The following is a 57,671-nucleotide window of genomic DNA, read 5'->3' on the forward strand; positions in this document are numbered from 1 at the left end:
GCGTTTGCTCCGTCGTCGCCTACCCAGAAAAGGCGAGGCCGCACCGTCCACCGGTCATAGCCGGGCATATCGATCCAGCCATCCTTGTCGAGATCCTTGCGGGTCTGCCGGTGATAGCCGCCTGTCAGCGAATAGCTCCAGCTCGCGCCAAGCGGGCCCGACGCATAGCCGGTGGCATCCTGTCCATCGCGCGTGCTAGCGTTGATCAAGAATTCTGCCTCCGCCTCGGGCTTGGGACGACGCGATACCAGGTTGATGACGCCGCCGAGGGCTGAAGGGCCGTAGAGGGCCGAAGCAGACCCCTTGATGACCTCGACCTGCCCGAGATCTGTTGGCGGGATTTGGAGAAGGCCTATCGAAGAAGGCTGACCGCCGTACAGCGGGAGGCCGTCGGAGAGGAGCTGGGTGTAGCGACCCGACATGCCTTGCATGCGGATATTCGACGACCCGAGGGCAGGCGAGGTGACCTGCACGCGTACGCCCGGCGTCTCCGCTACGAGCATCGAGACATTGCCCGGCGTCATCATCAGTTTCTCTTCAATTTCCTCGCGGCCGATCACCTCGACCCGGATGGCCTCGTCCTGAACGCGCCTGCCCGAGCGTGTCGCCTGCACGACGATGTCGTCTTCGCCTTCCTCGGCCTCGTCCTGATGTTCCTGGGCCACCGCTGGTGTCGGCAGGAGCGGCAGTAGCACGGCAAGCGCGACCGCAGTGCGGGCGGTGAAAGTCGACATCGTCTTCAAGAAATTATCTCCGGCACGGGTTTATCGAGTTCGATCGGCGAGGCGATCGGGGCTTGGGCCGGACGCCCCATAGAGGTTGAAGCCACTTCAAGGTCAAGTGCTGCTGAAGGGCCCCGAAGGTGCTGGCTATCCGATGGTCGTGCGCGTGGTGCATCACGGAAGGATGTCGATGCAGGGCGGGTACTCTCGTCCCGACGAAATGTTTCCCCGAACCTGTCGCTGTCGCTCGTGGGGCCCTTGTTCGGCTGAGCGCGCCTCTTTCAAGACGGAAACGCATCGGACGAATGTCATGTCACAGCCACTCCAAACGACCGAGGATGACCAGACAGCAACGCCGGAAACCAAGGCGATGCTGCCGGAGAGGTTCCTGAAGCTGGAAGAGGTCTCCCGGCGCGTAGGGCTGGGTAAAACGATGATCTACGCGATGATCCGGGATAGCCGCTTTCCAGCTCCGTACAAGATATCGCCGTTCGCCGCGCGGTGGAGCGAACGCGAGGTCGTGGCGTGGATCGACGACGTGAAGGATGGCTTCGAAGGGAAACGGCGCAGGGTGTGAATCCTGCGCTCGCCTCGGCCTTCTTCCGCAGTTGCGGATTCTCGGTTCAGTCATGACTGTGCGATGCCCCGACCTGACGCGCCGACGATTGCCATGCGCTACAATCTGCAATTGGCGGATGGGAACGCCTTCCGTCGCGAATGGAAGCCGATCGCCTTGGCCGGCCGTTCGACAAGGATCGATGGATTGGGCAGCCCATCGCTCAGCATATCGGCCCAGATCACGGCGAGCTCACGGCGGCGCGGCATGAAGGCTGCGCGATTATAGGCAATTTCGCTGTCGCTTTTCTGCTTGGGAATATGCGCGAGCATGAGGTCGATGATGGCGCGGTCGAGATCCTTGCCGTTCCGCTCGGCCCATTCGTTCATGATCGTGGAGAAGGCGGCGCGGAATCCATGGGGAACATGGTGCCCATGATAGCCCGCCCTGTTGAGCAGATAGCCGATGGCATTCTCGCTCATCGGCCGATGCTGATGCCGGTTGCTCGGGAAAACGAGGTCGCCGTTGCCGGTCAGCGGCCAGACCGCGCAAAGCACGTCTATGGCCTGCGGAGCGAGCGGGACGAGATGGTCGCCGCCGGCCTCTTCCTTTCGGTCGAGGTCGCCCTTCATGCGAGAGGCAGGGATGCGCCAGAGCGGCGCGTTGCCGTCGAGGTCCTCGAATTCGGCCCAGTGCGCGCCGCGCAGCTCGCTCGGCCGGACCGCCGTCAGGGCTAGGAGACGGAGGCCGAGCCGCGTGATCGGACGGGCATTGTCTTCCTCGGCAGTGCGGATCATTTTCTTCAGCGGTTCGAGCTCGACGATCGCCGGCTGGCGGCCCTTGCGCAGGGGCTTGAGGACAGCGCCGAGCTTTTCGGCGGGATCGCGTTCGCAGATGCCCTGCGCGATACCGAAAACAAAGGTCGCCGAAATCCGCTGCCGGATGCGCTTGGCCGTCTCAATCGAACCGCGGGCTTCGATCTCGCGGAGGACGCCGAGGATCAGCGGCGGGGTGAGGTCCGCGATCGGCAAGTCACCGATCGTGGGGAAGACGTCGCGCTCGAGGCTGCGGATGACGTCGGCGGCGTGGATCGCCGCCCATTGCGGCTTGGCATTGGCGTGCCATTCGCGCGCGACGCGCTCGAAGGTCTGGCGCGACGCTTCGATGACGGCTTCGATCTTCAGCCGTTTGACGATGGAGGGGTCGCGGCCTTCGGCGAGGACGGAGTAGGCCTCGTCGCGCTTGCCGCGCGCGTCGCCGATCGACACGTGCGGCCAGGCGCCGAAAGCCATGCTCTTCTGCTTGCCGTCGTAGAGGTAGTTCCAGCGCCAGAGTTTGCCGCCGCTGGGGGTGACGAGGAGGAAAAGACTGCCCCCGTCGGACAGCTTATAGGGTTTGGGACGCGGTTTGGCGGCTTTGACCTTGGTTTCGCTAAGCATTTGCTCTTCTCCGAAAGTACCATGTTTTTGACGCGCCGAGACCATGAATCAGTACCGGATCGGTACTGGATGGCTCCGAACGGTTGCGAACCGCTACGGAAACTCAAGCAAGCTAAGCATCGGTTTTTAAGGAGAAAAAGTTGAGATTACCGGACTTTTACGGACCCCTGCGGACAGGTGTCTGGCGGAGCGGGAGGGATTCGAACCCTCGATACGCTTTTGACGTATACTCACTTTCCAGGCGAGCGCCTTCGACCACTCGGCCACCGCTCCGCATGCACTGGATGAAGGCGCGCCCTAATCGCTTGACGGGGCTTTCGCAAGCCGATTGGGCATGGCAGACAATGGCCATGAAACATCTGCTCCTGACGGCCGCCGCCGCCGTGTCGCTCATCCTGCCCGCTTTCGCCGAAGAGCCGGCGGCAATTCCGTCGCCGGGAGAGATCGTAGCCGCGGCGCCGGCAAGCGACTGGGTCGCTATCGCTCCGTCCGATTTGCTGGTGATGGACCTCGCTCCCGATGCGAAGGGCAAGGCGCGCCGCGTCGTCATCCAACTGATACCCGCGCCCTTCAGTCAGGGGTGGATCGGTAACATCCGCAAGCTTGCCGCGGCACATTGGTGGGATGGAACGAGCGTCAACCGCGTGCAGGACAATTATGTCGCGCAGTGGGGCGACGCGACCGAGAAGAAGGCGTTGCCGGCGGGTTTGGAGGTGGTGCCCGAAAGCGAATATGTCACGCCGACAAAGGGCACTGGCGGCACAAATAGGTCCGTTACCCAAGATGGCCGCCCCTTGGTGTTGAGTTGGAGCGGGCGGTATCCCGGATGGTCATGGACAGACGCTGACGACGCTTATTCGACGAAGCGCAGCTTCTTGGCAGGATGGCCCTTCGCCAGCACTGATGGAAGAATCGGTTGGCCCGTCCACTGCTATGGCGCGGTCGGCGTCGGCCGCAACATGTCGCCCGACACGGGATCGGGAGCGGAGCTTTACGCCGTCATCGGCCATGCGCCGCGCCATCTCGATCGCAATATCGCGGTCGTCGGCCGCGTCGTCAGCGGGATCGAGCATCTGTCGAGCCTGCCGCGCGGGACGGGTGCACTCGGCTTCTACGAGGATGCAGCCGAGCGCGTCGCGATAAGGTCGATTCGCGTTGCAACCGAACTGCCCGCCGCAGACCAGCCGCGCTTCGAATATCTGTCGACCGAAAGCGACAGCTTTGCGCGCTATGCTGATGCGCGACAGAACCGGCGCGATCCCTTTTTCATCAAGCCCGCGGGCGGCGCGGACATCTGCAATATCCCCGTGCCCGTGCGCCCGACTCCTGCGAAATAGGTCCTTGGAGGACTTTACCGTCACGACGCCGCTCTGGCGCTGGCAGTCGGCGACCGCGCCGGCCGCCTGGTTCTTCGTCACGATCGCGGGCGACGTAGCCGACAGCATCCGGCTAGCCGCGATCTCCGGTCAATGGCTCGACGGTCGCAAGGGATTCGGCTCGGCAAAGGTCCACGCGACAATCGGTGACACAAGCTGGAGTACGTCGGTCTTCCCGCATAGGGAGAGCGGCGGCTGGCTGCTCCCGGTCAAGGCTGCGGTGCGCAAGGCCGAGGGAATCGTCGAAGGCGACGAGGTGACGGTTACCGTCAGTCTTTAGGCGTATCGTCTACCTTCGCTTCGCGCGCCTGCGCCTTGCGTTTGCGCAGATTCTCGCGCAGCGCCTCGGCGAGGCGGCGTTCGCGTTCGATATCGGCGGGAGAGGGCGTCTTGCTCACGAAAAGGGCCATGCCCGCGAAATCGCCACATCGTCAAGTCTCGCACCTTGACAGGCGAAGGACGCCCCGCCATAGGCCGCGCCTGCCCAGCGAACATGCGTCGGGGCGTATCGGTTGCTGCTGTAGCTCAGTGGTAGAGCGCGTCATTGGTAATGACGAGGTCGACAGTTCAATCCTGTCCAGCAGCACCATTTCTCTTCAGATCTTTGCCGCCAGCAACCAGTCGTGGAAGAGCTTCACCGCGGGCTGCCTCAGCGCGCGCGGGCGACATACGAACCAGTAACTGTACGGGCTGTCGACGTCGAAATCGAACAGGCGGACGAGGCGCGGATCGTGCGCGTCGTCGAAGTGATGGCCATGCATGAAAGCGACGCCGATACCCTGCGCCGCGGCCTCGAGCATCAGGGGCCCTGAATCGAAATAGTCGATCCCTGCCGGCTCCAGATAGGGCATGCCGATCGCCTTCTTCCACTCGGTGAACGTCTCGGGCATCTCGCGGTGGAGCAGGATGGTCATCCGCTGCATCTGTTCGGGAACGGCGATCGGGCGGTTGCCGTCGGTCAGCGTCCGTGACGCAATCGGGAACACCTTGTCCTGATCGAGCCGCGCCGCATAGAGCACGGGATCGATCGAGCGGGCGAGGGCGATCGCGGCATCAATGCCTTCGCCGAGCCGTGCTTCGGCATGCGACATGGTGTCGATATCGATATGCAGTTCGGGATGCTTGCGCCGCAATTCGGGAAGGCGCGGAAATAAGCGCTGCTGCGCAAAGAGCGGCAGGACGTTGAGGTGCAGGCGAAGCGACGCGTCGGGGCTGCCGACCTGTTCGATCACCGTGCGCAGTTCGTCGAGAATCGGCGACAATTGTTCGTGCAGCGCGCGGCCGGTTTCGGTCAGGCTGAGCCCGTGATGATGGCGGTTGAAGAGCGGTCGGCCAACGGCATGTTCGAGCGTCTGGATCCGACGCGATAGCGCGGGCATCGACAGGCCCAGCTCAATCGCCGCCGCCTTGACCGTGCCATGGCGGGCAACCTCCAGAAAGGCTTCCATGCTGCTGATAGGAGGAAGGCGGGGCATATCGGTCGACGATGATGGCATGGGCTCGGCGCACATGCCAGAATTTTGTGCGGTGCGTCATAAATTGGCGGGGTTCGCGGAATATTGGGGGGGTCGCAAATCGAGAACCGCCGCCCTATCTTCGCATTCTGACTATTTTGCGGGAGACGCGCATTGGCCGACGCAGCGGTAAAGGAAAAACTGGTGAAACTGCAGGTGGCGAACGCCCGTGCCGAGGAAAGTGGCGGCGGGATCGCGCGCATTCCGCGTTCGGCGATGGCCGAACTGGGTGTCACCGAAGGCGATATCGTCCAGATTAGCGGCAAGCGGCAGACCGCCTCGCGCGTCGTGCTGCCCTATGCCGAAGATGAGGGGCTCGAAGTCATTCGCCTCGACGGTCTGCAGCGCGCCAATGCCGGTGCCGGTGCCGGCGATATGGTCGAATTGAGCCGCGTCGAAGCGCGCCCTGCTGCGCGCGTCGTGTTCGCGCCGGCACAGGAGAATTTGCGCCTCCAGGGTTCGGCGAATGCGTTGAAGCGCAGCTTCTTTGGCCGCCCCATCGTCGCGGGTGATACGGTCGCGACCGCCGGGCAGCAGCGGCTTGAATCAGGGAATATGCCGCCGCAACTCCGGCAGATGCTCAACGCGCCCGCCTATGCGCTGGCCGAAGTGCGCCTGCTCGTTGTGTCGGCTAGCCCCAAGGGCGTCGTGTTCATCGACGAGAATACAGAAATCGAGCTGCTTCCGGAATATCAAGAACCGCAGGACGCGCGTAGGACCGACGTCACCTACGATGATCTTGGTGGGTTGGGCGAGACGATCGACCAGCTGCGCGAGATGGTCGAGCTGCCGCTGCGCTATCCCGAACTATTTCGTCGCCTCGGCGTAGATCCGCCGCGCGGCGTGCTGCTGCACGGCCCGCCGGGAACCGGGAAGACGCGGCTCGCGCGCGCGGTCGCGAACGAAAGCGAAGCGCAGTTCTTTCTGATCAATGGCCCCGAGATCATGGGCAGCGCCTATGGCGAGTCCGAAAAGCGGCTGCGCGACATTTTCGAGCAGGCGACGAAGGCCGCGCCATCGATTCTGTTCATCGACGAAATCGATTCGATTGCGCCGAAGCGCGGGCAGGTACAGGGCGAGGCCGAGAAGCGGCTAGTGGCGCAGTTGCTAACGCTGATGGACGGGCTGGAGCCGCGAACCAACCTGGTCGTGATCGCTGCGACCAATCGCCCCGATGCGATTGACGAGGCGCTGCGTCGTCCTGGCCGGTTCGACCGCGAGATCGTGATCGGCGTTCCTGACGAAAGCGGCCGCCGCGAAATTCTGGGCATCCACACTCGCGGCATGCCGCTAGCCGAAAATGTCGATCTTGCGGAGCTTGCGCGCACTACGTTCGGCTTTGTCGGCGCTGACATGGCAGCGTTGACGCGTGAAGCCGCGATCGAGGCGGTGCGGCGGATCATGCCGAAGCTCGATCTTGCTGAAGGGACGATCCCGGCAGAGGTGCTCGAAGAGCTTCGCGTGACGCGTGAGGACTTCAACAATGCACTGAAGCGCGTCCAGCCCTCGGCAATGCGCGAAGTGATGGTGCAGGCGCCAAAGACGCGTTGGAGCGACATCGGCGGGCTCGACGCCGCGCGCGACAAGCTGATCGAAGGAATCGAACTGCCGCTGAAAAATCCCGAGGCGTTCCGCCGGCTCGGTATCCGCGCCGCCAAGGGCTTCCTGCTCTATGGTCCGCCCGGGACCGGCAAGACTTTGTTGGCAAAGGCGGCGGCGCGCGAATCCGATGCAAATTTCATCTCGATCAAATCGTCGGACCTGCTTTCCAAATGGTATGGCGAGAGCGAACAGCAGATCGCGCGCCTGTTTGCCCGTGCGCGGGCGGTGGCGCCCACGATCATCTTCATCGACGAACTCGATAGTCTTGTGCCCGCACGCGGCAGCGGGACGTCGGGCGAACCGCAGGTGACCGAGCGCGTCGTCAACACGATCCTCGCCGAGATGGACGGGATCGAGGAGATGCAGTCGGTGGTCGTCATCGGCGCCACCAACCGTCCGAACCTCATCGATCCGGCATTGCTGCGTCCCGGACGGCTCGACGAACTAATCTATGTGTCGGTGCCGAATGCCGAAGGGCGCAGGCGGATTCTTGAAATCCAGACGGGCAAGATGCCGCTGGCGAAGGACGTCGACCTTGCGGTTCTGGCCGAGAAGTCCGATCGTTTCACCGGCGCCGATCTGGAGGATTTGACGCGCCGCGCCGGTCTTGCCGCGCTCAAGCGTTCGCTCGACAGCGATACGGTGACGATGGAAGATTTCGAAACCGCGCTGAAGGACACCCGCGCCTCGGTTACCGAGGCGATGGAGAAGGATTATGAGAAGATCCAGGGTGAGATCAAACAGGCCGCGATGAGCGTCGATCCGATCGGCTTTTTCGCACCTGGCATGCTCAAGCCCGTTCGCGAGCGCAAGCACGACGACACGACCGACTAAAGCGTTTGTTCCTTGGGCTGGTTCGGTTTCAGCGCCGACCAGCCCCACAGGACCAGCCAACCACAAAAGCCCGCCATCAGGCCGTAGGCGACCATCGGGTGCCAATTATAGAGCAGCACGCCGACCGCAGGCGATACGATATAGGCCGACCCGTTGATCGACGCGGTCATGCCCGCGACGCTGCCTTGATCGCGGCGCGGCACCGATAGCGAAGCGCCCGCGGTAAAGCCTGGACGGAACAGCCCGAAGCCCAAAGAGGCGAGTGCGAAGCCGATGATGATCCCATGGAAGTCGTACGACAGACCGGTCATCACCGTCCCCAATCCGCCAAGGCTGGCACCGCAGAGGACGGCGGTGCGCGGCGACATTTTGAGCAGCGGGATCAGGCCCCATTGCGAAAGCAGGGTCGCAAAAGCGCCCGCCATCAAAACGATTCCCGTCATCGCGGCGCCTTCGTCGGGACGCAGGCGCAGGTGCAGGCGGTCGAGGATCAGGAAGCCGATCACGCCCAGCACCATCGCCTGTGCCTGCCCGCCGAACAGCCCGGCGAGCAGCCATGGGCGGACGCGCGTATCGGTCCAGCGAAGCGGAGGGGCGGCGGCTGCCGACGGATCGACGACCTCCTCTTCGCTCTCGTCGGTTGCGGCTTCGGGTGAGCCAGCAGCGGCCGGATAGGCTGCGATATTTCCGCGTGCGGCATAGCGGGGCATGTCGTCGGGCAGGCGCCAGCGCAGCATGACGAGCACGCCAAGGCCGATCAGCGCAAAGACGAGCAATGGGCCGGCGAGGCCGACGATAGGCAGGATAAAGAAGGGCGCGATCGCCGGCCCGATGACGGTGCCGAGCCCGAACGACGAGGAAACCAGCGAGAGCGCTTGCGTCCGCTGCTCAGGATCGGTGCGAGCGGCGACATAAGCCTGTACCGCAGGAGGCGATGCCGAACCGAAGCCGCCGTAAAGGCTGCGAAACACCGCGAAGACGATAAAGGTGACCCCCGCGGCAAGATGGCCCTGAAGCCCGGCCCAGAGAGTCAATCCGCACAAGGCCATCGACGACAGGAAGCCGACCACCCCCAGCGCCATCAATGCCTTGCGGCCGCGCTTGTCCGACTGTCGCGCCCAATGCGGCGCTGTGAGCACCCAAAGCAGCGCCGACCAACTGAACGCCAGGCTGACCCAGACGTCGGGGATGCGCAATTTGGCACCGATAGAAGGCAGGATCGATTGCATCGCGGTGTTGCCCGCGGCGGCGACCAGCATCACCGCAAAAAGCACCGCCATGCGGTCAGAGGGGATGGAATGCGATGTCGTCGCCATGTTCGCCCCCTCCTTGTTCATGGTCGGTAACGCCGCCTCCTCCTACACGCGAGCGGCCCGCTGTCCAGAGTCAAGACAGACTCTTTCCTTGCGCCCACGCGCCGTTTTTGCCACGCCTTTGGCAACCGCAACAACGCGAAAGCCATCATGACCAATCCGCGGGCGCAGGCCCAAGAAACGAAAGCTCCGCTGGCCCGTCGGGTTCGCGAGGGCTTTAAGCGCTTTTTCGGGCCGTGGGGCATGTTTGTCCGGGGCTTTATCAAGCACCCGGTCATGGTTGGATCGATCGTGCCGTCGTCGCCGACGCTGATCCGTCACATGTTGCGGCCGGTGGACTGGAAAAACACGAAGCTGTTTGTCGAATATGGCCCGGGGGTCGGCACCTTCTGCCGTCCCGTGCTCGAGCGGATGGCGGGCGACGCAACGCTGATCGCGATCGACACCAACGAGGATTTCATCGAATATCTGCGCAAGGATATTCGCGACAGCCGCTTCATCGCGGTCCACGGCTCGGCGGCTGATGTCGAGGATATCGTGCGTGCGCACGGCTTTGAACAGGCGGACTATGTCCTCTCGGGCCTGCCATTCTCGACCTTGCCCGCGGGTGTCGGTCCGGCCATCGCGGCCGCCACGCACCGCGTGCTGCGCCCCGGCGGCGCTTTCCTGGTCTATCAGTTCCGTGCCCGCGCGCGCGACTTCCTCGCGGCGCATTTCAATCGCATCGACAATGCGTTCGAATGGGTCAACGTCCCGCCGTGCTTCCTTTTCTGGGGCTGGAAAGACTAAGCTGCCGCGCTCAGACTTCGGGATCGGGGTCGCCGAGCCCGAAGTTGAGCTTTCGCGATACCGTATAGTCGACGAAACCGACGACAAACCAGGCAAGCGTCCAGCGGATGCGCGTTAGCCAGGTGCCGCGCGCCTTGTGCGATTCCGGCGTGATCACCTCGCAATCGGGACGAAGACCCGCGAGGAAATTGCGCATTTTTTCGGCAAAGCCCGCGTCGGCGACGCGCACCATCACCTCGACGTTCACGAACAGGCTGCGGACGTCGAAATTGGCCGATCCGATATAGACGACATTGTCGATGACGATCAGCTTCATATGCAAGCGGCACGGCTGATATTCCATGACAGCGGCGGTCTTGCGCAGCAAATAGCCATAGAGCAGGCGCGACGCGCCGATCGTCGCCGGATTGTCAGACTTTCCGGCCATTATAAATCGCGCCCGACCACGCTGCGCCACCCGGCCAAGCCGGCGGAGCATCCCTTGACCCGGGGAAAAATAGGCCATTGCCATGTCGAGTTGCCGCGCGTTTTCGAGATCGGTTCGGACCGCGCGCGCCCAAGGCGACAGCCGCTGGGTTGGTCCACCGACGAGCCATGATACCGCACCACCGTCGACCGGCCATTCGCGGATCAGCCGCCGCAGCATCAGCAGTTTGCCGTCGTCGTTGACGGCATAATCGTGAATTTCCTCGAACCATTGCGCCGCCCGCGCGACGGTCGGCCCCTTGACGATCATGCCTATATCGAACCAACAGTAGCTGCGCGGTGTGCTCAGATAGTCGTCGGCGATGTTGAAGCCGCCGGTCACGGCAATATATTCGTCGATCAGGATCAGTTTCTGATGGTTGCGGATCAGGTACGTCGAGCGCCAGCGGCGCGAGAAGAAGGTCACGCTGCCGCCGGCGTCACGCAGCGGTACGAAAACGCTGTCGGGTGTATCCCCCGATCCGAAACTATCGATGACGGCGCGGACGCGGACACCGCGCCGGGCGGCGACCGACAAGGCGTCGAGAATGCGTCGTCCCGCCGCATCGCCCTCGAAAATATACATGATGATATCGATGCTGTGTGCGGCGCCGTTGATCAGGTCGAGCAGCCGCGTCAGCCGTTCGCCGCCGTCGAAGAGCAATTCGAGCCGGTGACCCGCCACGTCCGCCGTCAGCCTTTGGTCGAGTGCGGCGGAAGGGCAGGCGTCGGTCATGACATGCTCATAGGCTGGCATCTGCAAGTCCCGCAAGGGCGGCCCTTTGATTGACATATCGGGCCGGGGCTGCTAGCGCGCAGCGCTTGCCGCCACGCCCCTCCAAAGGGCTGGCCTCTCCTATACCTAAGGAAACAATATGGCCCGCGTTACCGTCGAGGATTGCGTCGACAAAGTTCCCAACCGTTTCGACCTGGTTCTGCTGTCGGCACACCGCGCCCGCGAAATCTCGGGCGGTTCGGAGCTGACCGTCGACCGCGACCGCGACAAGAACCCCGTCGTGGCGCTGCGCGAGATCGCCGAGCAGACGATCCGTCCCAAGGACCTCAAGGAAACGCTCGTTGGTTCGATGCAGAAGGTCGTCGTCGACGATGACGATACGCCCGATGAAATCAGCTCGATCAGCCGCTCGGCCGAAGCGCTTCGCCTCACGGCCGCCGCGCCGCCGCGCAGCCCCGCCGGTGGCGGCAGCGACTTCGAATAAGCGCTTCGAAAATCAAATCGGCAAAAGGGTCGCAGGAAACTGCGGCCCTTTTGTTATGGGATTTTGGTGAGCTCGGCGACGCGGATCGCCTTCGACGCGAACATCGGTTCGAAAATGCGCTGCATGCGGTGCGCGCGCGGAGAACCAATGGTGATATTGAACAGACTGTTTGCGATCACATCGGCGATCTGGACCCCGTCGCTGCGGCGGCTGTCGGCGAGCGAGGCGCGCCCCCATTGGCCGAGGCCTGCCTGAATCTCTTCGCGAACATGCGCAAGAATCTTTGGATCATAGCGTCCGTCGTCGATCACCACGTCGGTACAGACGCCGCCGGTTTCGGGAAGCCAGTGGCCGACGGCGCTGTTCAGCAGCGCGCCATAGAGCGCGAGATCGCTGGGCAAAGTACCGCCGGGATTCTGCGCCAGCTTGTCGCGTTCGGCGACGGCGACCCAGGCACGGCCGCCCGCGCGGTCGAAGAGTTCGAGCAGATAGGCGCGCTCGACGATGCTGATGCGGCTCCCCTTGAGCTCTCCGCGCAGCCCGGTCACGCCGCGAAAACGCTCGTGAATTTCGGTTGCAGCCTTGGGTGTCAGCATCACCGCAGAGAAGGTCATTACCCCCGCGTTGAGCCCACCCGATTCATCGCAATAGATCGTCATTCCGCGGCGTTACCGCACGCGGCCGAAAAAGGCGACCGAGCGGCTCTGGCCGGGTGCGATCGCGTCGGGCCAAAGCCAGCGGACATGTGTGACATCGGCGGCGGTCGCCGCGCGGGGCGCTGCGCCTTCAACCGGAATGGTCAGAGCCGCAAGCGCTGCGAAAATCTTGCCGCCGTCGGCCGAAACGCCGAATCCGGCGGGGTCGGCGGTGTCGTCGAACATCAGGCCTTGCGGGATCGGGTTGACGAGGATGACGCCCGACGCGGGTTGGGCCCCGTTGTTGGTGAAGGTGAGGGTTACGCGGACGCGGTCGCCGGGGACGACGACATCGGGTGCGATATAGGTCTTCTGCGCTGGCTGGTCGGCGCTCGCGGGCACCGATTTCTCTAGCTCGATCTTGCTGGTCAGCGCGCCGCTGCCCTGCGCTGCTGCGGGGACGCCTGCGGCGAGCAAAGCCGCGATCGCCATGCTCTTCCACGCTTTACCGATCATTGCGGTCTCCCTCGGTCCTTTCCGCTCCTTTGGCGCATCAGGCGGGGCAGGGATAGCGTTTCTTCATCAGCGCATCGAACGCAGAATAGACGCTGACTGACTTGCGCGACGCAACGGGATAGCTGCGAAGGTGAGCGAGCCATTGATCGGGGGTCAGGCTTCCAGATTCGGGGGGGCAACTTGTCGTCTTGCGGCCGGCGCGGCGTTGGGCGTCGATCCGTGCCTTATAGCGTTTGCCCGCGGCCACCACTTCGCCCTTGAGCTGATTGCCCTGCGGGGTCGCCAGCGCGAGCGGGCCGAGCCGTTCGAGCGACGACGCACGCGCCAGAAACGCGGCGACGCTCATATCGCCTGGAGCCATCGCGCACAGAAGGGGCGCGGCCAGCAGGGCGGGCAAGAGGCGTGCATATGTCCCTTTGGTCATATGCCGCAACTTGCCCCCATCCAATGAATAGTCCCTGAATCGAGGGGGCTAGGCCTGAAGCCTATGCCCCCTGGGGATTGGCATCGCCGAAGGGTCGGGGCTTGCGCTTGATCTGGGGGATGCCGCCGGCGTGGCCCGAGACAGGCGTACCGCGCTTGGTCGCATCGTCCTCGCGGCCGATGTCTTCGCCCTTGATCGCCCGCTTCGCTTCTTCACCCGACAGCGTCTCATATTCGAGCAGCGCGCCGGCGAGCAGGTGCAGTTCGTCGAGATGGTCGGTCAGCACCTTGCGCGCGACCTTTTCGCCTTCTTCAACAAGGCGGCGAACCTCGGCGTCGATCAGCTTTGCCGTCTCTTCCGACATATTCTGTGCGCGCGATACGCTGTGACCGAGGAAGACCTCGTCCTGGTTGTCGCGATAGCGCAGCCAGCCGAGCTTGTCCGACATGCCATATTCCATGACCATGGCGCGCGCCATGTCGGTGGCCTGCTGGATGTCGTTCGACGCGCCGGTGTTGAGCTCGTCCTTGCCATAGATCAACTGTTCGGCAATGCGGCCACCGAAGCACAGCGCGAGACGCGCCTTCATCTGCTTCATATTATGCGAATAACGGTCGCGCTCTGGCAGGTTCCACGTCACACCCAGAGCGCGGCCGCGCGGGATGATCGTCACCTTGTGCAGCGGGTCGTTGTGTTCGACGTGAAGCGAGACGAGCGCGTGACCTGCTTCGTGATAGGCGGTCGCCTTCTTCTCATCCTCCGTCATGACCATCGAGCGGCGCTCGGCGCCCATCATGACCTTGTCTTTCGCCTCTTCAAACTCGTCATTCGCGATCAGGCGCTTGCCCTTGCGCGCCGCGAGCAGCGCCGCTTCGTTGCATAGATTGGCCAGATCGGCGCCCGAGAAGCCCGGCGTACCGCGCGCTACGCGGCGCAGGTCGACGTCGGGAGCGAGGGGCTTTTTGCGGGTGTGGACTTCGAGGATCTTTTGGCGGCCCTCGATATCGGGACGCGGCACCACGACCTGGCGATCGAAGCGGCCCGGACGGAGGAGGGCGGGATCAAGCACGTCGGGACGGTTCGTCGCCGCGACGATGATAATGCCTTCGTTCGCTTCGAAGCCGTCCATTTCGACGAGAAGCTGGTTCAGCGTCTGCTCGCGCTCGTCATTGCCATTGCCGAGGCCGGCGCCGCGATGGCGACCGACAGCGTCGATTTCGTCGATGAAGACGATGCAAGGCGCATTACGCTTCGCCTGTTCGAACATGTCGCGGACGCGGCTTGCACCCACGCCGACGAACATCTCGACGAAGTCCGAACCCGAAATGGTGAAGAAGGGAACGCCAGCTTCGCCCGCGATCGCACGGGCGAGCAGCGTCTTGCCCGTGCCAGGCGAACCGACGAGCAGCGCGCCCTTCGGGATTTGACCGCCGAGCTTCGAGAATTTGGTGGGGTCGCGAAGGAACTCTACGATTTCTTCCAGCTCTTCGCGCGCTTCGTCGATGCCGGCGACATCGTCGAAGGTCACGCGACCCTGCTTTTCCGTGAGCATCTTCGCGCGCGACTTGCCAAAACCCATCGCGCCCGAGCCGTTGTTCTTCTGGACTTGGCGGAAAACGAAGAAGGCGATGCCGAGAATCAGCAGGAACGGCAACGACTGGACGAGCATATACATCCAGAAATTGGGCACTTCCGTCGGCTTGCCGTCATATTTGACGCCATTGTCGTTAAGCATCTTGAGCAGTTCGGGGTCACGCACGACATTCGCGGTGAAGCGGTCGCCGTTTGACAGCGTGCCTGTTACCTTGTCTTCGGAAAGGACGACGTCCTTGACCGCGCCTTGCTCGACCTTTTGCCGGAACTCGGAATAAGCAAGGGGATTGCCGACCGGCTGGGCAGCACCGCCGAACATCGAGGCGACAAGGAGCATAGCAAGCAATATGCCGCTCCAGATCATCACGCTCTTCATCCAGGGGTTGCCCTGCGGTTCCTTGTCGTCCTGCATTCGGAATCTTTCCTATCGTCGCGCACGCATGCGAAGCTGATCCAGGACAAGATAGGATAATCCGGTTAAATGACAATGAGGCAATCAGCCCTTTTTCGCCGCTTTCCGGCGTGGCGCCGCGGAAATGCGCCAAATCGTCCCTTCGAGGCCGCGAACGGCGTCGATCAGTAGCGCGCCGACCATCGCGCGGCGACCTTCGTGCATGGCTGCGATCACGCCGTCGAGAGAAGCGCCGCGGAGTACGAGTTGCGGCGCGTTGGCGCGCAGGCGAAGCGCGACGATGCGGCGAAACATCTCCGGCGGATAGTCGTCGTTGCGGATGACGGCGATATCCGAGGCGTCAGGCCAGGACGCGATCAGCCGCTCGACCGCCCAATCCAGGGCTTCGTCCGCCTCGGCGAGCCAGGCGGCCGATTTCGCCGCGGCGGAGGGGTCGAGTGCTGTCTGCGACTGAAGCGCATGGCGCAGCCGCGCCCGGTCAAAGCGATTGTCGCTGTTCGAGGGATCGTCGACGAAGGGTAGGTCGTTTTCGAGCGCCAGTTCGACGAGTTCGCTGCGCCGCCAGTGGAGCAACGGACGCAGGATGACGCCATTCTTCGCGCGGATCGCGGCAAGCCCGCCGACACCGCTGCTGCGGTTGAGCCGCATGACGATCGTCTCCAGCTGATCGTCAGCATGATGCGCGGTGATGATATGGTTGAGCGCGTTTGCCTCGCGCCATTGTTCGAGCAGGCGATAGCGTTCGGTGCGCGCGGCCGCCTGCTGAGAGCCTTTGATCGGCGACGGCGGGCGCAGGGTCGAATGCGGAATATGCTCGCGCTCGCAGAACCCCGCAACCATCCGCGCCTCTTCGTCAGAGCCCTTGCGTAGGCCATGGTCCACAGTCGCCCCCCACACCTGCCCAGGGAGAAGCGAGGCCATCATCCAGAGCAGCGCCATGCTGTCGGGTCCGCCCGACACAGCGACGCCATAATGGAGCCGGTGCCAGCCTGGGCCCAAGAGCGCGAGAAGATCGCCGGCCAGTCGGCCGGCGACGTCGCGATCAGCAGCCTGCTTTTGCTTTTGCGGCGGCAGCATCGGTCCGGACATCCTGTGGCGCCTTGTCGCCATAGACTTCGTCGAGTTCGCGGAACGCCTTGCAGGCGTCGGCCTTGCGCCCAAGCTTGTCGAGCGCAACACCCATATACATCAGGCTATGCGGTGCGCGCGCGCCGCTTGGGCGATCCTTGTAATTGTTATAAAAGGCGACTGCGGCCAAGCTGGGCTTGCCTTCGTCGAGATAGGCGCGGCCAAGCAGATTCTGCGCAAAGCTCGCCTGGCTGCTTTTCGGCCATTTGGCGACCACAGTCTTCAACTGCGCCTGAGCCTCGGGGTAGAGCTTCGCTTCCCACAAGCGATAGCCATAGTCATAAGCATCCTTGGTCTCGTTGCCGCTTGCCGGAACCTCGACCTTCTTGACGAGTGCGAGCCGCGCCGCGTCGGTGGTCGCGGGTTTCGCAGCAGGTTTGTCGGCCGGCTTCTTCGTCGGCGCGGCTGCAACGGTCGTCGCGGCGGCGGGGGGCTTCACCGTCGGGGCGAGGCTTGCGGGTGTCGCGGCCGGTTCGGTAACCGCTGCTGCCGGATCGGCGAAGCGCTTGTCCATCTCAGCCTTGTATGCGGTGAACTGCTTTTCGAGTTCGCGCAGATGGAAGGCATTCTGTTCGGTCTGGCCGGTCAGCGCCTGCAACTGGGATTCGAGCGCGTCGACGCGCGCTGTCAGGTCGATAACCGGGGCGTTGGTGCGAGCCCGTTCGCCGGGCGTGTTGTCGGGGGCGATCTCGCCTTCAAAAAATGTCGGGCTGCCGCCGGGGAAGACCGACCGCTGAACCGCGCGCATTTCCTTTTCGAGCCGCTCGACCCGCTTGACGACGGTATTGTCCTGCGCCGCTGCGGGCATTGCCGTCGCAAGCGCGACCGTTGCCGCTCCAAGGAAAGTGATCTGACGCATTATCATCTGCCGTTAGGTCCTCGACTATTAACCAATTAGGCCGTCCATAACGCGGCAAAGCGCCGCAGCGCAAACCCATTTCGGCGCGCTGCGGCTTCAACCGGCCCGAAAGACTGGACGGTTCAGCCCTTGGGGCGTGGGGCCGTGGCCGGGGTAGCCGTGCCTGTCGGGCCATTGCCACCGGCGCGCGCGATCAGGTCGGCAGGCTTCAATGAGACATTTTTGACTAGCGTATCGGCGGCGCCGATCGGTCCCACATCGCGGCCGCCGACAGTGACCTTGAGCGCCTGCGGGATACTGGTACGCAGCGTGAATTGCTCGATATATTCGGGGGGGACCTGATAGGTTTCGCCGGCATCCAGCGTTCGCCAATTCTCGGTCTTGCCCTTTGCGTCGTCGAAACCGATCCAAACTTCCGAAAGGCCGGTGAGGACCACGGGCGCGTTTGCCGCAACGGCGGCCTGGTTGCCGTTCTTGGTAGACGGCGCTGTCGCAGCGTCGTTCTGCGGCGCTTCAGACTCATCGGCGGCGCGATTTTGCGCAGCGATCAACGCTTCGTCCGGCTCGACCGAAAGGAAACGCCAAACGCCATAGGCCGAGGCCAGCAACAGAGTGATGATGACGAGCGTCCAAGTCAGTCGCGCAGTCGGCAGGCGTGCTGGATCGGTCGGCTCATAAGCCTCGTAAAGCGGGCGCGAACCGTAGGCATCCTCTTCAAGTTCCCGACGAATCGCGGCACCGATTTCAGCCTCGGGAAGTTCGACAGCTCGGGCATAGGCCCGAGCGAAACCGGTGACATAAGTGCGGCCCGGAAGTCCCGAATAATCAGACTTTTCTATGGCGGCGAGATGGCGCTGGGTGATCCGCGTACGTGTCGCGACATCGGCAAGCGACAGCCCTGCAGCTTCCCGCGCGAGCCGAAGCCGATCGCCGGTACGCGTGATCGCCAGCTCGCCCTGTTCCGGGGCGACGTCCTCATCTGCCATTACTGTCTCCGTGCCGGTCGTTTGACCCAGATCGACCGTGTCACCTGTTCATCGCACCGACGGCGCGCGCGAGTCAAATGAAGTTCGGTAAACAGACGGCCGAATGGGTGTGACGCCTCCCGATCAGCTATCCCGAACTAGGCCAAGAGAGGCATGGGATTTCTTACGTGCACCGTCCATGCATGGATGGCACAGTCTGTTTTGATGAAAATAAGGCGGTGGCGTCATGTGCGGTGCGAGAAATGCCTTCCAACCCTCCATCAGGGCCGACTCGTCGAGAGGCTGTCTGCACAAGGCGCAGACAGGCTTTTTCGCGCGATAAGCTTTGTCCTTCGCTTCCGCTTCCTGCTTTAGCCTTTCCGGACGCTTCCCAAAAAGGGCGCGCGCTCGGATCGATTGAAAATCATAGCTTCCGCTATAGTTGTAGATCCGCTTTATTGCTCCGTTCCTAGCTTCGGTCGGACCATTTGTGAGCCGCCCGTGGTCGAAGAAGTTCAATATCTCAGTGCGCCAGTTGTCGATTGTGGTCGCAACGGCTGCGAAAACGTTCATGTTATCGTCAGCTAACCGGCGCCGACTAAGCGGGCCTGGCCTGCGCGCCTTTGTTGCCATCGCCGATCTCTGGGGACTAACCGAGGAGCAGCGCCGGCTGATCCTCGGCTATCCGGCTCGATCGACCTATCAAGGCTGGGTCAAGAAAGCTCGCGAGCACCGCGACATCACGCTGCGCGTCGATGTTCTGATGCGGATTTCGGCGGTCCTCGGCGTTTACAAAGGGCTTAGAATTCTCTTCGCCGACGACGATAAAGGTGTCGAATGGCTTCAGAGGCCTCATAAAGCGCGCGTTTTCGGTGGCGCACCGCCGATCGAACTCGTCACCAGCGGTAAGCAGGACGCTGTCCTTACCGTACGTCGCTTCTTGGATGCTGCCTGTGGCGGACTCTACATGGCCCCGGCGTGGGACGAGCGCGTTAGGCCGCCCTATGACGATAGCGAGATCATATTCGGTGGCACGGACGATTGAGGGCGCATCCGCCATACTTGGCTCGTCCCCTGATCGGATCATGCTGAATCGCGACGGAGCTTCCGCGCCATTCGCTCGTGCCTGATTGCAGCCTCGCGAAGCCGGATCGCCAGAAACGGATCGTCGGTCGCGCTCGCTTTCAGTCGGGCGACGCGGGCAAGTTGTTCGTAATAAATAGCGTCGCGCACGGGCTCCATGTCCAGCCCGATATCATGTTCAAATCAATAAATAGCTAAGTGGCGAGGGAATCGTCCTTAACTAAGAAATGTGAAGATTCAAATGGGAAAGATCCCGCCGAACCGTCGCAAGACTGCATATAAATCTCTTCGCAAGATCGCCGAGAAGTTGGGCGTTCCCTTTGTCGTTCGTCCACCGGCAATGCCGCCGCCGACGGACGGAGAGCAAGGTGAACCTGCCGACCCGAAACGCTGATCGAATGGGACCGTTGTAAGCGTGTGCCGGTGATACATTCAAAGACGCATCGGGAGGACATCGGAACGATCTGGCTTTCACCGGATGCTCATTGTTTTGCTGTAATTGCCGATCGACCCCGCTGCGCTAGCGACCCAGCACAGCGGGGCAAACTCAAACGAGTGTGGCCCTCTGGCTGAGTCGATTTTTCTTTGAACCAGGGATCATCCATTCAATCCACAACCAACTGGTCAGCCGGAGTTGGCCGCACGAGCGCGACGGTGTCTTCTGCCAGGACCACTCAGCGACAAACGTTCCAGCGACGCCCAATGATCAAAGCACATATTTGCTGAGATCGGTGTCGCCCACGATTTCCGAAAGCTGACGTTCGACGTAGGCGGCGTCGATGTCGAGCTTGGTGCCGGGGACGTCCTCCGCTGTGAAGCTAATCTCCTCGACCAGTCGCTCCATGATCGTCTGCAGCCGGCGCGCACCAATATTCTCGACCTTCTCATTAACTTCGGCCGCGAGCTTTGCGACGCGCGCGATGGCATCGTCCGTGAAGTTCAGGGTCACGCCTTCGGTCCCCAGAAGCGCCACATATTGTTCGGGCAGGCCAGCCTTCGTCTCGCTGAGAATGCGGACAAAATCCTCCTCGGTGAGCGCGCCGAGTTCGACACGGATCGGCAGGCGGCCCTGCAGTTCGGGAAGGAGGTCGCTGGGCTTTGCGACGTGGAAGGCGCCCGAGGCGATGAAGAGGATATGGTCGGTTTTCATCGGACCATATTTGGTCGCGACGGTGGTGCCCTCGATCAGTGGCAGCAGGTCGCGCTGGACGCCTTCGCGGCTCACCGAACCGCCGCGGACGTCGCTGACCGCGATCTTGTCGATCTCGTCGAGAAAGACGATGCCATTCGCCTCCGCATCGGCGAGCGCAATCCGCGCGACATCGTCCTGGTCAAGGCGCTTGTCCTGCTCTTCTTCGATCAGCCGCGTAGCAGCCTCGATCACCTTGAGCTTGCGACGCTTCTTGGGCAGGCCGCCCATCGCTTTGCCGAGCATGTCGGACAGGTTGATCATGCTCATCTGTCCCGGCTGGCCGGGCAATTCGAACGGCATGCTCGGGGCGTCGGCAACCTCGATTTCGACTTCGCTATCGTCGAGATGGCCTTCGCGGATGCGTTGGCGGAAGCTCTGGCGCGTCGCCTCGCTCGCGCCCTTGCCGGTGAGTGCATCGAGCAAACGCTCCATGGCGGCCTCTTCGGCGGCGGCGCGCACGGCTTCGCGCCGGCGGTCCTTCTCAAGCCGCACGGCTTCTTCGACCAGATCGCGCGCGATCTGCTCGACGTCACGGCCGACATAGCCGACCTCGGTGAACTTCGTCGCCTCGACCTTGATGAAGGGGGCATCGGCGAGCTTTGCCAGACGGCGCGAAATCTCCGTCTTACCGCAGCCAGTGGGGCCGATCATCAGGATATTCTTGGGGCTCACCTCGTCGCGGAGGTCGGCCGAAAGCTGCTGGCGACGCCAACGGTTACGCAGCGCAACAGCGACCGCGCGCTTGGCGGCGTCCTGGCCGATGATATGCGTGTCGAGGGCAGCGACGATCGCCTTGGGAGTCAGATCCTTGTTCATGTGATTATGCCTGAATTTCGATGATTTCTTGGGTGAACTGGTCGTTGGTATAGACGCAGATGTCGGCCGCGACTTCCATCGCCTTGCGGACGAGTACCGCGGGATCCTTTTCATAGTCGACGAGCGCACGTGCGGCGGAGAGCGCAAAATTGCCGCCCGATCCGATCGCGGCGATCCCGCCCTTCGGTTCGAGCACGTCGCCGTTGCCGGTGATGACGAGCGTTACTTCCTTGTCGGCGACGATCATCATCGCCTCCAAATTGCGGAGATATTTGTCGGTGCGCCAGTCCTTAGCGAGTTCGACCGCGGCGCGGAGCAGCTGGCCATTATGGCGTTCGAGCTTGGCTTCGAGGCGTTCGAACAAGGTGAAGGCATCGGCGGTCGCGCCAGCAAACCCTCCGATCACGCTTCCGTCGTGGAGGCGGCGAACCTTGCGGGCATTGGGCTTCATCACCGTCTGGCCCATCGAGACCTGGCCGTCACCGATAATGACGACCTTGTCGGGGCTGCGGGCGGAAAGGATGGTGGTTCCGTGCCAGGGCGCGGCACTCTGCGCATGGGGATTGGTCATGGCGCGGGATATGGGAGATGGCGGGCGGGGCCGCAAGGGGAGGGCGCCGCAGTCAGGCGGGCCAGGTCAGGAGCGCGCGGCTTCCCTCGTCAATCTCGATTGTCGACGGATCGATTAGGATCACTGCTTCGCCAAGGGCGACGTCTTCGCCAGAGACACGGCATCCCCCCGAAAGCGGAACGAAGGTCAGCTCGCCGGTCGCGTGATCGAAAATCGCGGGGTCGAGCGGCGCAGCAAGCTGCGCGAGATGGAAATGGGGCCCGGTGACGAGCATGCGGTTGGCGTGCGGATCGACGACCGTGTCGCGCGGATCGTGGATCGGGCCGGGATTTGCGACATCGAGACCCTCATCAAGATGCAGTTCGCGTGGGCGGCCGTAGTCATAGAGGCGGTAAGTGCAGTCGACGTTCTGCTGCACCTCGACCACGGTCAGTCCCCCACCGATAGCATGGATAGTGCCCGCTCGATTATAGACAAAATCGTCGGTCTTCGACGGCCGCCAGTCGATCAGGTCGACGATCGATCCGTCGAGCGCCGCTCCGTGCAGCGCTTCTCGCGTGGTCTCAAGCGTCAGGCCGACACCCAATTCGGCGCCCGGCTGCGCATCGAGAATCAGCCAACACTCTTCCTTGCCGCGTGGAAAGCCCGCAGCCCGGGCTGCCTCATCATCGGGATGTACCTGGATCGACAGTCGTTCCGACGTGAAGAGGAATTTGACCATGATTTGCGCATCGTCGCCGGCGGGATTGGAAAACCATATCTCGCCGATCCTGCGGCCTTCGAAATCGCCGTACGCGGCCGGAATATCGGTCCGGCCCCAAGGCTTTTCGACGATGATGGTTTTAAGGCGCGTCAGCATGACGTCTGAATGCGGAGATGCGCGCGGAGCGTCAAGCGCGCTGCGTCAGGCCGCTCTGTGCAGCCGATTGCCACCGCTGCCGTTCGGCTGATCGAGCCACAACCCGCGCGTGTCATAGACGATCTTGTCACCGCGTTCCTCGATCGGGATCGATTTGAACAGGTCATGATCGACCAGGACAATGAGCAGGTCGCAGCCGGCGAGCGCGCTGTCCAGATCGATCAGTTCCGCTCCGGTGCCGGCGAATTCCATCGGCAGGCCGCGCGCATAGGGTTCGACGACCTCGATCTGCGTCCCAAAGCGGCGCGCGAGCGCGGCTGCAACCTCGACCGCAGGGCTTTCGCGGAAATCGTCGATGTTGGGCTTGAAGGCGAGGCCGAGGCACGCGACGCGCGCGCTCGGATGCTGCGATACGAGCATTTCGGCGGCGCCGATGACATGTGCTGTCTTCGCCAGATTGACTTCGCGCGCAGTACGGATCAGGCGGCTGTGGTCGGGGGCGCCATGGACGAGGAACCACGGATCGACCGCGATGCAATGGCCGCCAACGCCGGGACCGGGCTGGAGGATGTTCACGCGCGGGTGTCGGTTGGCGAGGCGAATTACCTCCCATATGTCGACCCCCATATGCTCGGCCATCATCGACAACTCGTTGGCGAAGGCGATGTTGACGTCGCGATAGCTGTTCTCGACGAGCTTCACCATTTCGGCGGCGCGCGCCGAGGTAGTGACGCAGGCGCCGCGGACGAACTGGCGGTAAAAGGTCATCGCGCGGCGGGCGCAGCGCGGCGTGATGCCGCCGATGCATCGGTCGTTATCGACCAGTTCGATGAGGATGCGCCCCGGAAGCACGCGTTCGGGGCAATAGGCGACGAAGATGTCGGCGGCACCAGTGCAGGCGCCGGGGACTTTGAGGTCGGGGCGTAGCTCGGCGAGGAGTGCGGCGATCTTTTCGGTCGTGCCGACGGGAGAGGTCGATTCGAGGATGACGAGATTGCCGGCCTCGAGCCTTGGCGCGATCGCGCGTGCTGCGGAGAGGACGTGCGTGATGTCGGGGCGATGGTCCTCGTCATGCGGGGTCGGGACCGCGATGACGAAAGTGTCGGCGGACGCAACCTCAGTCGAGGCGACAAGCGCGCCGCGTGACACAACGCCCTGGACGAGGCCGTCGAGGTCGACCTCCTCGATATGCACCTTGCCGTTGTTGACCGTGTCAACGACATGTTGGCTGACGTCGACGCCGGTGACCTTGCAGCCCGAGCGCGCGATCAGCGCCGCGGTGGGTAGGCCGATGTAGCCGAGTCCGAGGACAGTGACCTTTTGTTCCGTATTAATGGGCACGCGCAACTATCTCCGCAATCTGTTTTGCCGCCGTGCCGTCACCGAACGGGTTATGGGCGCGGGCCATGGCGGTATAGGCGTCTTTGTCGTCCAAAAGCTTGAAAATTTCGGAAACAATACGCGCCTGGTCGGTTCCGACAAGTCGTGCGGTGCCGGCCTCGATACCTTCGGGGCGTTCGGTCGTTTCGCGCATCACCAGCACCGGCTTGCCCAGCGAGGGTGCTTCTTCCTGCACGCCGCCGCTGTCGGTTAGCACGAGATCTGATGTTGCGAGCAGGCGGACAAAGTGCGGATAGTCGAGCGGATCGATCAGTGCGACATTGGCAAGGCCACCGAGAGTCGGCGCCATCGCAGCGCGGACCTGCGGGTTGGGATGGACGGGGAAGACGACCGCGACGTCGCTGCGCGCGGCGATCGCGGCGATGGCATCGGCGATCGCCTTCATCCCGTCGCCAAAATTCTCGCGCCGGTGCGAGGTGACGGCGATGATCCGTTTGCCCTCGAAGCGCTGCACCAGCGGGTCGAGGCCAGCGGCAAGCGCAGGTTCCTCGTCGATCCTCGCCTTGGTCGCGAGCAGCGCGTCGATCACGGTGTTGCCTGTGATGTGAATACGATCGGCGGGGACATTTTCGGCGCGGAGCGCGGCGGCGGCGGTTTCGGTCGGTGCGAAATGCAGGTCGGCGACCGCGCCAGTGACCTTGCGGTTCACCTCCTCGGGCCAGGGGTGATAGATATTGCCGCTGCGCAGCCCCGCCTCGACATGGCCGACGGGGATCTTGCGGAAATAGGCGGCGAGCGTCGCCGCCATCGTCGTCAGCGTGTCGCCGTGGACGAGGATGCGGTCGGGCTTTTCGGCGTCGAACGTCTCGCCAAGCCCTGTGACGAGCCGCGCGAGCAGCGCATCGAGCGTCTGGTTCGCTTGCATGACGTCGAGATCGATGTCAGGCGTGATACGAGCGATTTCGAGAACCTGGTCGAGCATCTCGCGGTGCTGGGCGGTGACGCAGACGCGGACGTCGACATTGTCGTGACGTTGCAGGGCATGGACGACAGGATACATTTTGATAGCTTCGGGGCGCGTTCCGAAAACGACGACCACCTTCCGGCTGGACAGGTCGCTAGGCGCACGCTCTTCAAAATTCATAAAGTATGGCTTTCTTGTCGATTAACCAATGGGCTCTAACGCAAAGCTCTTGCCGGTCGCTTAACTTGCCACTAATCGATGCGCGGTTCGCAAGGATTCTGGGCCGATCGGAGAAATTGGCGGGATTATGGCGAAAGGCTGCATGGCGCCAAGGAGCGGGCGGATCGTGCTGAAACAGTTAAGACGCTGATATATTCGTAGATTGTCTAGATGTCATTTCTTGGATTCCTGAAACGTCGGCAGCGCAATGACCGACCGGGTGAACTGCTTTCGCGCGTTCCCGAGGGGCAGCGTGTTTATGCGATCGGCGATATTCACGGTCGCGACGACCTGTTCGGGCAGTTGCTGGAAAAGATTGAAGCCGACAATGCCGCGCGCGGCAAGGCCTTTACAACGTTGATCCTGCTAGGAGATCTCGTCGACCGCGGTCCCGATTCCGCGTTGGTGATCGACCGCGCGCTGCGGCTCGGCGCGCCGTTCGACAAGGTCGAAATGTTAGTCGGCAATCATGAGGAATGTTTCCTCGCGGCACTGACTGGCGATCTCAAGCGCGTGCGGTATTTTATCCGGATCGGCGGGGACGCGACGGTCCGCAGCTATTGGGGCGACGATACGGCCTATGCAGCCGCCAGTTTCGAGGATGTGGCGGAACAACTGCCGCAAAAGGTGCCGCAGTCTCACATTGATTTCCTGAATCGCGGTGAGGATATGGTCCGGATCGGCGACTATGTTTTCGTGCATGCGGGCGTGCGGCCGGGCGTTCCCCTTGATCGGCAAAAGTTGTCCGATCTGCGCTGGATCCGCGAGGATTTTATCGAGGGTGAGCACGACTATGGCGCAACGATCGTCTATGGGCATACAATCTCGGATGGCGTCGACGAGACCCACGATCGTATCGGCATCGATACGGGGGCCTATCTGACGGGGCGGCTGACCGCCGTCGGGCTCGAGAATAATCAACGCTGGTTCCTGGATACAGCAGACGTATAGTTTTCGCCCGTCGCTTCCAACTCTCGTCAAATCAAAGCTTGGCTTCTCCCTTTGTCGGGCATAGGGGCGCTAATTATAATGTGGATGGATACGCCTCGATGAAGCCCAGAACCAGTCACGCGCTATCTGATGAGGCTGTTTCGCTTCGCAGAGCCTTCGTCCTGGTGGCCATTTTTACGGCTGTCGTCGTGTTGATGGGCGGTGGGTCGCGATATGATGTTGCCTCGGCGCCGTGGCTGCGGGCCTTCGCGATACTAGCGATGTTCTGCGCGTTTACGATGACACCGGCCTCGGCGTGGCGTTCGATCCGCACGCCGATGATCCTCATGGGCCTTCTGATTTCCTGGGTGGCGATCCAGCTTGTTCCGTTGCCGCCAGGGATATGGTCAACTCTGCCGCTTCGTGAAAAGATCTTAGCGATCGATCAGTTGCTCGGGGCGCCGGAACGGTGGCGCCCGATCACTATGTCGCCGGCCCTGACGATCAATACGCTTTTGTCGCTCAGCGTGCCCCTGGCCGCCTTGATTATTGCTGCCGCCTTGCCTGTCGGCGAACGTGTGCGGTTGTGGTGGGCAATCTGGCTGTTCGGACTGGCATCGGTTGTTTTCGGATTGATGCAGTTTATGGCCGGACCCCGTAGCGTCTTCTATCTTTACCGGATCACGAACGAAACCTCGCTCGTCGGACTCTTCGCCAATCGCAACCACCACGGGTTGATGCTGTCGCTTGCGATTCTCGCGGCGGGTTGGCTGATCGCTAACGAAATCGCACGCCGCAACCGGCGTCCGCTGCTTATTCCGGCCCTGATCGGCAGTATCGCGATCTTCCTGTTGTTCACGCTCATCATCGGATCCCGGATGGGGCTGATCGGCGGCGTGGCGAGCAGCATGCTCGTTTACGCAATTGTCCGCTGGTCCTACCGTTTCGCACCGAAGCCGATCAACCAGGCACGTTCCCGCGAAAGGACGCATCACGCCGCGCCGGTCCGTATCGAACGGATCCGGGATGTCTTGCTCAACATCTTGCCGTTTGTAGTGGTGCCCGTGCTCGGAGCGCTCTTCTATTTCTCGGGCCGCGACAATACGGTGGGGCGCTTTCTGGACGGCGACGGCGTCGAAGAAATCCGTGTCGCCACCTTCTCGTCCATCGCTGCCTTGCTGAAAGGGCAATGGCTGCTGGGTTCTGGTTTCGGGGCTTTCGCGCGGGTTTATCAGGTAATGGAGCCCGACACGCTGCTTCAGGAGGCCTATCTGAACCACGCGCACAACGACTGGCTTCAGCTTCCGATAGAGGGCGGGTTGCCGGCGGTTCTGATTTTTGTCGCCGGCACGATATGGATCGCTTTCCAGTTGATCGCAGCATGGCGGTCGCGCCCAACGCCGTTGCGGGTCGAAGTTGCCGAAAATTTGATCCTCGCAGCGGCGTTCGCCGTGCTTATCGCCGGGTCGGCAGTGGACTATCCGCTTCGTACCCCTTCGATTGCAATGACGGCCGCTTTTCTCATCGTAATTCTGGCCCATCACCGAACCGAGATTTCGCGTTCCGGTCGCCCCACTAAAGCTTCCGTATCCTGACGTTTCGCCTTATGGGCGAACGACTTTCTCCGCGATTCTCGGTTATTTTGGATTGTTATATATGCTCCGTCTGCCTCACTTCTTCGCATTTGCTTTGCTGAGTCTGGCAGCTTGCGCCGGGAAAGAGCCCGTAGCAACTGTTCCCGCCAGCGGCGTAACGTTGCTCGAAAGCCTTCCGCAGCCGACGGGTGGCGATACGCAGCAGGCCACGCGGCAGACCTATGTCGGTGCGTTCACTGAACTGTCCGTGCAGGTATATGGTGTGCCCGATCTGCAGCGTGACATTCTGACCGACGGTGAGGGCAAATTCTCATATCCGTTCGTGGGGACGGTGGATGGCGCCGGAAAATCGACCACCCAGTTGGCTAATGAAATCAGGGATCGGCTGCAGGGACGCTATGTTCGAGACCCGCAGGTGTCGGTCAATCTGAAGGCGTCGTCAAACCCGACGCACTTGCTTTCGCAGGCCGTGACAATCGACGGCCAGGTCCAGCGTCCCGGACAATATCCGCTGGTAGGACGAGCGACGCTCATGCGCGCCATTTCGCTTGCCGGCGGGGCCACCGAGCTTTCGAGCCTCGACGATGTCCTTGTGTTCCGCAAGGTCGACAATCGCCAATATGTGGGCATCTATAACCTGAAGGCAATCCGGCGCGGGAATTACGCCGATCCGGAAATTTTCCCGAACGACGTCGTTGTCGTGGGCGATTCTGCCCAGCGCCGCGTCTTTGAGGACATCATCAAGGCTGCCACATTGCTTAGTACACCGCTCATCGTATTGACAAATTTGTCGAACAATAACTGATCGAGCGACTACAACTTCTGAACGGATGACACTCAAGATGGATACCGCAACTACCGGCCGTTCGGTCGTGAACGCCGGATCGACGGCCGAAACGGGGGGCAACTCCGAGCAAGGTTATCGGGGCGGGTTTTTCGACATGCACATCGTCGAAAAGGCTTTTGTCGCGCTGCTGAACCACCGCGGGTGGGTGATCGGAAGCATTCTGACGTGCCTCGCCATCGGGCTTGCCATAACCTTTCTGATGACGCCGCTGTATACCAGCACGGCGCGGATCGAGATTTCGCCGCAGTCGCCGGTGGAAACCGATGTCGAGGGGGCACGCGAAAAGACGATTTCGAACGAGATCGCCTTTTTCAACACCCAGTACAGCCTTCTGGAATCGCGGTCTCTTGCCGCGCGCGCGGTGCGCGCGGGCAATCTGCTGAATGACAAGGAATTCCTCGCGCAATACGACCTGACGGAAGGCGAGGAGGGAACGCCCAACAGCGCCCAGCGTGCGCGCATGGCCGAACGCGCCGAAAAAATCCTGCTGGACGCGGTGAACATCGAGCCGGTGCGTCAGTCTAGCCTCGTCGACGTGTCCTTCTCGACCCCCTCTGCGGCCCTTTCGGCCAAGCTGACCAATCTCTGGGTGCAACAGTTTGTCGCTGCCAGCCTCGACCGCCGGTTTTCCGCGACGACTGACGCGCGTCGTTTCCTCGAGCAGCGTATCTCGGCGCTCCGCCGGAATCTCGAAGATTCGGAGCGCGAGTTGATTACCTATGCCGCGAACAACGACATCATCACGCTCGAAGGCCGTGTTGATCCCGGTAGCGGTCGGACCGTCGGCGAGCGAACCCTTGCAGCCGCCGATGTCGAAAAGATCAGCAGCGCGCTCTCGTCCGCGCGCGATGCGCGGATCGCTGCAGAAAGCTTGTTGAGCAGTTCGGTGTCCTCCGCGGATCTTTCGAGCAATAATGCGGTGAGCACGCTTCGACAGCGCCGCGCCGAGCTTGTGGCTGACCTCGCGCGTTTGCGAACCACATTTGGCGAAGAATATCCCGAAGTTGTCGCCAAGAAGCAGCAGCTCGAAGCCTTGAGCCAGTCGGTGGCGACCGAAACCCAGCGCGCGCGCAGCCTGAACCGCGAAACCTATGCAAGCGCCGTGAGCCGCGAAAACGAACTGGAAAGCGAACTCGATCGCATTACCGGGAAATATCGCGACCAGCAGCGCCGTTCGATCGAATATGCCATCCTCCAGCGCGAGGTGGATACCAATCGCCAGCTCTATGACGGCCTGCTGCAGCGCTATAAGGAAATCGGCGTCGCGGGTGTCGGAACGAACAATATCTCGGTGGTCGATACGGCCATACCCTCGCCCGTTCCGTCGAGCCCCAAGCTGATCCTGAATATCCTGCTGTCGTTGATCGCCGGCGTCGGCATTGCCGCTGCCCTGGTCTTCCTGCTCGAACAGCTCGATCAGTCGATCCGCGACCCGAGCGAAGTGAGCGATCGCTTCGGCCTGCCGCTCCTCGGATCGATCCCGAAGGTTGAATCCGAGGAGTTCGAACAGCTGCTGCTGGACAAGAAGTCGATGGTTTATGAAGCCTATTTCACGGCCCAGACCAACCTGACCTTCCTGACCCATCATGGCGCGCCCCGGAGCTTCATGCTCACCTCGACCAGGCCGGCAGAAGGCAAGAGCAGCTCGGCCCTGAGCCTCGCAAGCGTCTTCAGTCAGACGGGCAAGAAGATCATCCTGATCGACGCCGACATCCGTAGCCCCTCGCTCAACGAGTTGCTCGATATCGACAACAAGGTGGGTCTCAGCAACTACCTGACGGGCTTCGACAACATCCCCGAGCTCGTTTCGAAGTCGCCGGAGTTCGGTTTCGATTACATGCTTGCCGGTCCGATGCCGCCGAACGCCGCCGAGCTGTTCAGCTCGTCACGCCTCGGCACGCTGATCGAACTGCTGCTTCGCGAATATGACCATGTCATACTCGATGCTCCGCCGGTGCTGGGGCTTGCCGACGCGCCCTTGCTGGCGCGCCCGGTCGAGGGTGTGATCTTCACCATCGACGCGTCGAGCAACAGTTCGCGTGCGATCAAGTCGGCTCTCAATCGTCTCCGTCAGACCGACGCCCAGATCTTTGGCGCGCTGGTCACCAAGGTCGGTCGCCGAAATGAAATCTACGGCTACGGCTACGGCTACGGCTATGGTTACGGCTATGGCTATGGAGCGGACAAGAACCGCAATGGCGAAGATTAAGTGAGGCCAACGGCACAGTTCGGCGATCGCATATGAAAAAGTCTGGCAAATTCTATCTGTTGCTTGGAACTGGCCTGCTGGTTGCGGGCGCGGCGTGGGCGCAGTCGACGGTCATCGTGAACCAGCGTCGCGCCCCGGCCGTCTCGGCCATGCTCGGGGTTCCGCCCCAGGGGTGGGCGAAAGCGGGCCTGAGTCGTGCGATGCTTGGCGCGCGGTTGAGCAAGGATCCGAAGTCCGCGCCGAAAAAGCTGGAGCGCCGGCTGGCGGAAGAGGCCTTTGCGACGGAGCCGCTGGCGACGTCGGCGTTGCCGGTGCTGATCCAGTCGCTCGCAGCGAATGGAAAAAGGGAGCAGTCGGAAAAGCTGCTCGATCTGGCTGGCGGACTTACCCGGCGCGATAATCTGATCAACGCGATGCTCATCGACGATGAGCTCAAGCGCGGGCGCCCGGAGCGCGCGGTTCAGTTGCTGGGCCGCGCGATGTCGGTCGATTACGACGCGCGATATTTTTATGTGGAGCGGATGGCTGCGGCCACGGCAAGCCCCGGCGCCATGAATGTTCTTGCGCCGATGCTTGGACGAAATCCGAGATGGAGCGCCGATTACTGGGTGGCGGTGCTTCGTATCCCGACCGTCATTCCGCAGGCCGGGAGGCTGCGCTTGCGCGTCGCCGGAAGCCCCTGGAATTTGAAGCAGGCAACGAAGACCGATCTTGATCTGATTGCCGAACTCGCCAGCCGGAAACAGCCCGCGCTGGCCTATGATATCGCGCGCGCGCTCGGAATGCGTGCGCAGCCTGGTGGGGAAGTGCTGACGGGTTCGGGGTTTGACCGCGAACCGCGCTTCACTCCCTTCGAATGGGAATTGCTCCAGTCGGGCGATATCGGCGCGACGATCGAGCCGAAGGAACGTACGTTGGCGATTTCCGGCCTGGCCGCCGCTTCGGGTATCGCGGCGCGTCAGCTGGCATTTGTTCCATCCGCCGGCACCTATCGCCTGCGTTGGAAGCTGACCGGATTGAAGGCCGTGCCCGATGCCGCGCTCAAGCTTCGCCTTACGTGCGTCGACCCCGACGCAATCCGGGTTCCCGTTGCACCGGTGACGTTGACCGAAGGGGCCGGCAGCGCCGCGATCAGGATCGCAGGCTCCGCTTGCCGCTGGTATTTTGCGACACTTGAACTCGATGCTGCGGGAAGCAGTAGCGGAGTCGACATTGCTGTTCAGCAACTCAGTCTGCGCCGCGAGGGGGTTGCCGCCGCGAGCCCGTCGCCGAACACCAAAATCTGATATCCCGTCACTGGAGACGAGCATGCGTCGTAAAATTTTCGTGACCGGCACCGCCGGGTTCATCGGATTTCACCTTGCGAAACTATTGTTGGCCGAGGGCTTCGAAGTCGCAGGCTTCGACGGCATGACCGATTACTATGATGTCGAACTCAAACGTCGCCGTCATCAGATTCTGCTGCAAAACCAGCATTTCAGTGCCGTGGAGGCGATGCTGGAGGATCGCGAACGGGTCGACACCGTTATCGACGATGTCCAGCCGGACGCGATCGTTCATCTCGCCGCACAGGCGGGCGTGCGCTATTCGTTGGAAAATCCGCACGCTTATCTGTCAGCGAATGTGATCGGAACCTTCAACGTCATGGAGGCTGCCCGGCGCAACAATGTTGGCCATTTGCTCATGGCATCGACCTCGTCGGTCTATGGCGCGAATGAAGACATGCCGTTTCAGGAAACCGAAAAGGCGGATACCCCGCTGACCATCTATGCGGCGACTAAGAAGGCCACAGAGTCGATGGGGCATGCGCACGCGCATCTGTGGAACGTTCCGACCACCATGTTCCGCTTCTTTACCGTCTATGGCCCGTGGGGGCGTCCCGACATGGCGCTGTACAAGTTTGTCGATGCGATGCTCGATGGGCGGCCGATCGACCTTTACAACGGCGGCGACATGTACCGCGATTTTACTTATGTCGAGGATCTGGTTCGCGGTATCCGCCTGCTGATCGACGCTGTCCCGCAGCGCCCGGCATCGGCGGACGCGATCGAGGAAGGCGACAGCCTCTCGCCTGTTGCGCCGTTCCGCATCGTGAACATCGGCAACAACGACAAGGTGAAATTGCTCGATTTCGTCGCGGCGATCGAGAGCTCGCTCGGGGTGACGGCAAAGCGGAACCTGATGCCGATGCAGATGGGCGATGTTCCCGCGACCTGGGCCGACGCCAGCCTGCTCGAACGTTTGACCGGCTATCGCCCGCAAACGGACTTCCGCGATGGGGTCGAGCAATTCGTCGCTTGGTACAGGGACTATTTTCGCAAATGAACGCTCATCGGATCGCGCCGCTTCCCGATTTCGACTCGGCCACCATCGCCGTGATCGGCCTGGGTTACGTCGGCTTGCCTCTGGCCGTAGAATTTGGCCGCGTCTGGCCCGTGGTCGGGTTCGACATCAACAAGGCCCGCATTGCGGCGCTTCGCGAAGGCCGCGACGACACGCTCGAGACGACTGCGGAAGAGCTGGCGGCTGCGACCCGGCTCGGCTTTTCGGATGACATGGCCGATCTGGCGCAGGCGCGCGTCTATGTCGTGACGGTTCCGACGCCGATCGATGCGCATAAGCGCCCCGATCTGACGCCGCTGGTGAAGGCCTCGGAGACCGTCGGACGTGTGCTTAAACGCGGTGACATCGTGATCTATGAAAGCACCGTCTATCCCGGCTGTACCGAAGAGGATTGTGTTCCCATTCTCGAGCGCGAGAGCGGGCTGAAATTCAACGAGGATTTCTTTGCGGGCTATAGCCCCGAACGGATCAATCCCGGTGACAAGGAGCACCGCCTGCCGACGATCCGCAAGGTGACGAGCGGTTCGACACCCGACGTCGCCGAGTGGGTCGATCGCTTTTATGCGCAGATCATCACCGCAGGCACCTTCAAGGCCGAGAGCATCAAGGTCGCCGAAGCGGCGAAAGTAATCGAGAATACGCAGCGCGACCTGAATATCGCGCTGATGAACGAGCTTTCGATTATTTTCGGCCGGCTCGGCATCGATACGCACAGCGTACTCGAAGCCGCCGGCACGAAGTGGAACTTCCTGAAGTTCACGCCGGGGCTCGTGGGCGGCCACTGCATCGGCGTCGATCCCTATTATCTGACGCACAAGGCGCAGGCGGTCGGTTACCACCCAGAAGTCATCCTGGCGGGGCGGCGCGTCAACGACGGCATGGGCGGCTATATCGCGAGCCAGGTTATTCGGCTGATGATCAAGCGCGGACTCCCGGTTCAAGGCGCGCGCATTCTGGTTCTGGGGCTCGCCTTCAAGGAGAACTGCCCGGACATCCGCAACACCCGCGTCGTCGATCTGATCGGCGAGTTCCAGGAATATGGCGTGAATGTCGATGTTCACGATCCGTGGGTCGACGCAGCCGAGGCGCGGCACGAATATGGAATCGATATCGTCGAGACGCCGCATGGCGATTATGACGCAGTGATCCTCGCCGTGGCGCACCGCGAGTTCGTCGATGCGGGCGCGGCAGCGCTGCGCAAGCTCGGCAAACCGACATTGGTGCTGGTCGATGTGAAGGGCATACTGAATATCGACGAGAGCGATTTGCGAATCTGATTCGTTCAGCCGGGCCGGAGGAGCCGATGCAACTTCGCAATCTTATCCAGCTGACGGCAAGCGTGGGAGCGATCGGTCTGCTTGACCGGGTCGTGGCGGTCGGCCTCGGCATCATATTCGCCCGTTGGCTCGGCCCCACCGAGTTCGGCACCTATGCCTTTGTCGTCACCGCGATCGCGCTGCTGTGTATCCCCGCAAAGCTCGGCATTCCCGAGCTTCTGACGCGCGATATCGCGGCGTCGAGAGGCAGCGGCGAACCCCTCGCGCTCGCGCGCTCGATCGTGAAAGGCTTCGCCATCGTTGGCGTCGCTGCGCTGGTGATCGTCGCTGTCGGACAGCTTGTTTTGCAATTTACCGCCGACACGCCGATCAGCCGGCTTATGAAAATCGGCCTGTGGATGGTCATCCCCTCGGCCTTTTTTGAGGTGGCGGCCGGCATTGTGCGCGGGTTTGGCCGCACCATTGCCTTCCAGCTCTATGGATCGGTGTTGTTGTCGGGGGCGACTTTGGCAATGGGTGCATCCGCGATGCTCCTGCTCGACCTCTACACCGCGCAAATTGCGATCGAGACGCGCTTCGCAGCGTTTACCCTGTTGTTGATGATTTCCAGCGTTCACCTTGTGTTGATCCTGCGCCGTCTGATGCCAGTCGTCGAAGGCCGCGTCCTCGGGACCGGCGAAATTCTGTCGACCGGGTCGCGCTTCATGTTCAATTCGGTGATTAGCATGGCGCTCGTGCGCATCGATCTTCTGCTTCTGGGAATCCTCGCGACCGAGGAAGCGGTCGGCCTGTACCGGGTCGCGGCCGAAGGGGGACTGCTAGTGGCTTTTGGATATACAGCGGTCACGACGGTTCTGGCCCCCGAATATGCGCGTATGCACAAGTCGGGAGACCGCGATCAGCTTCAGAAAACGGTTCGTCATGCCACCTGGCTCATCATGCTGATCGGCAGCCTGATCGCCGTTCCCCTGATCTTCGGGTCGCAGCTGATCATCGAGCTCGTGTTCGGCAGCTCTTATGCGCCCGCGAGCCTCGCGCTTTCGATCATAGCGGCGGGATATCTGGTTTCCTTCCTGTTCGGGGATCCCATTTTCATCCTGAATATGACCGGATATCACGACCGCGTGACGGTGATCGTCGCAATCAGCCTCGTCCTTTCGATGATACTCTGCCTTCTCCTGATTCCTCCGCTGGGTGGTACCGGCGCTGCCATTGCGGCGTCGATCGCATTGGTCTTTTATCGCTATCTGGCTTCGCGCGAGGTCTATAAGGCGCTCGGCGTCAACTGCGCTATCTTTGGCGGAATTGTTTCGCGCCTGACGCGCGACCGGACGATTTGATGAGAGGGGCGACAGCCCCGGCATATATAACTGAAACCGGCAGGCTCCCGATTGGACTGCCGACAAGATTGGATTGAATGTGAGTAAAGTCCTCCACAGCTTTCGTTCGCCCAGCCAGGGGTTTGCCAAAGTTTCCCGCTTCGTCGCCAATCGGCAATTGCACACGCTTGCGCGTGCGCATCACACGGCCGGCTATCCGCAAATGGCGATATTTTCGCACGATCACATCGGGCATGTGATCAACGTCGAGGGCCGGTACGAGGATGATTATCTTCGTGCCGCCTTTGGCTGGATGAGCGGCTTCCTCAAGAATATGAACGAACTCGTTGCGCTCGATATCGGCGCGAACATCGGCAATCATTCGGTCTTCTTCTCGCGATATTTTCTCGAGGTTCATTCGTTCGAACCCAACCCGCGAACCTTTGAGCTCCTGAAGTTCAACGCGTCGCAGACGGACAATGTCACGCCCCACCGGCAGGGGCTTTCGGACGCCGACGTCCTGGGCAGGCTGCGGGAAAACCCCACAAACATGGGCGGCACTTTCATCGAGATTGGTGCCGCCGGTGCGCCCGGCAAGGACGGCGTTTCGCTCATGACGCTCGATACATTCGCGGCCGACCGGGCGTTTGGGCCGATCGGGCTGATCAAGATTGACACCGAAGGCTTCGAAGCCCGTATCCTGCGTGGGGCGCGGGGGGTGATCGCCAGCAATCGCCCGGTGATCATGTTCGAATTGTCGCCGAGTGATTTCGGTCCGAACGGGTCAGACGTCGTCAACCTTCTGTCCGAACTCGGCTATGACTTCGTCTCGGTAGAACGGAACTTCCAGTTCGGTGAATCCCGGCTCGGCCGCTATTCGGGTTTCCTGCTGCGAACGCTGCTGGGCGAAAAACTGGAGGTCCGCCCGATCGAGCGCATTGCGCCCGCCTTTTACCAGATGATCGTTGCGGTGCACCGCGGCGCGCACCCGCTTTGACACCCGCGATACCCGATAAGAGCGGCGAACCGCTGTTCACGATATTCACGCCAACGCACAACCGCGCGCACACCTTGCCGCGCCTGTATGAAAGCATCGCCGCGCAGGACTTGCGCGATTTTGAGTGGGTGATTGTCGACGACGGATCAACCGACGGCACGCGGGAACTGGTCGCGCAATGGGTAGACAAAGCCGATTTCCCGATCCGCTATTTCTATCAGTCGCACGGGCACAAGAAGACCGCCTATAATTGCGGTGTTCGCGAAGCACGCGGCGCGTTGCTGGTGTGCTGGGACAGCGATGATGCTGCGCTGCCGCAGGCCCTGCGGATTATGCACGACGAATGGCTTGCGATCCCCGAAGCGGACCGGTCCGGCTACGTCGGCATAACCGGGCTTTGTGCCCATGAGGACGGGACAATTTTCGGCGATCGATATCCCGTCAGCCCTTATGACAGCACGCCGATCGAAACCACGCTCTGCGACGGTATCCGTGGCGACAAGTCGGGATTCCAGCGGGTCGAAATCCTCCGCCAATTTCCGTTTCCCGAATTCATCGAAGGCCTTGTACCCGAAGGTGTCGTCTGGAATGCGATCGCGCGAAAATACAAGACGCGGTACATAAACACGGCGGTGCTGACATATCATGTCGAGCAGGATTCGATCATCAACAGCCGCAACACATTGACGAAGATGCGCAGCACGTCGGTCGGACGCGGCTATTTCGCTTCCCAGTTTCTGACGCATGACTGGCGCTGGCTGTTTCGGGCGCCGGTCGAGGTGCTGAAAATCGCCGTGAATCATACCCGATACGCTTGGCATGCCTGGCGGGGAGGGCTACGCAAGGGGTTCCCGCCAAAGAGCCTCGCGGGATGGCTCCTCAAAGCGGTGACATGGCCGTTCGGGTTTTCGATATTTCTTTACGAGGAGCTTCGTTTTCCTCGCCGGTGACTCCGGTCGATTACTGTCGCGAACAGCGCGTCCCACTGACTCAATATGGCCTCAAGCGAAAATGTCTCGGCGGTTTGCGACGCTCTTTCTGCCAGCGCGCGTCGGCGCTCCGTGTCCGAAGTCAGGCAACGAAGCGCTTCGGACAGGCGGGATAGCTGACGGTCGTCTGGCAGCAACATGATTCGCTGCCCCCCATCGCTCAACTCGGCCGGCCCGGTCGAGACGTCGAACGCGATGGGCGCCACGCCGTGCGCCATCGCTTCGAGCAAGGCGTTCGGAAAACCCTCAAACGAAGATGTCATCACAAACAGGTCGGCCCGACGATACCAGTCGCCGAGATTTCCCGCGAACCCCGGTAAGATGAGACTGCCTGAAAGGCCTGCTGCCTCGACCATATTTTCGAGCTTTTCGCGAAGAGTGCCATCCCCGAGCATGACCAGCTGCCAGCCATGGGGAAGCCCGCCCATGAGCTTCACCGCCTCTATCAACAATTCGGGACGTTTCTGGTCATCTAGGCGCCCGACCCACAACAGAAGACGGGAGTCCGGCGGGACGAGCAAGTCGGGTGACAGATACGGCTCGGTCTTCGGCAAGGGCAAGAGGACGGGGTTGGGAATGGTCGCAATGATCGCTTTCCCCCCGCGCTCGCGCAGCCATTCGCTCGCAGGCTCGGTCTGGCCAACCAGGGCAGCCGCAACAGGATAGAGCAACTTGCGCAGCGCGCGATAGGCGCGCGGCAAAAGATGTTCATAGACGGGAGGATATATCCGCTCGCACGCGATGACCGGAATGGACGATCCCCAAGCTGCAAGGATGGCAGCGACATTCACGTGGGGCAGAAATGAAACGATGACATCGGGATTAAAGCTTCTTATGAACCGACGCAGCATCGTGAGCCGGGCGAGCCGTCCCGCGCCGGGCTCGCAATGATCGGAAAGAAAATCAAGATGAACCGCTGCGTTCAATGAATAGACGCACTCTCCGCGGGCCGAAAAGGTCGGCATCAACGTGACATTGTGGCCGTGCTCAGCCCACGCATTGGCAAGCAGTGCCGCAACCCGCTCGGCTCCACCCCCCTGCATTGAAGATACCAGAAACAAGATTTTCATTTCAATGCCTTCGGTCGTAAATAGTTAATCGGCAGTCCTCATATGAATAATCGGCTAAATTATCAAGGCTCTCTCCCGAGCGACTATCGATATTATATTCTGCCAATGATATTGGCTGTTATTATTTCACTAATCCCGTGGCCTGAAATAGTTTTGTCAGGAACGCGGGGAATTTTGATCGACCGAGAAGTTTATACTCAAAAGATTATCCATAAGGATAACCTTTTGGACTATTTCTACTTTGGTAGTTATTTGGATTACTTCACCTCGGAATATTCGTGGTGGTTCCTCATGAAGCTTCTGGAAGATGGTCGGCTTCCGGTGGACTATGAGATGGTCTTCCAGATGATTTCGACCGTTTTTCTCGTAACCGCGTCACTGATTGTCTATCGTCGCGGTGGGCTGTTGCCGCTGATTTTCCTGGCCAATCCGCTCGTTTTTGAACTTGCCTATTCCCAGCTGCGATCAGCGCTCGCGATCAGCATTCTCCATCTGGTTTATCTTTTCCTGCGACGATCGACCTATGTCGCCGTCGCGTTGTGCCTGTTCGCCGCAACGATTCATACCACGATGATCATTTTCCTGGCGGTCTATGTTCTTTGCCTGATGACCGCCGATGAGGGGGGGCGCCTTTCCCGCTGGCCTGTAGGCCTGCGTCTCACCGTCATATTGGGCGCGGGAATCGTCGTGGGGCTGGTGATCGGGCCGCTCCGGGAAGTGCTGCTGACGCTGATCGGCGATCGGCGCGCCGACTATCTCGACCTGTCGAGCAGCCCGCTCTACCTTGCCTTCTGGGTCGGCCTGCTGGGGCTTTTCCTGATCGACTATCGCGACACTTTTCGTTCGGTCGAAGGACGATTTTCGCTGTTTATCCTGTCACTGGTGACGGTAAACGTCTTTACCGGAGGATATTCGCTGCGCTTTCTGGCGCTCGCCTATCCGTTTGTGATTTCGACGGTGCTGATGGCCAAGCCGTCGGTGAAGATGTTCGCAATTCCGGCCATGTCGGTCTACATGATCGCGCAGTGGTTCTATTATTTTTCCACGATTACCGGATAGGCTCCCGTGCCGGTACATGTGCTTCACATCATCACCGGGCTCGCGACCGGCGGGGCCGAACGATCGCTCTTCAATCTGGCCGTCGCGGACCCTGCCAAAGGGTTCTCGCACAGCGTCGTGTCGTTGACGGGAGCGGGAAATTATGGCCCGCTGTTGAGGGAGAATGGCGTAGCGGTCCATGCGCTGGGGATAGCGGGGGGCGCCTCGCTTCTGGCTGCGCCGATCAAACTCGGGAAGCTGGTGCGCCAGATCGGCCCGGAGATCGTGCAGGGCTGGATGCCGCACGGCAATGTCGCCGCGACGGTTGCCGCGTCGATGTCGCGCCGACCGGTCCGGCTCGCGTGGAATATCCGTCAGTCGCTTTATGACCTGAGCGCGGAAAAACGCGCGACGCAATGGATGATACGCGGGCTTAAGACGCAGTCACGGCGTCCAGATGCGATCATCTACAACAGCCATCAGGCGAGAGAACATCACGAGGACCTTGGTTTTTCGCCGCGCCGCGGAATCGTCATCCCGAACGGTTTCGATACGGATCGCTGGAAGCCGGATGCCAGGAACCGCTCCGCGTTGCGCACCGCTATCGGCGTCGCGGAGGGGGTGCCGGTCGGGGGATTTATTGGCCGCTTTCATGCGTTGAAGGATGTGCCCAGCTTTATGGCAGCCTCCGCGGTCGCACTGGCCGAAGTGCCGGACCTCCATATCGTCATGGTCGGCGACGGGCTGACCCGCGAGAATGGCGCGCTGGAGGGGCTGTTCGCGAAACTGCCGCTGCAGCGGTTCCATACGCCGGGACGCCGCGACGACATCGAGGCGATATTGCCCGGGTTCGATTTCTTCTGCCTGTCATCGGCGAGTGAGGCCTTCCCCAACGTGCTCGGCGAGGCGATGGCGAGCGGGCTCCCCTCCATCGCTACCGATGTCGGCGATTGCGCAAGGCTGCTGGATGGCCACGGACGGATCGTGCCTCCCGGCGATCCCGGAAAAATGGCCGAAGCGATGGTCGAGATGGCGCGGATGGATATTGCGTCGCGGGCCGAAATCGGCGAAGCGGCGCGGGCAAGGATTACGACCTCATACGGGCTCGCCGCTACGGTTGACGCCTATACCCAACTCTATGATTCGATGATGAAAAGAGAAGTTTGATGTGTGGTTTTGCAGGGTTCCTCGACCGGGCGGGTTTTGCGGACGGCGAAGTGCTGCTTCGCCGGATGGCGGACACGATCATGCATCGCGGGCCCGATAGCGACGGTTATTGGGTGGACGGCGAGGCCGGGATCGCTCTGGCGCATCGGCGCCTCGCGATCATCGATCTCTCTCCTGCAGGCCATCAGCCGATGGCGAGCCATGATGGCCGGTTCGTCCTCAGCTACAATGGCGAGATCTACAATCACCTCGACCTTCGCCTGGAACTCGAAGAGAAGGGGCCCATCGAATGGCGGGGCCATTCGGATACCGAAACGTTGTTGCAGGGCTTTTCCGCATGGGGCGTGCTCGGCACCCTCGAACGCGCCAATGGCATGTTCGCCCTCGCTCTTTGGGATCGGGCGGACCGAAAGCTCGTCCTCGCTCGCGACCGCATGGGCGAGAAGCCGCTTTATTACGGCTTGCAGGGCAAGACGCTGCTGTTCGGATCGGAACTCAAGGCACTTCGCCAGCACCCGGCGTGGCAGGGCGGCATAAACCGCGATGCGCTGGCGCTCTTCCTTCGCCACAATTATGTGCCGGGTCCCTATTCGATCTATGACAATGTCCACAAGTTGCCGCCAGCGCATTATCTGGAAATCGGTGTCGACGACGCGGCGCTGCCCGAACCCGTCGCGTACTGGGATATCGCTGAAAAGGCCGCAGCAGGGCGCGATCGTCCGTTTTCGGGCTCGGCCGAGGAATCGGTCGACGCACTCGAGACATTGCTCCTCGACGCGGTCGGCATGCGGATGGCTGCCGACGTGCCGCTCGGCGCGTTCCTGTCGGGCGGATATGATTCCAGCACGATCGTTGCCTTGATGCAGCGCCAGTCGGCGCGCCCGGTAAGGACCTTTTCGATCGGTTTTTCCGAGGGCGAATATGACGAAGCCCGTCATGCGAAGCGGGTCGCCGCCCATCTCGGCACCGATCACACCGAACTTTATGTCACGCCGCAGGATGCGCTCGACCAGCTTCCGATCCTGCCGCACCATTGGGACGAACCGTTCGCCGATTCCTCGCAGATCCCGACCTTGCTTGTCAGTCGCCTCGCGCGGTCGGAAGTTACCGTCAGTCTTTCGGGCGATGGCGGTGACGAGCTGTTTTGCGGATATACGCGATATGCACAGGGTTATGACATCTGGCGCCGACTGGGCAAGCTGCCCGGTGGCGTGCGCAAGCTGATATCGGGAACATTGCGCAGGACGCCGGCGGACTTCATCGACGGAATGATGAAATTCGCGCCGTCGCGCCTGCGCAAGATGGCGGTGGGGGACCGGCTGCTCAAATTTGCCGACGTCCTTGCGGTCGAGCGGTCCGACGATTTCTATCGGTCGCTGGTATCACATTCGAAAAATCCGTCGATTCTGGTTCCCGGCTCGCATGAGCCGCCGACGTTTCTGACCGCCCCAGACCCGGACTGGCCGGCCGACGGAGATTTCCGCGACCGCATGATGTATCTCGATATGCGCAGCTATCTGCCTGACGACATATTGGTGAAGGTCGACCGGGCGAGCATGGCGTTCAGCCTTGAAAGCCGGGTGCCGCTGCTCGATCACCGCGTTGTCGAATTCGCTCTCGCATTGCCGCTCGAATACAAACTCCGGAACAATGAACCGAAATGGCCCTTGCGCCAGCTTCTCTATCGCCATGTTCCGCGCGAAATGATGGAGCGCCCGAAGATGGGTTTTGGCGTGCCGATCGAACATTGGCTTCGCGGGCCGCTACGTTCGTGGGCGGACGATTTGCTAGAGCCGGACCGTTTAAGGCGCGACGGCTATTTCAACGCCGATATCGTGAGCCAGCTCTGGTCGGATACGCGCAGCGGGCGGCGGCGGTTGCACTATTATGTCTGGGACGTGCTCATGTTCCAGGCGTGGCTCGACGCCCGATAGGACATCGGCCGCGGTTTCCATATCGTCGATCGGTTCAGGGTTTTCCGAGGAACCGGTAGATTTCAAGATGCCGGGCCGTGACTTCGCGGACGTCGAAAAAAGCTTCCGCATGTTTGCGGGCGGCTTCGCCCATCGCGATGCAGCGATTGCGATCGAGGACAAGGCTGTCGAGCGCGTCGGCGAGCGCGACGCTGTCCCGGGCAGGGCAGAGTAGTCCCGTCAGGCCGTCGACGATGGCGTCGCGGCACCCTGGAACATCGCTCGTTACCGACGCGCGGCCTGCGGCCGATGCGTCGATGATCGTCTTAGGAAAGCCTTCGCGATAGGAGGGCAGGGCGACGATGTGCAGACCAGCGAGGACCGTCGCAATATCCTGCGTATGTGGCACCCATTCGATGGCATCTTCGGCGACCCACTGATCGATTTCCGGCGGCGATACCGACGATGGATTGTTGGGGTCGGGATCGCCGATCAGAAGGAAACGCGCGTCACGCTTGCGCCGTTGCCGCAGGTCGTGCGCTGCGTCGACAAATTCATAAACGCCCTTGTCGCGAAGGAGACGCGCCGGCAGACCGATAACCGTCGTCGCGCTGGCCGGGTGCGGTCGCATTGTGATCGCGTCCAGGTCGACACCCGACCCCCCGATCATGTGGACGGTCGCCTTGTCCAGCTTTGCGAATTCGACCATGCGGGCGTCGTCGCGGTTCTGGAAAATGAAGCTGACGTCACGGCGGTTGAGGCCAAGGTTCATTAGGCGGTTTACCAGGCGGCGGAGCACGGCCTTCGAACCACTGGCGTTCCCGGTGTAGATATAGCCGAGCCCGGACACCGCGCCGACAATGGGGATACCCAGCAGCTTCGATGCGAAGCCGGCATAGAGGATACATTTCAGCGCGATCGCGTGGATAACCGTCGGGGCCGTTGATCGGGCAATCTGGAATGCGCTGGCGAGGGTCCGCAGCTCGCCAAGGATCGACATGCCGCCGCGGTCGATTTTCCATTCGACCCAGCGGGCGCCCGCGGCGCGGATTGCGTCGACGGCGGGCGAAGCGGGGCAGGCGACCACCGCATTATAGCCATCGGCCTGCGCGCCCCGGACAAGGTTTAGCCGGTGTGACACAAAGAACGGTGCATCGCCGACGAAAAACAGGATGGTCTTGCGTACGTCCGTCATCGGTCAGGCCTTGTCGGATGCGGCCACACGGTCGCCGCCGCCGCGACCAAGGGCGGTCGCAAGAATGATACGGAGGTTCAGCAGCAGCGACTGAAGCTTGCCATAGGTGTAATCGCTGAGGGCAAGCGCGTGCGGACGGCTCATGTCGATTTCACGGATCTGGGCATAGCCTGTAATTCCCGGCTTCAACGCATAGACGCCCAGCGTCTGGCGCGCCTCGACCAACTCGGTCTGTGAAAAAAGGCACGGGCGCGGCCCGACGAGCGTCATATTCCCGCGGAGCAGGTTAATCGCTTGCGGTAGTTCGTCGAGCTTGGTGCGGCGAAGAAAGGCGCCGATCTTTGTCACGGCGCTGGCGCTGACCTCATGCGTCCCGACAGCGATGGTATCCCGCTTCATCGTCCGGAATTTATAGAGCGTGAAGGGGGCCTGCGATGCCCCGACGCGCTGTTGCGCGAAGATGGCCGGGCCCGGACTGTCGAGCCGTATCGCAACCCAGAGCGCGACAAAAACGGGAAGCAGGAAAAGCAGGATTCCGATTGCGACGCCCAGATCCATTGTGCGCGTCACGGCGCGATAGAGGAATGAACGCGACAAGTCGTCGGTCAGGATCGCGGGTGCTGGCAGGCTGCGTGCCGGACCCAAGGCATAGTCAGCGAGGCTCTGCGCCGATGTCGAGGGCTTGAGCGTCTTGAACGGAGCGAAGAGCGCGCCGCCGATCACCGGACCCAGCCACCGGAGAAAGGCAAGCTTTTCGCCAAAGTAGCCCCGGCTATGGAAATAGCCGATGTAGATATTGTCGAGGCGATCACCGATTTCGGCATGGATCCGTTCGTTTCCAAGCGCCTTGCTGATGGCATAAGGCGATCCCTCGCCATCTTCGAGGGAAAGGATCGAGGAGATGTTGAGGAAGCGATTGCCGTTCATCCGCGCGAACTCGCGCGCGACGCCGGCTGAAAAATCGACATTGACCGCGACGAAGTCGGCGAGCGTTCCCGGCTGGTCATTGTTGCGCACGGCCAGATGGATCATCGTGTCGCAGGCAGAAACGCGGGCGAGGCCATCATAGTCCGTCACCGCGATATTGTCGTCCTGGCCAGAGAACAGAGCGTGCAGCGCCTCGACGTCGCGGCCAACTGCGAGCAGCTTCCTGCCATCGAGTGCCAGCAGGGGAATCAGGTGCCGGCCGACATTGCCTGACGCGCCAGTGACGATGAAATCATAGGAATATGTGTCGATGGTCATGAAGATTCTTCAGAGGAAGGCCTAGGCGTGAAATCTGGCGAGACGGGCCGTCGAAACAGGACGTTGCGGGCCGTCGCAGGCCGGGTCCAACCAGCCGTGCGTCGGCGTGTCAACAGCTGTCGTCTCGGGATGTCACTCGCCGCCGGCGCTGGTACCGCCCGGGCGTCCGGCCCAGGCCGCGTCGGCTTCATATTCGGGCACCAGCATGCTCACGATCCGCATGGCCGCCACGCTGTCCCCCGTTCCGCGAATCGTCGTATCGAGCTGCTTCAACATGGCGCCGAGTTCGGTCCAGGGCAGCAGGCCTTCGCGCGCGCGCATGATGCGCGGGTGGTTGGTCTGTTCCGGATTGTTCCCGATCAACAACTCTTCATAGAGCTTTTCTCCCGGCCGCAACCCCGTCTCGACAATTTCGATATCGCCGTCGGGGTGATCCGCCTCGCGCACGCTGAGACCCGAAAGTCGGACCATGGTGCGCGCAAGATCGATGATCCGCACAGGCTCGCCCATGTCGAGCACAAAGACTTCGCCGCCTTTCGCCATTGCACTTGCCTGAATAACAAGCTGCGAAGCCTCGGGAATGGTCATGAAGTAACGCGTGATTTCGCGGTGGGTGAGGGTTACCGGACCACCGGCGGCGATTTGAGTCTTGAAAAGCGGAACGACCGAGCCGCTCGATCCCAGAACATTGCCGAACCGCACCATGCTGAAGACCGTTTTGACCCCGGTGCTCGCCGCGCGGGCTTGCAGGATCAGTTCGCAAACGCGTTTCGACGCGCCCATGATGTTCGTCGGGCGGACCGCCTTGTCCGTGCTGATGAGCGTGAAGTTGGTAACGCCGACTTCCTCTGCCGCCTCGACGCTGTGGAGCGTTCCCATGATGTTGTTACGCAACCCCGAGATCGGATTCGCTTCGACCAGCGGCACGTGCTTGTACGCCGCAGCGTGGAACACGGTCTCGGGCCGATAGTGATGATAGACCCGCCGCATAGATGATCGCTCGGACACATTCGCGAGTTCGAGGTCGAGCGGTACCGATATGCCAAGGCGGCGCATCAGTTCGCGGATTTCCTGTTCGATCGAATAAAGTGCAAACTCGCTCTGTTCGAGCAGGATGAGCCGGGCGGGGCGACAGCGGATGATCTGGCGACATAGTTCGCTGCCAATCGAGCCGCCTGCGCCCGAGACCATAACGGTCTTGCCGAGGATTGTACGGCCCATCAGCAATTCATTGGCGACAACGGCCTCGCGCCCGAGCAATTCCTCGATCTGGATTTCGCGAAGATCGTTGACGGTGATGCTGCCGTCGATGACGTTCGTTAGACTGGGAAGCGACCGGACGTAAACTTCTTCATTCTGCAGCGTTTCGATGATTTCGCGCCGGCGCGCACGCGAGGCGCTGGGAATGGCCAGCAGAACCTCGTCTACATCGGTATCGGCAAGTAGCTGATGCAGCCGGAATGCGCCGAATACGGGAACGCCGTCGAGCCGTTGGCCGTCGAGCCTGACGTCATCGTCGATAAAGCCGACGAGATGAACTTGCGATTCGTGACGGAGCGAAAGTGCCAGCTGCTGGCCCGCGCGTCCCGCGCCATAGACCAGCATTCTCCTTGCATTGGCATCGACGACCTTGAGCAGGTCGAGCAGCGCGAAACGGATTGCGATCCGGCTTCCTGCCAGGAGCAACAGAAAGATGATCGGGTGCAAGACGCTCAATGTACGCGGTACATCGGGCGGGCGAAACGCGACGCAGATGACAATCAGGGGAACCATGAGCAGCCCGCACGCAACCGCCAGGTCGGCAACCGTGCGGGCTCCCGAATAGCGAATAAGCGATCGGTAAACGCCGGCCTGCCATGCAATGGGATACCAAAGCACCAAAGCACAGGCGGCAAAAGTCGCAATCGGCCGCGAGATGAATTCCCATGCACCCACGCGTAACGAAAAGGCGATCCAGACCGCGGCAAGACACAGAGAGCCATCGATGACCAGAGCCGCGAACTGGCGTTGGCTTCGCGGACGGTCACCGATGAAGGCAAGAATTTTTGCCCTCAGGCTACGCCATTGCTTGTCGTTGATAAGCTTCATAACTGCCGGCAATTCTTCACAGGGTTCGTCCTAAGCTTCCTCACCCGAGGAGGGGTTTCTGCAATAGCCCGGCGTTCAGGCGAATAAATCGCACGGTAAACACGTGCAATTCCTACGAGAAGTTTGCCCATCATTCAACCTGCGCGATCTTCGGGTGTCGATGCGTCGAGGCCGAGCGGCCGGCTCCTGTTCGGGCAAGAATATATTATCTCCGGGACGGTTTGTCGGCGCGTGAGAGACGGGTATTGCCCGATGACCGGCGCGGAGAATTGGCAAATTCAAAGACTTGGTCGCTCAGGCTGTTGATGACCTTGTTATCGATTGCCGTGGCATCTTGTCCGATCGAAAAAGCCTTCGAGGAAACCGGCCTGTCGAACTCGACGAGATTGCCGCGCAGTTCCGGTGCCGCTGAATCCCAAGCGCTGATGACCGGAGTGGTTGAACGGGCGACCCGCACATAGAGCCGGTTGTTCAGGATGCGGGGGCTCTTTCCACCGAAATAGGCCGCTCGTTCAAAAATGCCGAGCAGCATCATATCCTCGAAAACAGCATGGTCGCCCAGAAACACGAAAGCATTGGAACGCGTGGAGGAGCGCAGGTCGACGACGCTGTGGCTGACCTGGATTTTCGGCGCATGGGCGCCGCATATGAACGATGCGCTGCCGTCGGTTTTGATGCCGCTGATGACAATGCCGGGGGCAGCTCCGCCATGTACATAAATGCAGGGGTTAATATCCGACGCCCCGTTGCTGGTGGAGGTGAATTCGGGATCGAGAATCTTCGTGGAGCCCGCGAGATATCCGATGTCGATAGCGGCGCGCTTCGGCGGGGCGTTGGCGCGACGCGTATAGGCTTCGTGCGTCCATTTGCGGATTTTCGGCCTGATGATGCTGACATTGTCTGCAAACGATTCAATTGCCGCCTTTTTGTTTCCGTCAAAGATGCAGTCGGTCACCTCGATATCCCGCACTCCGTTGATACGGGTGATCAGCAATCCCGGGCCCTGATTTCCGTCGAACAAGATATTCCGCATCCGGATATTGCGGATCCGGTCCGGTGGACGCGCCGGTTGATCGTCGGGTTCGAGGTCGATCCCCGCGCACGGGCCGTTGCCGACATCCCAAAGCCCGTTCGTCAATCCGTATCGGCCGCCGTCGATCAGCCCGTCGATACCCTCGACAAGCGAAAGTCCTTGGCGGAAATTATTGAGCGCAATGCAATTTTCGAGCACCCAGCCGGAAGGGCAATCCGCGAGCGTTACGGCGCCTTTGGCGCCGGTGCCGTTCCCGTCCGACCCCGCATAGATCAGGAAGCCGTCGCAGGTGCCGTTGACGGCGCGAACCTCACGGAATTTCCAGCGATGGCATTTGTCGACGACGATCACGTGGGCCGGATTTTCGGCCGCAACGCGTTTCTCGCGATTTCCGTCGCAAACGAGGTCGATTACCTGAAAGTCGTTGCACTGGACGATATAGAGCGCCGAACCGCCCCAGCCAGTCGGGGCTCCGTCGGCGAGTTGGATACGATGCCCGTTCCCGCGCAGGATGAAATTGGATTTCGAGCCGAGGACCAGTTGCGAGGGTATGATATAGTCGGCGTCGAGCTCGCCGTTAACGCCATTGCCGATGGCGTCGAGAAATCGCTGTAACCGGATTAATATTGTATCGCCCGGCTGGCGGAAATCCTCTGGCGCTACCATGGGGGGCTTTCACTTGAACGAGGATGGCCGGGCAATCGCGCATGACGCGTCGAACGGCTCGTTGATCCGGTCATATCGCCGTTGATCGCGATTGGCGAGACGGGATGCGCCGAACACAGGCGACTTCAATCTTGCTGTTGAAGGGGCTTGCCGTTACCGGCGCGCCATGCAGCATGCGAAACGCTTTGATATCCAGCTACTACGCGGCGTCGCCGTCACCACGGTAGTTCTTTACCACGCGTTCAAGGATGTTTTTCCCAAGGGCTTTCTGGGTGTCGACGTCTTCTTCGTCATCTCCGGCTTTTTGATCTGCGGGATGATCCTGCGCCAGTTGCGGGATGGACGATTTTCATTCGTCGAATTTTATGTGCGGCGCGCGCGGCGTCTGCTGCCGGCGAGCTTTGCAACATTGCTCGGTACCGCACTGCTCGCTGCTCTATTGCTGACGCCCGACGAATTTTCCGCTTTTTCGATGCAATTGCTCGGCTCGCTGACATTTTCGGCGAATTTCGTCTTCGCGACAGGGACTGGGTATTTTGACGGCGGGGCCGATACCAAGCCGCTCCTGCATATATGGTCGCTCTCGCTCGAGGAGCAATTTTACTTCGTCGCTCCGCTGCTACTCTGGCTTACCCCGCTTCGCGCCCGCCTGCCACTCATGATCGTCGCCACGATCGCCAGTCTCGGACTGTGCCTGTTCCTTGCGACCGGCGTGCCGATCGGATCGATCGCCGGACAGACCATCGAAAATCTTGCATTCTATATGCTGCCGTCGCGCGCCTGGGAGCTCCTGATTGGCGGAATGGCCGCGTGGATCATGATCGTGCGGCCCGATTTGCAGATTCCGCGCGGCGTGAAGCCGGTACTGCTCGCGTCGATTATTCTCGTCGCGTGGATCGGGGTAGCCGACGTTCATCCCGGCTGGGATGCCATTATCGTTACGCTGGCAACGGCGATCTTGCTCCTCGGCAAGGACGACTGGCTCTTGCAATCGGCGGTGGCAGCGCTGGTCGGGCGGATCGGTGACTGGTCCTATTCTCTATACCTCGTTCACTGGCCGCTGTTCTCTTTCGCCTATATTTCCTATCTCGGCACTCCGCCTCTGGCCGTCATGATCGCCCTCGTCGCTTTGGCGGTGCTGCTGGCGTGGTTGCAATACCGGTTTGTCGAGCAGCCGTTCCTCGCCCAGCCAAGGCCCCGGTTCGTCTGGCCGGTAATCATCACGGTTGCCCTGTTGTTGCTGGCGACAAGCTTTGGATTTCGCGCCGCCGCGGTCAGCGATCCCGATGCCGCCGGGGTTGTCGGTCTGTCGGAAAATTGCGATCGCCTGTCGCCGGGCGCTGCCGAATGCCGCACGTCGCGGGCACCGACTATCCTGCTATGGGGTGACAGCTATGCCCAGCATCTCGTGCCCGGTCTTCGTAGCATTGTCCGTCGGGGCGAAGGGTTCGAACAAGCCACTTTCCCTGCCTGCGCGCCATTGCTCGGACTTGTACAGACGGGCCACGGTTTTTCCCGGCCATGGGCAGACAGTTGCGTCGGTTTCAACGAGGATGTGGCTTCACGGCTGAACAAGCTGCCTAGCGTCCGCTACGTGATCCTTGCCTCCTCATATGTCCAGACGTTCAGCGACAACCAACTCGAACTGTTGGTAGACGGTAAGATCGTGCCGTGGAAAGATGGCCTTGCAGGGCAGCATCTGGTGCGAACGATCCGTGCTGTCCAGGCTGCGGGGAAAATTCCCGTGATCGTCGGCCCCACCCCGATAGCGAACTTCAATGTCGGGGCGTGTTCTCGCCGGGAAAAGGGCGGTCATATTGTACTTCGCCGGAACGCATGTGCGGTGACTTCACGCGATATCGTCACGAAGGAGATTGATCGCGAACTTATGGAAATTGCAGAAAGAACCGGTGCGAGAATATTGTTGCCGTCGGACCTTTTTTGTCGCCAAGGGCATTGCGTAACGCAGGTTTATGGCGATGCCCTCTACCGCGACCAGGGGCACATGACCAGAGCTGGCTCACGATATCTTGCCATGCAGAAGCTCCGTGCGGCTATTCAATAGCGGCGCGGCGCGCGGAACTTTCACGGGCAGGGGGCCGGATACAGCGCTCTTAGTGGTGATGCAGTCCAAATTTTCGATGAGAATGACGCGCTTCAGTTGCGGTCAGACTCGCAATTGAACCAGTGTCGGCAATAAGGCGTTGGGCCCGCGCGGCTCCAACGCGTTGCCGCCAGCAGGCTGTTCCCGAGAAGCTGAGATCGCAGCGACTGGGCACCCTCTGCGGATAAATCGTCGCTATGGCGTTCGTCCGGCGATCCTTTCACGTTAATTTGGGCATATACGTTAGTTTCCTGTCAACAGCAGAAAAGCGTAAATAATATTTGATCGCCAAAAGGATGCCTGACGATCAGGTCCGGTTGGAAAAAGCCAAAGATAGGATGTTTGGCGCCAAATTGAATCGAGCAGTGGTCATTTTTGACATGCTGGACAAATGAGAACCCTCGTGGAACAGCGGCAAGTGATTCGGCCGTCACATGGAGGATGATATCGGGTAAGCGCGTGCTCGGGGAGCGAATCGCTTTGCGGATTGTCTCGATCGTCACGGGCGGCGTTCCTGAGATTATGTCTCCGAAATGGTAGTCCGATGATCTTGGCCCACTGCACGGCGCAATCATGTGGTGCGCAAGCGCAAGCCAAAATTCAGTGGCACGCCGTCGAGAGGCAACATATTAGCAAGCACATACACCAATCTGGCGCCACGTACGGCGAAGCGTTGGCATTGTGGATCTCTGTTTGGAAGTGCAGCGTTGATGTCTGAAAATACGAAGGTCGCTAACATCGACCACAAGACTGTAGAAGGTTTCGGCGACGAGTGGGCGGCCTTTGATCAAACTGCGCTCAAAGAAGAGGATTGGCGTCAACTTTTCGACGGATACTTTTCCGTTTTTCCTTGGGCGACGCTCTCTGATGATGCCTCCGGTTTTGATTTGGGCTGCGGGTCGGGGCGATGGGCGCGTGGCGTTGCGCCGCGTGTGGGCAAGTTGCATTGTATCGACCCTTCCGAAAAAGCGCTGGATGTTGCGCGGCGCGTGCTGGGCGATCGGGGAAATGTCGAGTTTCATCACGCAGGCGTTGATGAAATCCCGTTACCGGACTCCAGTCAGGATTTTGGCTACTCGCTGGGCGTGCTTCACCATATCCCTGACACAGAGGCTGCGATGCGGGCATGCGTAGCAAAGCTCAAACCTGGCGCGCCGTTCCTTGTCTATCTCTATTACGGTTTTGATGACCGGCCCGCTTGGTTTCGAGCGCTTTGGAAGCTGAGTGATTTTGCCCGGAGAGTGATCAGCCCGCTGCCATTTCCTCTTCGTAAGTCGCTTACGGCAGTGATCGCGGCAACGGTGTATTGGCCCTTGGCGCGGACGGCGGCGCTCGGCGCACGCATGGGATTGAACGTGGATGTCCTGCCGTTGAGTTTTTATCGCGACCAGAGCTTTTATACGATGCGGACCGATGCTCTCGATCGTTTCGGGACGCTGCTGGAGCAGCGATTTACTCGGCCGCAAATTGAAACGATGATGCAGGCCTGTGCTCTTAAGGCAATCAGATTTCGGGAGGGAGCGCCATATTGGGTCGCATGCGGAATCAAAATCGACGATGGGGATTGAACATCCGTGCTGAACGCTTGAACAAAGCGCAGGTCCGTCGCGGAGATTTGTGCCTGCGATGCAGGGGCAGGTGAGCGGATAGCTCGCCTCGCGCCGCGCCCTCCCGTTCGTTCGAGACTGTTTCCGTATCACTGGGCTCTTGGCAAAAACATAGCCGTTTCATCCCATTTTGTGTCTTTCAGCCTCTAAAAGCTTCTATCCAAATCCAGACTTTCGGCGTCGATGTTCGTTTAACATGCCTGGGTGTTTTCGAGGGATCACGGACTAAAGTTGGTAGCGGATAGGGCAACTTGCATAGGCAAGGCGCAGGGCCGAAAGAGAGGGTGGGAGTGAGACATGAATTTCGGATTCGACAATAGCTTTTACCGTAGCATGGAAGGTTTTTATTCCCCTGCGGAAGCTGCAATACCCTCCGCGCCCAAGCTTCTGATTTTCAACCATATACTGGCAACGCAGCTTGGACTGGAAGCGGCGTCCGCGGACGACGAGACACTGGCACGGTTGTTCTCCGGGGAGGTGCTTCCCGAGGGTGCCGACCCGCTGGCGCTTGCTTACGCTGGTCACCAGTTTGGTCATTTCTCGCCGCAGCTTGGCGATGGCCGTGCGCTGTTACTGGGTGAAATCGTCGCGCCCGATGGCGCGCGCTTCGACATTCAGCTCAAAGGGTCGGGACCTACCGCCTTTTCGCGTAACGGAGACGGACGCGCAGCAATCGGTCCGGTATTGCGCGAGTTTCTCGTATCCGAAGCGATGGCCGCGATGGGGGTGCCGACGACGCGCGCGCTGGCAGCGGTGGCGACGGGTGACCGTGTGCAGCGCGAGCGGGCGCATCCCGGTGCGGTGCTGACGCGCGTTGCGAGCAGCCATATCCGTGTCGGTACCTTTCAGTTCTTTGCCGCACATTATGGTGCCGATCACGTTACACAGCTCGCGACCTACAGCATTCGTCGCCATTTCCCCGATCTGGTCGATACCGAAAACCCACCGCTCGCGTTGCTCGACAGGGTTATCGCTCTTCAATGCGAATTGATCGCCCATTGGCTTGGCGTCGGGTTCGTTCATGGTGTGATGAACACCGACAATGTCGCAATCAGCGGCGAAACGATCGATTACGGTCCTTGCGCCTTCATGGATCGTTTTGCGGGCCATACGGTGTTCAGTTCTATCGATGCGAACGGCCGTTACTCCTATGGTCGGCAGCCGCACATCATGCATTGGAATATGGCGCGTTTCGCCGAAGCGCTGCTGCCTGCGGTTCATGCGGTCAACCCGGCCAGCGTCGATACGGCGAAGGCGATGGTCGAGGCGATACCGAAACGTTTCAGCGGGGAGTGGCTGAAAAGGATGCGGCAAAAATTGGGCTTCGCCGAAGCCGCCGAGGGCGACGAGGTGCTCATCGACGGGCTGTTTGACGAACTCGAAAAACATCAGATCGATTTCACGCTCTTTTTCCGGGGGCTGGCGATGATATTGCGCGGCGACGGAATGATGCTTGAAAACCTGTCGCCGGATCCCGAGGCGATGGCGCCTTGGATTTTCGACTGGTGGGAACGGGTCGCCCGTGAAACCGACGCGCCGCTCGATCGCGCTGACGCGATGGATGCAATCAACCCGCTCTATATTCCGCGCAATCATAAGGTGGAGGCAGCGCTCGCCAGCGCAGAGGCGGGCGATCTCGCTCCGTGGACCGAACTGCTCGATGTGGTCCGCAATCCCTATGTCGAGCGCGCGGAATGGCAGGACTATGCCGTTCCCGCGCCGGCCGATGCCGGGCCCTACACGACCTTCTGCGGAACCTGAGCGCCGCGGCGGTTGAGCGCACCTCTGGCGCTTGCTAGGGGAAGGGCCGACGCCTCCTTCAGGAAGAGAAACTTGCCCGATATCCAAGCACAGCAGGCGGCCGGAAGCGCGACTCCGGTCAAGATCACCGTCGTCGGTACCGGCTATGTCGGCATTTCGAACGCAATATTGCTGGCGCAGCGCAGCCGGGTGGTCGCGCTCGACATCGATTCGCGCAAAGTCGAACAGATCAACGCCAAGCAGTCGCCGATCGCCGATCCTGAGATCGAGGAATATCTTGCGAACCGGTCGCTGGATCTCATCGCGACGACCGATCGCGACGCCGCCTATGACGGCGCTGATTTCGTCATCGTCGCGACCCCGACCGACTATGATCCCGATACCAATTATTTCAACACGCGCACGGTCGAAAGCGTGATCGCCGATGCGCTGGTAAAGGCGCCGGGCGCACTGATTATCGTCAAATCGACGGTGCCGGTTGGTTTTACCGAACGGATGCGTGCCGAGCACAGCAGCGATGCAATCGTCTTTTCGCCCGAATTCCTGCGCGAAGGGCGAGCGCTTTACGACAATCTTTACCCCTCGCGCATCATCGTCGGTGACACGCACCCCCGCGCCGCAGAATTCGCGCGCCTGCTGCTCGATGGATCGCTGAAGCCCGATGCGGAGATTTTGCAGACGGGCAATACCGAGGCCGAGGCCATCAAGCTGTTCGCCAACACCTATCTTGCGATGCGCGTAGCCTTCTTCAACGAGCTTGATACCTATGCCGCCTCGCACGGCGTGGATTCGCGCCAGGTGATCGAGGGCGTGTGCCTCGACCCGCGGATCGGGCAATTCTACAATAATCCGTCCTTCGGCTATGGCGGCTATTGCCTGCCCAAGGACACCAAGCAGATGCTGGCCAACTATAAGGATGTCCCCCAGAACCTGATCCAGGCCATCGTGTCCTCCAACACGACGCGCAAGGATTTCATCGCATCGGAAGTCATTAAGCGGGCGCCGCGCGTCGTCGGCATCCATCGGCTCGCGATGAAGGCGGGGTCGGACAATTTTCGCGCCAGCAGCATCCTGGGCGTGATGAAGCGGGTGAAGGCCAAGGGGATCGAGGTGATCGTTTATGAACCGCTGGTCGCGGACGATCGCCTGTTCAATTCGCGCGTTATCCGTGATCTCGAGGCATTCAAGGCCGAAGCCGATGTCATCATCGCGAACCGCGTGACCGACGATCTCGCCGACGTTGCGGACAAGGTTTACAGCCGTGACCTGTTCGGCGCCGACTCCTGACTTTCGCCATCGACGCAACTCGCCGCATCGCCGGGAACTGTCCCATTGTCGGAGAGTTAGCTAGTCAAATGGGGAGAAACGGGTTGCACAGCCATATCTCGCAAGCCACAAGTGTGCATCGGTGGCCAGCAGATGAAAAAATCTGACATTTCGCGTGTATCGTCAGGCCGCCGACCCGTGCGGATGCGGCCGCTCTTGATCGGTGCCTGCTCCTTTCTTTGTCTCGCTTGGGCGGGCGCCGCGCAGGCGCAGCAGGTCGAACCGCCGCAGGTCGTCCGGACACTCGACGCGAACAAGGCAGACCCGATCGCTGCTCCGTCGCCGCCTCCGCCCGATGTGGTCCTGCCTGAGGTCGCCCCGATCATCGAGGATGACGAGTTCGAAAAGGCGATTCCGCCGATCAGCGCCGAGGACGATGCGGAACTCGACCGTCCGCTCGAATCGATCGCCGATTTTGAAAAACGTCAGGCTGCCGAGGCGGCGAAACGCCGCAAACCGGCTGGCGAGGACAGCGCCGATGCGACCGTCGAAACGCAGCCGCCCAAGGTTGACGGCGTACCGGTTCCCGCGCTCGCCGACGGCGATGCGGTGGAGGCGATCGGCGACGCGCCGATCACCGACAGCGAGCTAGCGGCACCGCTGCCTCCGCTCGAAAATTTCGACGTAGAGCCGGTGCAGTTTGCGGAAGCCGAGGATGACAAGGGCAATGTCGAGATCGCCTATTCGGTAAAAGTGAATGGGCTCGACGCAGCCGACGATAGTACCGACGTCGATCTCGCCGACCTGTTCGGCGATTTGTCGGCGCTTTATGACGGCGACGGAAAGGCCGACAATGCGGCGATGATCCGCGCGCGCCTGACCGCAGATGGCGAACTGATGCAGCGCATCCTTGCGTCCGAAGGCTATTATGACGCCGTCGTCGACACGCGCATCGACCGCGGCGAACGCGAGGAAGGGCAGGAGGGTCAGGAAGGCCAGCAAACGCAGCAAGGCCGGCGTCGGTCGATCACCGCCGTGATCGATGTAAAACCGGGCAAGCGCTATACGCTGGCCGATATCATCATTAATGCCGGGCCGACGGTTCCGCCGACCCTGATCGCCGACAATTTTCCGCTCGCCGTCGGCGAACCGATCGTCGCACAGCGCATTCAGGGCGCCGAAGCTGCGATCGCGCTCAAGCTGCCACAGGAAGGCTATCCCTTCGCCAAGGTCGGACAGCGCGACATATTGCTCGATGGTGCTACGGGCGACGGCGTCTACACCTTGCCCGTCGATATTGGGAAACGGTCGCGCTTCGGCGGGATCGAGACGACGGGCGACCTTGCTTTCGATGCCGAGCATGTCGCGGTCCTCGCACGTTTCAAGCGCGGTGACCTCTACGATAGCCGTATGGTCGACGATCTTCGACAGGCGTTGGTTGCCACCGGCTTGTTCGCCACCGTCGCCGCTGAGCCACAGCCGACCGGTGAGAGCGCGGGCGACGACACCGAATATGTGACGATGCTGGTGACCCAGCAGGCGGGGCCGCCGCGCACTCTCGCCGCCAGCGCCGGCTACGGGACGGGCGAGGGGATCAGGCTTGAA

Annotated in this window: 51 protein-coding genes and 2 tRNA genes (2 of these 53 cut by a window edge); 27 read left to right on the forward strand and 26 right to left on the reverse strand. The window is 61.2% G+C overall.

Features of this window, described 5'->3' with window-relative positions; all coding sequences use genetic code 11:
* A protein-coding gene (locus tag KEC45_RS07135) for a TonB-dependent siderophore receptor (protein ID WP_252172024.1) crosses the window boundary here: on the reverse strand, nt 1-734 show its 5' portion. The gene continues 1,225 nt to the left of window position 1, outside the view; the window shows 734 of its 1,959 coding nt (coding positions 1-734); its start codon is at nt 732-734; its stop codon lies beyond the left edge, outside the window.
* 298 nt (nt 735-1,032) lie between these two features.
* Here KEC45_RS07135 and KEC45_RS07140 point away from each other — a divergent pair, with 298 nt between their 5' ends.
* Complete coding sequence (locus KEC45_RS07140) at nt 1,033-1,299, forward strand: AlpA family transcriptional regulator (protein ID WP_252171773.1); 267 nt, start codon at nt 1,033-1,035, stop codon at nt 1,297-1,299.
* A gap of 98 nt (nt 1,300-1,397) precedes the next feature.
* Here the strand turns inward: KEC45_RS07140 and KEC45_RS07145 are convergent, their stop codons facing one another.
* Both KEC45_RS07145 and KEC45_RS07150 read right to left on the reverse strand, forming a co-directional pair.
* Nucleotides 1,398-2,717, reverse strand: a complete 1,320-nt coding sequence (locus KEC45_RS07145) for an integrase arm-type DNA-binding domain-containing protein (protein ID WP_252171774.1) — start codon at nt 2,715-2,717, stop codon at nt 1,398-1,400.
* A 182-nt stretch (nt 2,718-2,899) separates the two neighbouring features.
* Nucleotides 2,900-2,990, reverse strand: a tRNA-Ser gene (locus KEC45_RS07150).
* A 77-nt stretch (nt 2,991-3,067) separates the two neighbouring features.
* On the opposite strand from KEC45_RS07150, the gene KEC45_RS07155 reads away from it, so the two are divergent.
* Complete coding sequence (locus KEC45_RS07155) at nt 3,068-4,054, forward strand: peptidylprolyl isomerase (protein WP_252171775.1); 987 nt, start codon at nt 3,068-3,070, stop codon at nt 4,052-4,054.
* 4 nt (nt 4,055-4,058) lie between these two features.
* Nucleotides 4,059-4,373 carry a DUF1905 domain-containing protein gene (locus tag KEC45_RS07160; RefSeq protein WP_252171776.1) on the forward strand — a complete coding sequence of 105 codons (315 nt, stop codon included), beginning with the start codon at nt 4,059-4,061 and terminating at the stop codon, nt 4,371-4,373.
* Here the strand turns inward: KEC45_RS07160 and KEC45_RS21870 are convergent.
* Nucleotides 4,363-4,491 carry a hypothetical protein gene (locus KEC45_RS21870; RefSeq protein WP_302851619.1) on the reverse strand — a complete coding sequence of 43 codons (129 nt, stop codon included), beginning with the start codon at nt 4,489-4,491 and terminating at the stop codon, nt 4,363-4,365. The two genes, KEC45_RS07160 and KEC45_RS21870, sit on opposite strands and share 11 nt — an antisense overlap.
* A gap of 116 nt (nt 4,492-4,607) precedes the next feature.
* Between KEC45_RS21870 and KEC45_RS07165 the strand changes: the two genes are divergently transcribed.
* Nucleotides 4,608-4,682, forward strand: a tRNA-Thr gene (locus KEC45_RS07165).
* Nucleotides 4,683-4,689: 7 nt separating this feature from the next.
* Here the strand turns inward: KEC45_RS07165 and KEC45_RS07170 are convergent.
* Complete coding sequence (locus KEC45_RS07170) at nt 4,690-5,568, reverse strand: LysR substrate-binding domain-containing protein (RefSeq protein ID WP_062183992.1); 879 nt, start codon at nt 5,566-5,568, stop codon at nt 4,690-4,692.
* Between the two features lie 153 nt (nt 5,569-5,721).
* On the opposite strand from KEC45_RS07170, the gene KEC45_RS07175 reads away from it, so the two are divergent.
* The gene (locus tag KEC45_RS07175; protein ID WP_252171777.1) at nt 5,722-8,043 is read left to right on the forward strand and encodes a CDC48 family AAA ATPase; all 2,322 of its coding nucleotides are present in this window, start codon (nt 5,722-5,724) and stop codon (nt 8,041-8,043) included.
* Here KEC45_RS07175 and KEC45_RS07180 read toward each other — a convergent pair.
* A complete protein-coding gene (locus tag KEC45_RS07180) occupies nt 8,040-9,359 on the reverse strand; it encodes an MFS transporter (RefSeq protein WP_252171778.1) in 1,320 nt (439 codons plus the stop codon). The two genes, KEC45_RS07175 and KEC45_RS07180, sit on opposite strands and share 4 nt — an antisense overlap.
* Nucleotides 9,360-9,506: 147 nt before the next feature.
* On the opposite strand from KEC45_RS07180, the gene KEC45_RS07185 reads away from it, so the two are divergent.
* A complete protein-coding gene (locus KEC45_RS07185; protein ID WP_152682371.1) occupies nt 9,507-10,145 on the forward strand; it encodes a class I SAM-dependent methyltransferase in 639 nt (212 codons plus the stop codon).
* Nucleotides 10,146-10,155: 10 nt separating this feature from the next.
* Here the strand turns inward: KEC45_RS07185 and KEC45_RS07190 are convergent, their stop codons facing one another.
* A complete protein-coding gene (locus KEC45_RS07190; protein WP_252171779.1) occupies nt 10,156-11,346 on the reverse strand; it encodes a phosphatidylserine/phosphatidylglycerophosphate/cardiolipin synthase family protein in 1,191 nt (396 codons plus the stop codon).
* Between the two features lie 139 nt (nt 11,347-11,485).
* Here KEC45_RS07190 and rpoZ point away from each other — a divergent pair, with 139 nt between their 5' ends.
* A complete protein-coding gene (gene rpoZ / locus KEC45_RS07195) occupies nt 11,486-11,830 on the forward strand; it encodes a DNA-directed RNA polymerase subunit omega (RefSeq protein ID WP_062181454.1) in 345 nt (114 codons plus the stop codon).
* Nucleotides 11,831-11,883: 53 nt separating this feature from the next.
* Here the strand turns inward: rpoZ and KEC45_RS07200 are convergent, their stop codons facing one another.
* From KEC45_RS07200 to KEC45_RS21950, 8 genes are all read right to left on the reverse strand, one after another.
* Nucleotides 11,884-12,489 (reverse strand): DUF3800 domain-containing protein, encoded by a 606-nt coding sequence (locus KEC45_RS07200; RefSeq protein WP_252171780.1) that lies wholly within the window; start codon nt 12,487-12,489, stop codon nt 11,884-11,886.
* A gap of 9 nt (nt 12,490-12,498) precedes the next feature.
* Entirely contained in the window at nt 12,499-12,981 is a 483-nt protein-coding gene (locus KEC45_RS07205) for a hypothetical protein (RefSeq protein WP_252171781.1), read from the reverse strand.
* Nucleotides 12,982-13,018: 37 nt separating this feature from the next.
* The gene (locus KEC45_RS07210; protein WP_062181445.1) at nt 13,019-13,405 is read right to left on the reverse strand and encodes a hypothetical protein; all 387 of its coding nucleotides are present in this window, start codon (nt 13,403-13,405) and stop codon (nt 13,019-13,021) included.
* 61 nt (nt 13,406-13,466) lie between these two features.
* On the reverse strand, nt 13,467-15,410 hold the full coding sequence (gene ftsH / locus KEC45_RS07215; protein WP_062181442.1) for an ATP-dependent zinc metalloprotease FtsH: 1,944 nt from the start codon (nt 15,408-15,410) through the stop codon (nt 13,467-13,469).
* Nucleotides 15,411-15,494: 84 nt separating this feature from the next.
* Entirely contained in the window at nt 15,495-16,499 is a 1,005-nt protein-coding gene (tilS, locus tag KEC45_RS07220; protein ID WP_083435798.1) for a tRNA lysidine(34) synthetase TilS, read from the reverse strand.
* Nucleotides 16,453-17,397, reverse strand: a complete 945-nt coding sequence (locus KEC45_RS07225) for a tetratricopeptide repeat protein (protein WP_252171782.1) — start codon at nt 17,395-17,397, stop codon at nt 16,453-16,455. The genes tilS and KEC45_RS07225 overlap by 47 nt, the downstream gene beginning before the upstream one ends.
* 122 nt (nt 17,398-17,519) lie before the next feature.
* Entirely contained in the window at nt 17,520-18,383 is an 864-nt protein-coding gene (locus KEC45_RS07230) for a helix-turn-helix domain-containing protein (RefSeq protein ID WP_062181436.1), read from the reverse strand.
* A 123-nt stretch (nt 18,384-18,506) separates the two neighbouring features.
* Nucleotides 18,507-18,935 (reverse strand): transposase, encoded by a 429-nt coding sequence (locus tag KEC45_RS21950; protein WP_368389963.1) that lies wholly within the window; start codon nt 18,933-18,935, stop codon nt 18,507-18,509.
* Here KEC45_RS21950 and KEC45_RS07235 point away from each other — a divergent pair.
* On the forward strand, nt 18,853-19,407 hold the full coding sequence (locus KEC45_RS07235; protein WP_252171783.1) for an MbcA/ParS/Xre antitoxin family protein: 555 nt from the start codon (nt 18,853-18,855) through the stop codon (nt 19,405-19,407). The genes KEC45_RS21950 and KEC45_RS07235 overlap by 83 nt on opposite strands.
* 744 nt (nt 19,408-20,151) lie before the next feature.
* Here the strand turns inward: KEC45_RS07235 and hslU are convergent.
* Genes hslU through wecB form a run of 5 tightly spaced genes read right to left on the reverse strand, consistent with a single transcriptional unit; the run spans nt 20,152 to nt 25,284 of the window.
* The gene (gene hslU, locus KEC45_RS07240) at nt 20,152-21,453 is read right to left on the reverse strand and encodes an ATP-dependent protease ATPase subunit HslU (RefSeq protein WP_252171784.1); all 1,302 of its coding nucleotides are present in this window, start codon (nt 21,451-21,453) and stop codon (nt 20,152-20,154) included.
* A gap of 4 nt (nt 21,454-21,457) precedes the next feature.
* Complete coding sequence (hslV, locus tag KEC45_RS07245; RefSeq protein WP_252171785.1) at nt 21,458-22,024, reverse strand: ATP-dependent protease subunit HslV; 567 nt, start codon at nt 22,022-22,024, stop codon at nt 21,458-21,460.
* 52 nt (nt 22,025-22,076) lie between these two features.
* On the reverse strand, nt 22,077-22,883 hold the full coding sequence (locus KEC45_RS07250; protein ID WP_252171786.1) for a class I mannose-6-phosphate isomerase: 807 nt from the start codon (nt 22,881-22,883) through the stop codon (nt 22,077-22,079).
* Nucleotides 22,884-22,928: 45 nt separating this feature from the next.
* Entirely contained in the window at nt 22,929-24,224 is a 1,296-nt protein-coding gene (wecC, locus tag KEC45_RS07255; protein WP_252171787.1) for a UDP-N-acetyl-D-mannosamine dehydrogenase, read from the reverse strand.
* Nucleotides 24,214-25,284: a non-hydrolyzing UDP-N-acetylglucosamine 2-epimerase gene (gene wecB, locus KEC45_RS07260; protein WP_302851621.1), complete on the reverse strand. Its 1,071-nt coding sequence runs from the start codon at nt 25,282-25,284 to the stop codon at nt 24,214-24,216. Before wecB ends, wecC begins: the two co-directional genes overlap by 11 nt.
* Before the next feature lie 294 nt (nt 25,285-25,578).
* Here wecB and KEC45_RS07265 point away from each other — a divergent pair, with 294 nt between their 5' ends.
* From KEC45_RS07265 to KEC45_RS07310, 10 genes are all read left to right on the forward strand, one after another.
* Nucleotides 25,579-26,358, forward strand: a complete 780-nt coding sequence (locus KEC45_RS07265) for a metallophosphoesterase (RefSeq protein ID WP_252171789.1) — start codon at nt 25,579-25,581, stop codon at nt 26,356-26,358.
* A gap of 98 nt (nt 26,359-26,456) precedes the next feature.
* A complete protein-coding gene (locus tag KEC45_RS07270; RefSeq protein WP_252171790.1) occupies nt 26,457-27,932 on the forward strand; it encodes an O-antigen ligase in 1,476 nt (491 codons plus the stop codon).
* A gap of 61 nt (nt 27,933-27,993) precedes the next feature.
* Nucleotides 27,994-28,737, forward strand: coding sequence for a polysaccharide biosynthesis/export family protein (locus tag KEC45_RS07275; RefSeq protein WP_252171791.1), 744 nt, complete (start codon nt 27,994-27,996; stop codon nt 28,735-28,737).
* Between the two features lie 37 nt (nt 28,738-28,774).
* Complete coding sequence (locus KEC45_RS07280; RefSeq protein WP_252171792.1) at nt 28,775-30,988, forward strand: polysaccharide biosynthesis tyrosine autokinase; 2,214 nt, start codon at nt 28,775-28,777, stop codon at nt 30,986-30,988.
* Nucleotides 30,989-31,020: 32 nt separating this feature from the next.
* Nucleotides 31,021-32,274, forward strand: a complete 1,254-nt coding sequence (locus KEC45_RS07285) for a hypothetical protein (protein ID WP_252171793.1) — start codon at nt 31,021-31,023, stop codon at nt 32,272-32,274.
* Between the two features lie 22 nt (nt 32,275-32,296).
* Nucleotides 32,297-33,313 (forward strand): NAD-dependent epimerase/dehydratase family protein, encoded by a 1,017-nt coding sequence (locus KEC45_RS07290; RefSeq protein WP_252171794.1) that lies wholly within the window; start codon nt 32,297-32,299, stop codon nt 33,311-33,313.
* Nucleotides 33,310-34,608: a Vi polysaccharide biosynthesis UDP-N-acetylglucosamine C-6 dehydrogenase TviB gene (gene tviB / locus KEC45_RS07295; protein ID WP_252171795.1), complete on the forward strand. Its 1,299-nt coding sequence runs from the start codon at nt 33,310-33,312 to the stop codon at nt 34,606-34,608. Before KEC45_RS07290 ends, tviB begins: the two co-directional genes overlap by 4 nt.
* Before the next feature lie 26 nt (nt 34,609-34,634).
* The gene (locus tag KEC45_RS07300; RefSeq protein WP_252171796.1) at nt 34,635-35,948 is read left to right on the forward strand and encodes an oligosaccharide flippase family protein; all 1,314 of its coding nucleotides are present in this window, start codon (nt 34,635-34,637) and stop codon (nt 35,946-35,948) included.
* Between the two features lie 79 nt (nt 35,949-36,027).
* A complete protein-coding gene (locus KEC45_RS07305; RefSeq protein ID WP_252171797.1) occupies nt 36,028-36,924 on the forward strand; it encodes an FkbM family methyltransferase in 897 nt (298 codons plus the stop codon).
* Nucleotides 36,921-37,874 carry a glycosyltransferase family 2 protein gene (locus KEC45_RS07310; protein ID WP_252171798.1) on the forward strand — a complete coding sequence of 318 codons (954 nt, stop codon included), beginning with the start codon at nt 36,921-36,923 and terminating at the stop codon, nt 37,872-37,874. The genes KEC45_RS07305 and KEC45_RS07310 overlap by 4 nt, the downstream gene beginning before the upstream one ends.
* Here the strand turns inward: KEC45_RS07310 and KEC45_RS07315 are convergent.
* On the reverse strand, nt 37,844-38,983 hold the full coding sequence (locus KEC45_RS07315; protein WP_252171799.1) for a glycosyltransferase family 4 protein: 1,140 nt from the start codon (nt 38,981-38,983) through the stop codon (nt 37,844-37,846). The genes KEC45_RS07310 and KEC45_RS07315 overlap by 31 nt on opposite strands.
* 225 nt (nt 38,984-39,208) lie before the next feature.
* On the opposite strand from KEC45_RS07315, the gene KEC45_RS07320 reads away from it, so the two are divergent.
* From KEC45_RS07320 to asnB, 3 genes are read left to right on the forward strand one after another with little or no spacing between them, the layout of a single operon-like run.
* Nucleotides 39,209-40,042, forward strand: coding sequence for an EpsG family protein (locus KEC45_RS07320; protein WP_252171800.1), 834 nt, complete (start codon nt 39,209-39,211; stop codon nt 40,040-40,042).
* Between the two features lie 6 nt (nt 40,043-40,048).
* Entirely contained in the window at nt 40,049-41,188 is a 1,140-nt protein-coding gene (locus KEC45_RS07325; RefSeq protein WP_252171801.1) for a glycosyltransferase, read from the forward strand.
* Nucleotides 41,188-43,122: an asparagine synthase (glutamine-hydrolyzing) gene (asnB, locus tag KEC45_RS07330; protein ID WP_252171802.1), complete on the forward strand. Its 1,935-nt coding sequence runs from the start codon at nt 41,188-41,190 to the stop codon at nt 43,120-43,122. Before KEC45_RS07325 ends, asnB begins: the two co-directional genes overlap by 1 nt.
* A gap of 34 nt (nt 43,123-43,156) precedes the next feature.
* Here the strand turns inward: asnB and KEC45_RS07335 are convergent, their stop codons facing one another.
* The 4 genes from KEC45_RS07335 to KEC45_RS07350 form a co-directional block, all read right to left on the reverse strand.
* The gene (locus tag KEC45_RS07335; protein WP_252171803.1) at nt 43,157-44,296 is read right to left on the reverse strand and encodes a glycosyltransferase family 4 protein; all 1,140 of its coding nucleotides are present in this window, start codon (nt 44,294-44,296) and stop codon (nt 43,157-43,159) included.
* Between the two features lie 3 nt (nt 44,297-44,299).
* On the reverse strand, nt 44,300-45,541 hold the full coding sequence (locus KEC45_RS07340; protein ID WP_252171804.1) for a sugar transferase: 1,242 nt from the start codon (nt 45,539-45,541) through the stop codon (nt 44,300-44,302).
* 132 nt (nt 45,542-45,673) lie between these two features.
* Entirely contained in the window at nt 45,674-47,629 is a 1,956-nt protein-coding gene (locus tag KEC45_RS07345; RefSeq protein WP_252171805.1) for a nucleoside-diphosphate sugar epimerase/dehydratase, read from the reverse strand.
* Nucleotides 47,630-47,834: 205 nt separating this feature from the next.
* Nucleotides 47,835-49,013 (reverse strand): hypothetical protein, encoded by a 1,179-nt coding sequence (locus tag KEC45_RS07350; RefSeq protein ID WP_252171806.1) that lies wholly within the window; start codon nt 49,011-49,013, stop codon nt 47,835-47,837.
* Between KEC45_RS07350 and KEC45_RS07355 the strand changes: the two genes are divergently transcribed.
* Both KEC45_RS07355 and KEC45_RS07360 read left to right on the forward strand, forming a co-directional pair.
* Nucleotides 48,990-49,277 carry a hypothetical protein gene (locus KEC45_RS07355; RefSeq protein ID WP_252171807.1) on the forward strand — a complete coding sequence of 96 codons (288 nt, stop codon included), beginning with the start codon at nt 48,990-48,992 and terminating at the stop codon, nt 49,275-49,277. The two genes, KEC45_RS07350 and KEC45_RS07355, sit on opposite strands and share 24 nt — an antisense overlap.
* A gap of 217 nt (nt 49,278-49,494) precedes the next feature.
* Complete coding sequence (locus tag KEC45_RS07360) at nt 49,495-51,393, forward strand: acyltransferase family protein (RefSeq protein WP_252171808.1); 1,899 nt, start codon at nt 49,495-49,497, stop codon at nt 51,391-51,393.
* 293 nt (nt 51,394-51,686) lie between these two features.
* Here the strand turns inward: KEC45_RS07360 and KEC45_RS07365 are convergent, their stop codons facing one another.
* Complete coding sequence (locus tag KEC45_RS07365; protein WP_252171809.1) at nt 51,687-51,935, reverse strand: hypothetical protein; 249 nt, start codon at nt 51,933-51,935, stop codon at nt 51,687-51,689.
* Between the two features lie 72 nt (nt 51,936-52,007).
* Between KEC45_RS07365 and KEC45_RS07370 the strand changes: the two genes are divergently transcribed.
* From KEC45_RS07370 to KEC45_RS07385, 4 genes are all read left to right on the forward strand, one after another.
* On the forward strand, nt 52,008-53,000 hold the full coding sequence (locus tag KEC45_RS07370; protein WP_252171810.1) for a class I SAM-dependent methyltransferase: 993 nt from the start codon (nt 52,008-52,010) through the stop codon (nt 52,998-53,000).
* 336 nt (nt 53,001-53,336) lie between these two features.
* Nucleotides 53,337-54,800: a YdiU family protein gene (locus KEC45_RS07375; RefSeq protein WP_252171811.1), complete on the forward strand. Its 1,464-nt coding sequence runs from the start codon at nt 53,337-53,339 to the stop codon at nt 54,798-54,800.
* 72 nt (nt 54,801-54,872) lie between these two features.
* A complete protein-coding gene (locus KEC45_RS07380; protein WP_368389964.1) occupies nt 54,873-56,087 on the forward strand; it encodes a nucleotide sugar dehydrogenase in 1,215 nt (404 codons plus the stop codon).
* A gap of 132 nt (nt 56,088-56,219) precedes the next feature.
* Nucleotides 56,220-57,671: the 5' portion of an autotransporter assembly complex family protein gene (locus tag KEC45_RS07385; RefSeq protein ID WP_252171812.1), read on the forward strand. It continues 918 nt past the right edge of the window; only the first 1,452 of its 2,370 coding nucleotides appear in the window; the start codon lies at nt 56,220-56,222; its stop codon lies beyond the right edge, outside the window.

The sequence above is a fragment of the Sphingopyxis sp. USTB-05 genome, from assembly GCF_023822045.1.
GTDB lineage: Bacteria > Pseudomonadota > Alphaproteobacteria > Sphingomonadales > Sphingomonadaceae > Sphingopyxis.

What these genes read in the sequence shown, in the direction of transcription:
- KEC45_RS07180 (WP_252171778.1), bottom strand. Translation starts at nt 9,359, where the DNA reads ATGGCGACGACATCGCATTCCATCCCCTCTGACCGCATGGCGGTGCTT.
- KEC45_RS07340 (WP_252171804.1), bottom strand. Translation starts at nt 45,541, where the DNA reads ATGACCATCGACACATATTCCTATGATTTCATCGTCACTGGCGCGTCA.
- KEC45_RS07145 (WP_252171774.1), bottom strand. Translation starts at nt 2,717, where the DNA reads ATGCTTAGCGAAACCAAGGTCAAAGCCGCCAAACCGCGTCCCAAACCC.
- KEC45_RS07315 (WP_252171799.1), bottom strand. Translation starts at nt 38,983, where the DNA reads ATGAAAATCTTGTTTCTGGTATCTTCAATGCAGGGGGGTGGAGCCGAG.
- KEC45_RS07190 (WP_252171779.1), bottom strand. Translation starts at nt 11,346, where the DNA reads ATGACCGACGCCTGCCCTTCCGCCGCACTCGACCAAAGGCTGACGGCG.
- KEC45_RS07205 (WP_252171781.1), bottom strand. Translation starts at nt 12,981, where the DNA reads ATGATCGGTAAAGCGTGGAAGAGCATGGCGATCGCGGCTTTGCTCGCC.
- wecB (WP_302851621.1), bottom strand. Translation starts at nt 25,284, where the DNA reads ATGTATCCTGTCGTCCATGCCCTGCAACGTCACGACAATGTCGACGTC.
- KEC45_RS07265 (WP_252171789.1), top strand. Translation starts at nt 25,579, where the DNA reads ATGTCATTTCTTGGATTCCTGAAACGTCGGCAGCGCAATGACCGACCG.
- ftsH (WP_062181442.1), bottom strand. Translation starts at nt 15,410, where the DNA reads ATGCAGGACGACAAGGAACCGCAGGGCAACCCCTGGATGAAGAGCGTG.
- KEC45_RS07140 (WP_252171773.1), top strand. Translation starts at nt 1,033, where the DNA reads ATGTCACAGCCACTCCAAACGACCGAGGATGACCAGACAGCAACGCCG.
- KEC45_RS07285 (WP_252171793.1), top strand. Translation starts at nt 31,021, where the DNA reads ATGAAAAAGTCTGGCAAATTCTATCTGTTGCTTGGAACTGGCCTGCTG.
- KEC45_RS07185 (WP_152682371.1), top strand. Translation starts at nt 9,507, where the DNA reads ATGACCAATCCGCGGGCGCAGGCCCAAGAAACGAAAGCTCCGCTGGCC.
- KEC45_RS07290 (WP_252171794.1), top strand. Translation starts at nt 32,297, where the DNA reads ATGCGTCGTAAAATTTTCGTGACCGGCACCGCCGGGTTCATCGGATTT.
- KEC45_RS07355 (WP_252171807.1), top strand. Translation starts at nt 48,990, where the DNA reads ATGGCATTTGTCGACGACGATCACGTGGGCCGGATTTTCGGCCGCAAC.
- KEC45_RS07275 (WP_252171791.1), top strand. Translation starts at nt 27,994, where the DNA reads ATGCTCCGTCTGCCTCACTTCTTCGCATTTGCTTTGCTGAGTCTGGCA.
- KEC45_RS07280 (WP_252171792.1), top strand. Translation starts at nt 28,775, where the DNA reads ATGGATACCGCAACTACCGGCCGTTCGGTCGTGAACGCCGGATCGACG.
- KEC45_RS07335 (WP_252171803.1), bottom strand. Translation starts at nt 44,296, where the DNA reads ATGACGGACGTACGCAAGACCATCCTGTTTTTCGTCGGCGATGCACCG.
- KEC45_RS07375 (WP_252171811.1), top strand. Translation starts at nt 53,337, where the DNA reads ATGAATTTCGGATTCGACAATAGCTTTTACCGTAGCATGGAAGGTTTT.
- KEC45_RS07170 (WP_062183992.1), bottom strand. Translation starts at nt 5,568, where the DNA reads ATGCCCCGCCTTCCTCCTATCAGCAGCATGGAAGCCTTTCTGGAGGTT.
- KEC45_RS07225 (WP_252171782.1), bottom strand. Translation starts at nt 17,397, where the DNA reads ATGCGTCAGATCACTTTCCTTGGAGCGGCAACGGTCGCGCTTGCGACG.
- KEC45_RS07200 (WP_252171780.1), bottom strand. Translation starts at nt 12,489, where the DNA reads ATGACGATCTATTGCGATGAATCGGGTGGGCTCAACGCGGGGGTAATG.
- tviB (WP_252171795.1), top strand. Translation starts at nt 33,310, where the DNA reads ATGAACGCTCATCGGATCGCGCCGCTTCCCGATTTCGACTCGGCCACC.
- asnB (WP_252171802.1), top strand. Translation starts at nt 41,188, where the DNA reads ATGTGTGGTTTTGCAGGGTTCCTCGACCGGGCGGGTTTTGCGGACGGC.
- rpoZ (WP_062181454.1), top strand. Translation starts at nt 11,486, where the DNA reads ATGGCCCGCGTTACCGTCGAGGATTGCGTCGACAAAGTTCCCAACCGT.
- tilS (WP_083435798.1), bottom strand. Translation starts at nt 16,499, where the DNA reads ATGTCCGGACCGATGCTGCCGCCGCAAAAGCAAAAGCAGGCTGCTGAT.
- hslV (WP_252171785.1), bottom strand. Translation starts at nt 22,024, where the DNA reads ATGACCAATCCCCATGCGCAGAGTGCCGCGCCCTGGCACGGAACCACC.
- KEC45_RS07210 (WP_062181445.1), bottom strand. Translation starts at nt 13,405, where the DNA reads ATGACCAAAGGGACATATGCACGCCTCTTGCCCGCCCTGCTGGCCGCG.
- hslU (WP_252171784.1), bottom strand. Translation starts at nt 21,453, where the DNA reads ATGAACAAGGATCTGACTCCCAAGGCGATCGTCGCTGCCCTCGACACG.
- KEC45_RS07300 (WP_252171796.1), top strand. Translation starts at nt 34,635, where the DNA reads ATGCAACTTCGCAATCTTATCCAGCTGACGGCAAGCGTGGGAGCGATC.
- KEC45_RS07250 (WP_252171786.1), bottom strand. Translation starts at nt 22,883, where the DNA reads ATGCTGACGCGCCTTAAAACCATCATCGTCGAAAAGCCTTGGGGCCGG.
- KEC45_RS07360 (WP_252171808.1), top strand. Translation starts at nt 49,495, where the DNA reads ATGCAGCATGCGAAACGCTTTGATATCCAGCTACTACGCGGCGTCGCC.
- KEC45_RS07270 (WP_252171790.1), top strand. Translation starts at nt 26,457, where the DNA reads ATGAAGCCCAGAACCAGTCACGCGCTATCTGATGAGGCTGTTTCGCTT.
- KEC45_RS07345 (WP_252171805.1), bottom strand. Translation starts at nt 47,629, where the DNA reads ATGAAGCTTATCAACGACAAGCAATGGCGTAGCCTGAGGGCAAAAATT.
- KEC45_RS21950 (WP_368389963.1), bottom strand. Translation starts at nt 18,935, where the DNA reads ATGAACGTTTTCGCAGCCGTTGCGACCACAATCGACAACTGGCGCACT.
- KEC45_RS07230 (WP_062181436.1), bottom strand. Translation starts at nt 18,383, where the DNA reads ATGGCAGATGAGGACGTCGCCCCGGAACAGGGCGAGCTGGCGATCACG.
- KEC45_RS07155 (WP_252171775.1), top strand. Translation starts at nt 3,068, where the DNA reads ATGAAACATCTGCTCCTGACGGCCGCCGCCGCCGTGTCGCTCATCCTG.